The organism is Sphingomonas sp. FW306-05-A, from assembly GCF_058782275.1.
In genome coordinates this window covers 855924-910832 of sequence record NZ_JBYSXN010000001.1, presented here as the reverse complement: position 1 = coordinate 910832, position 54909 = coordinate 855924, and the positions used below count along the sequence as shown (strand labels likewise).

The following is a 54909-nucleotide window of genomic DNA, read 5'->3' as shown; positions in this document are numbered from 1 at the left end:
AACGCTATCAAATATGCCGGCTCCGCCGAGGTGATGGTCACCGAGACCGCGCGCACGGTGGAGATCGCGGTGTGCGACCGGGGTCCGGGCATTCCCCGCGACCGGTTCGAGGATGTGTTCGATGCGTTCACCCGGCTCGAAACCTCGCGCAATCGCGAGACCGGCGGGATCGGCCTCGGCCTTGCGCTTGCGCGATCGATCGTGCGCGATGCGGGCGGCAACATCACGCTCGAGAACCGCGATGGCGGCGGGCTGGTGGCGCGGATCACGCTGCCGCGCTAGACTGGCAGCAGTCCACGACGGCAGGAGGACGTGATGCACGACGAAGGGACGGGTCAGGGCAGGACCGGTCAGGGCGACGAGATCGTCCGTCGCGCACGCGGCGTGGCGGCAGGGTTCGCCGACGTTGGCCTGACGCAAGCCGAGGAACTGCTGCGTCGCCTGTCGCCCGAGGGCCGCGCGCAGGCACGTCGCGAGAAGGAAGCGCGGCAGCGGCGCGAGCGGCGGGTGTTGGCGCGCCTCGCGCTGGCGCTGGTCGCTGCGCTGCTGGTCTGGGCTACGCTTGGCATGGTGTTCGCGCCAACCATCGCGACGGCGCTCGCCATCGCGACGATGGTCGTGCTGACCGTCATGATCGCGCACCATTCCAAGGCAGCGCCCCGCGGTCGCGCGGCACTGGCCGAAGCAACGCTCCCCGATCTTGCCGCCGAGACGACGCTCTGGCTGACCGCCCAACGCCGTGGCTTGCCGCTGCCCGCGGCGCAACTCGCGGATGCGCTCACGCAGCGCTTTTCGGAGCTTGCGCCGCAGACCGCGCGGCTCGACCCGAAAAGCCCGGCCGCTGACGCGGTTCGCACCCTGATCGCAACCGAACTTCCCGACCTCGTCGACGGCTGGCGCGCCGTCCCGGTCTCGCGACGCACGGTCCCGCAAGCCAATGGCCGGACCCCGAACGATCATCTGATCGACGGTCTGCGCCTGATTGACATGGAGGTGGCACGCATGACGGACAATCTGTCGCACGGCGCGCTCGACGCGGTCGCGGTGCAAGGGCGGTATCTGGAACTGAAGTATGGCGACCTCCACACTCCGTTGCGATCGGACGACGCGGAGGGTCTACGCTAGAAACTTGTGTGCGGGACGAGCGAGCGGGTAGCTCCCAGAGGTTCAGAGCCGCATCTTGAACCCGACATGGCTAGGGACGAACCCGCATTTCTGCCAGAAACGATGCGCCGCCGTTCGCGACCCTTCGGACACCAGCTGCACCGTGCCACAGCCCGCGTCACGGCATTGTGCGACGGCCCAGCGAACGAAACGCTCCCCCTCCCCTTGCCCCCTGAGGTCAGCAACGATGCGGACCGCTTCGATATAGCCGTGGCTCGCGCCCCGCATCGACAAGCCGGGGACGACCAGCAATTGCATCGTGCCCACGATCCGCTCTCCGTCAACCGCGACCACCAACCGCTGATGATCGAGCGTCGCGATCGCTTGGAACGCCGCAAGATAGGCAGGCAACAGCGGCACCGAAGCATCTTCGCGTTGCGCACCCAACGGATCGTCCGCGAGCAATTGCACGATGGTAGGCAGATCAGCTTCCAGCGCGTCACGATAGACTATGTTCATGCAACAGCTTTAGGCAACGACATCCGCGCCAACAAGCAATCACGGTTTCCGTACTGCTCGACCGCCAGACATATGCGCGTCAGGATCAGATCACGCGCGTCCACGCTCGCTATGAAGCTTCAGTGATACGCACCACCTTGATGGCATCCGCTTTCCCGCCGAACTCGACCGTCTCTCCCACTTCCGCGCCAATCAACGCGCGCGCGAGTGGTGCCTGATAGCCGATCAGCCCTTCTGCCGGATCCGCCTCGTCGCCGCCGACGATCTCGACCACACGCTCGGTGCCCCCCATTCGGATCGTTACGCGGCTGCCGATCCCGATCTCGCCGGGCTCGGGCGCCGGAACGACTTCGGCGGTCGTCTGGCGGGTGTGCCAATAGCGTTGCTCGCGCAGCAATGCGGGGCGATCCTCCTCGGATGCCTGTTCCAATGCTGCATCCAGCCGTGCGATTTCGGCATCGATCAGCGCGAGTCCACGCGCGGTCACCAGATTGGGCCCCGGCGCGATCGGCCGTTCGAACTTGGGTTCGAGATGTTCGTCGTCGCTCTCGCGACGAAACGCTACGCTCATGGTCGTGTCCTCATGCGATCATCATCCGGCCTCGGACCGGGAATGTCCACCAACGCATGGGCACCAGGATCAGCCCTATTGGGTGCGGCGCAACATTCTGCTACGCGATCGCACATGCTGAACATCAACGGTATCACGGTGCGCCTCGGCGGGCGCGCCATTCTCGACGGCGCGAGCGCGGCCTTGCCGCCGAAGAGTCGCGTCGGTCTGATCGGACGCAACGGCGCGGGCAAGTCCACGCTGATGAAGGTCATGATCGGCCAGCTCGAACCCGACCTCGGCGAGATCGAGATGCCGCGCGGCACCCGCATCGGCTATATCGCACAGGAAGCGCCCTCGGGCACGACCACGCCGATCGAGCAGGTGCTCGCCGCCGACACCGAGCGCGCCGAGCTGCTGGTCGAGGCCGAGACGAGCCAGGACCCCAACCGCGTCGGCGAAATCCACGAACGCCTGATCGCGATCGACGCCTATACCGCGCCCGCCCGCGCCGCGCGGATTCTCGTCGGCCTCGGCTTCGACGAGGAAATGCAGGGCCAACCGCTCGACAGCTATTCGGGCGGCTGGAAGATGCGCGTCGCGCTTGCGTCGCTGCTGTTCTCCGAACCCGATCTGCTGCTGCTCGACGAACCCTCGAACCATCTCGATCTCGAAGCGACGCTGTGGCTCGAGAACTTCCTCAAATCCTACCCCGCGATGATGGTCGTCATCAGCCACGAGCGGGATCTGCTCAACAATGTGGTCGACACGATCCTCCACCTCGAGGGCGGCAAGGTCCACCTTTACACCGGCGGCTACGACAGTTTCGAACGCCAGCGCGCCGAACGCGTCGCCCAGCTCGCCGCCGCCAAGGCCGCGCAGGACACGCAAAGGGCAAAGCTCAGCGAATATATCGCCAAGAACAGCGCGCGCGCCTCGACCGCGAAACAGGCGCAGAGCCGCCAGAAGATGCTTGCCAAGATGCAGCCGATCGCCTCGATGGCCGAGGATCCGACGCTGTCGTTCGAATTTCCGTCGCCTGAGGAATTGCGCCCGCCGCTGATCACGCTCGACATGGCGGCGGTCGGTTACGCGGAAAAGCCGATCCTCCAGCGGCTTAACCTGCGGCTCGATCCGGACGACCGGGTCGCGCTGCTGGGCCGCAACGGCAACGGCAAGACCACGCTCGCCCGCCTGCTCGCCGCGCAATTGCCGACGATGGACGGCGAGATGAACGCCAGCGGCAAGATGCGCGTCGGCTATTTCACCCAATATCAGGTCGAGGAACTCGACGGCGACGACACCCCACTCGAACACATGACTCGGCAGATGTCGGGCAAGACGCCCGGCGCGGTGCGCGCGCAGCTCGGGCGGTTCGGTTTCTCGGGCGTCAAGGCGACGCAGAAGGTCGGCAAGCTCTCGGGCGGCGAGCGCGCGCGTCTGGCGCTTGCGCTGATCACGCGCGACGCACCGCACATGCTGATCCTTGACGAACCGACGAACCATCTGGACGTCGATGCGCGCGAGGCGCTGGTGCAGGCGCTCAACGCCTATGACGGCGCGGTCATCCTCGTCAGCCACGATCGCCACATGGTCGAGCTGACCGCCGACCGGCTGGTGCTGGTCGATGGCGGCACCGCGAAGGAATATGCGGGCAGCATGGAGGATTATATCGCCTTCGTGCTCGCAGGCGACGGTGGCGGCGAAGGGGCGAAGACCAAGGCGGTCAAGAAGGACGACAAGCCGCAACTCTCCGCCGCTGCGGTCGCGCTGCAGAAGAAGGCGCACGAGGCCGAGGCGTTGGTCGCCAAGCTCACCAAGCAGCTCAATGCCGTCGACCGCGCGATCGCGGATCCGTCCGCCGCAGAGGCGTGGCTATCGCGGATGAACGCAGCGGAACTTGCGAAGCAGCATGCGCAGATCAGCAAGAAGCTCGATGCGGCGGAAGCGGTGTGGTTCCAGGTCAGCGAGTCGCTCGAAACGGCATAAGCCGGGAGGAGCGCCGGGCGGGGTTCGTCACGCCGGACGTCAAGTCCTGCGTGACGAACCCCGCCCGCCCCGCCTATAGCGCCCCCATGCAGACGCTCGCCGACATTGAATCCGAATACAGCTTCCTCGAGGCGGACGACCGCTATCGCCTCCTGATCGACCTCGGGCGCGAGCTCGAACCGATGCCGGATCCGCTCAAGACCGATGCGACGCTTGTGCGCGGGTGTTCGGCATCGGTGTGGGTCTATCCGATGGTGCGCGACGACGGGACATTGCACTTCCTCGCCGACAGCAACGCCGCGATCACCAAGGGGATCATCGCGCTGGTGCTACTCGCGGTGCAGGATCAGGCGCCGGCCAAGATCCTTGCGACCGACGTGCCGCAGGAACTCGCGCCGTTCGACCTGAGCAAGCAGCTCAGCTCCAACCGTACGCAAGGCATTCCCAACATGATCGCGCTGATCCGCGAAACCGCCGCGCGCTACGTCGAGGCCTGACCCCCTCACCGGTAAAACGAGGCACGGTCTCGATCCCTAAAGACACTTATGGTGAAGCCGGTTACGCTGTCGCTCTACTGGCCTCTACCCGGAGACTCGCGATGCGCCCGATGATCGTCTTGCTGCTTGCGATGGTCTGCTCTCCGGCGGCCGCGCAACAAACCCATGACCGGGAACCGTCGATCCAGGTATCCGGAACGGCCACCGTGTCGACCAAGCCCGACATCGCCACTTTGGTCTATTGGGTGACGGGCGAAGGCAAGACGCCGGACGCAGCCAGCACCGCGCTCGCGACCAAGCAGAAGGCGATCGTTGCCGGTCTGACGGGACTGCTCGGCCAGGAAACGCGATTGTCCTCGGGTGAAGTCAGCGTGATCGAAACGCGATCTCCCGAATGTGACGGACCCGGCAATTACAACAATCGCCCGCGCCTCAGCGAGGGAGCCTGCACGGTCACCGGATATATCGCCAGCCTTCGCGGCGACGGACGGACGACGGCCGTCACCAAGGCCGGGACCGCGGCAGGCCTGGCGGCGCGACTGGGAGCGCGGGATGCGCGGGTGCAGTCGTTCGAACTGTCCAGCCCCGCCGACGCACAGCGGCGCGCAACCACTGCTGCAATCGCCGACGCGCGCGCCAGGGCCGAGGGATTGGCCAGCGGCGCGGGCGTCAAGCTGGGATCGCTGCTGTCGCTCAACGACCAGAACGCCATGAACGACATCACGCTCACGGGCGCATCGCAACGGGCCGAATTCGCCCCGCCGCCGCCACCGCCGGCCGCGCCGGTCGAGATCGCGGTTTCGCCACGACCGATCGAGACGACGGCCCGGGTCTTCGCACAATTCGCGATTGCAAGCTGATCGCGTCAGCGCCGACGGGTCAGGCGGCCACGCGCTCCGCGGTCGGCAATGCGTCCGCATGGTATGGCGACAGACCGAACTGCGCCTCTACCTCGGGGTCTAGCCACGATTCGATGTACGCCGCATCGTCTGCGGACAACGCGACGTAGCGTTGTGGCGTATAGGGTTCGTGCCCCTGCCCCTTGTAGCTCGAGACCTTCGTGAACGTCGGCACGCGCTCCAGTCCGGCGGCCATCGCGATCGTCGCCAGGAACCGCTCGGGAGCACGCACGAAGGCATCATAGCTGACCAGCGCGACGTTGTGCGCCCGTGCCGGAAGCGCCGCCCAGTGCCGCAGCTTGGCGGTGCGCTTGGCAATGCAGTTGTGGAACCGCTCGCCGGTGGCCGGGTCGCGTTCGTGAAGCATCTCGGTGCCGAGCATCGGGTGCCCCGGTTCGATATGGTGGACGTGTTCGTCCCAGCAACTGTGCCATTCACTGCGCAGGAAACTCTCGAACGGTTTGGCTTTCAAATCGGGGTGCGCGTGCCACGGCTGGCGATGCAGGCTGCGTGCCCAGTCAAAGGCGTCGCGCGCGACGACGACCGTCAGGGTATCCTCGGGGAAAACGGTCTGCGGGGGGACGAACCAGTGCTTGTGGCCCAGTTCGTCGGTCAGAGCAGCAGTCGGGCAATTGGTGGCGAGCGTCTGCGCGACGACGTTTGTCCCGCTGCAGCGCTGTCCGTAAATCTGGATACGCGTGATCGGCACGACCCCCCGCACGATCATGCTGAGACCGTTCTCCGGCCGACTCCAGTCGTACGTAATCGTCATGGAACCCTGCGAAAATCTTGGCGAGAAACACGCGCCCGCCTGTCGGTGGCGCCGATGCGCGCGCTACACGCTTGCGGTCACGCCGCCAACTCGATTGTTTCCTGCGTTACGAACGGTCTGGAAAACGGGCCTCGCCAACCCCATCATTGACCGCAGTGGACAGAACGAAGGCGACCGCCTATCGGACCCCGCTTCGCGCGCGCCTCTTTCGGGTTTCCGGCTGCCGCTTTCCCTGACGAGCCCGTATGTATGAAGGAGACCCGCAAATGGCGTGGCTCATCCTCGGCGTTGCCGTGGTTACCGAAATCATCTGGGCGCTCAGCCTCAAATGGGCAGCGATGCAGGGCAGCTGGCTCGCCTCCAGCGTACCGATCACCCTCAGCTTCATCAACATGGGGCTGCTTGCGCTCGCGATGCGCGGGCTTCCCGCGGGGACCGCTTACGCGGTCTGGACCGGGCTCGGCGCGGTCGGCGTGACGATCTTCGGGGTGATCCTGTTCGGCGAGAAGCTCAACGGGATCCAGATGGGGTTCATCGCGCTGATCATCGTCGGCGTGGTCGGAACCAAGTTCTTCGCGACCACGTGATCCGGCGGCGGCGGATGCCGCCCCTGCTGTCCTACAACGACCGATTTGCGTAAGGGGGAAGCCAGCTCTTTGACAGGTCTGGCTTCTCTCACCGCGCGAAAACGCAAAGCGATTCCGTCTAACTTCAGCCTAACCTTCCGCGACCGGCGGCACCGTCGCCCCGCTCAACCCCAGGTCGCGAGCGATGTCCGCGATCGGCGCGCCGCGCGCTACCAATGCCCAATCGCCCGGCGCCGCGCCGGTCACGACCGTCACAGCGTCGCGCGGGCAGATCCCAAGGCACTTCACCTCGATGATGCCGATCGAACCCTTGCGGCCTTTACGAACGCCCAGTTCCTCGCGCAGCGCCTTGGCAAGCGGCATCTTGCCCTTCGGCCCGAACCCGCCTTCCAGTTTCTTCGAGCATTTTTTGCAGACCAGCACGGTGTCGGTCCATTCGGATTGGACCGTTCTCAAACGTCGGGCTTCCACGTCCGCTGGTCTTCAGCGGCCTTGAGCACGTCATACGCCGCCTGAATCGCCATGAAGCGTGCGGCGGCTTCCTTGTCGCCCGGGCGAACGTCCGGATGGTTCGACTTCGCCAGCCGCCGCCACGCGATACGCACAGCGTCAAAATCGGCATCGACGTCGAGCTCGAGCACTTCGAGCGCCCGGATCTCGTCCCTCGAACGACTACCGTCGCCCGGCCCCGCCCATTGGTGGTGCCGCGATTCGGTGTAGCCTTCGGCAGTCTGTGTCTCGGCGCGCTCGCGTTCGGCGGCTTCCTCGGCGCTCAGACCCTCGAAGTAATTCCAGCCGCGATTGTATTCGCCGGCATGCTCCTGGCAAAAATACCAGCGTTCCGGGCTGTTGGGGGACTTCGGCGCGGGACAGTCGCCCTTGTTGGTGCACCCGTGCCGGTCGCACAGTCGGATCGTCGCCGCCTCGGTGCTGGATTCGCCATAAGCGCGCCAGCGGGGAAAGCCCCAATCGGTTGATCTGGATGTTGAGCGGGCCATAGCTGGCCATTTAGGCACGCCGGGCTGCCAGCGCCATGACGCTTTTGTGAAACCACAGTGAATTAAAGCGATCAGTGCATGAAATGCGCCAGAGGGTCTGTAAGCCGGGTTCTGTCCACCCCGCCGCATATGGCAAGGTTAGGCGACCATTCCTCTAGGACGACGCTTGCGCGCCGCCTCAAGCAATCAACCCGGGCGACGAGCTGAAACGAAGCCCATGTGCCGCCCCTATTCGATCTTGCTCCCGGTGGGGTTTGCCATGCCGCCCCTGTTACCAGGCGCGCGGTGCGCTCTTGCCGCACCCTTTCACCCTTGCCTGTTCCCCGTCCGATTTGCATCGGGGAGGACATCGGCGGTCTGCTCTCTGTGGCACTTTCCCTGGGGTCACCCCCGCCGGGCGTTACCCGGCACCGTCGTTTCGCGGAGCCCGGACTTTCCTCGCGTACTCGAAAGTACCCGCGGCCGCCCGACCCTCTGGCCCGCGCGTCTTAGGCATCCCCGGTGGGTTTTGGCAACAGCAGCGCGAGCAGGATGCTGCGACATTCGCCATCGATCTCGCCGTCGATCAGTTCGGGACGGAAGCGGCGCTGGAACGCGACGACCGCGGCAAGCTTGTCGCTGACATCATAGCCGAAGCGTTCGAGTGCGACGAGGAAGCCCGCGTCGCTCCACATCGGATCCATCAACCCCTTGGTCGGCCGCGGCAGCGCGAGGCGCAGCTTGGCCAGCCGGTTCCACGGAAACAGTTCGCCCGGATCCTGCTTGCGTGCGGGCGCGATGTCGGAATGGCCGACGACGTTGCCGCGCGTGATGCCGTGGCGTTCGGTGATGTCGGCGACCAGCCGGACGACCGCGTCGATCTGCTCCTCCATGAACGGACGATAGCCGAGCTCGTGGCCGGGATTGACGATCTCGATGCCGATGCTGGCGCTGTTGACGTCCTCGATCCCGCGCCAGCGCGACTTGCCCGCGTGCCAGGCGCGCATGTCCTCGGCGACCATTCGCAGGATCTGCCCATCCTCGGCGACGAGATAATGCGCGGAAACCTTAGCTTCCGGGTCACGCAGCCGGTCGATCGCGGCCTGCGCACTTTCCATGCCCGTATAATGCAGCACGATCAGCGACACGGGCAGAGAGCGCGTGTCGAAGTTCGGCGACGGTGTCTCGATCATATTCATGGCGCTGTCCCCTCCGAGCCCGTTTTCAGCTTAAGCACGGTACGGGGCGCGGCGAAACCCCGTCAGAGGGCGGGACGCACCGCTTCATAGAGCCCACGATACCGGGGACTTGGCCTGAATGCCTCGGTTTGCCCGATCACGGTTTCGCCCGCGCCGAGCACCAACAGCCCACCCGGCCGGACCACCGTGGCGAACCGGTCGAGCACGCGACGGCGCAATTCGGGGGGAAGGTACAGCAAGACGTTGCGGCACAGGATGACGTCGAATTTCCCCGCAGGCAGCGGATCGCCGACGAGGTTGATTCGCCGGAACGCGATCCGACGCACGAGTTCGGGCTTCGCGACCCAGTCTTCGCCCTGCTGGTCGAACCAGCGCATCATCCGACGAATCGGCAAGCCCCGCTGGATTTCGAAATGCGAATAGCGCCCCGCCCGCGCGCGGCAGAGCGCGGATTCGGAAACGTCGGTCGCGACGATGTCGGGCGGCAACGTCTCACCCTGCGCTTCCTGTTCCGCGAACAGCATCGCGAGCGACAGTGGCTCCTGCCCGACCGAGCAACCCGCCGACCAGATCCGAACACGCCGCTGCCCCTGCTCGGCACGAAGCACCCCGACGGCTTCGGCGACGAGTTCGATCACCGCGGTATCGCGAAAAAACGAACTTTCCTGATTGAGCAACGCATCGACGGCCTGGTCCGCGATCTCGGGCGAATGCCGCACCGCATCGACCAGATCGTCGAGCGTCGCGAGCTTGAGATCGCGGAGCAGCGGCTTGAGCGCGGTTTCGATCCGCCATTCGCGGTTGGCGGCAAGCTGCTGCCCGGTCCGCGTTTCGAGCAGGGTGTTCAGCGCGACCATCACGCTTTTACTATGGGATTGCACATCAGCCATTCGGGTCGGGGTACTTTCTGCAACGCTGATCATCACACACGACGACGATGCTGGACGATGAATTGACCGATTTCTTGTGGAGACAGGATCGCGCTGGCGTGGCCCGACGTCGCGATCGACCCGGGCATTCCCCACACGACCGAGCTTTCCCGGTCTTGCACGATAATGCTGCCGCCGCGTGCGATGACCGTGCGCGCGCCCTCGGATCCATCGCGGCCCATGCCGCTGAGCACGATCCCCAACGCCCGCGTGCCGTACACCTCGGCGATACTGTCGAACATGGGATCGACCGACGGCATGCAACTGCTCCGCGCGGGATCGCCGTTCAGCCGGATCGCACCGCCATCGGACGTGCGCACGACCCGTATGTGTGCGTCGCCGGGGGCGACGATGATCCGGCCCGGCCTGATCCGCATGTGGTCGGTCGCGACGTCGCACGGTCGCCCCGCCATCGCCGCAAGCTGTGCAGCAAAATACGGCATGAACGATGGGGGCAGATGTTGCGTCACCAGGATCGGTACCGAGAAGTCCGACGGCAGCCCGGTGAGCACCTGGCTGAGCGCGTGGATCCCGCCGGTGGATGCGCCGATCGCGATGATCTCGTAGCCGCCGGGGATTTCCGCCGGCGCTGCCACGCGGGGTTTGCGGGGGGCGACGGCTGACGGTTGCTCGTCCGCCGGTTGCTCATCACGCGCGATCAGACGTCGCAGCTTGTCGACCAGCGCGATCGAGAACTTGCCCGCAAAATTGCCGATATCAGGCTTGACCAACGTATCGGCGGCACCTTGGGCCAATGCCTCGATTGTTGCCGCCGCACCGTCACTGGCCACGGACGATACGATCAGGACCTTCGCCCCCCTGCCTGCCACGATCAGGTTGGGCAGTGCCACCAGGCCGGTCACGCCGGGCATTTCGATGTCGAGGACGATGATATCGACCTGTGTCTCGCGCAGGAAGCTCAACGCTGCACCGGCATTCGCCACCGCACCCTTGACCACAAAGTCGCCCCCCGCCTCGATCGCGCGCGAGATCATGGCTCGCGCGACGACCGAGTCGTCGACGATCAGTACGCTTGCAGAAGGATCACCTTCGGACATGCTGGGACTCGCAAGGGCGCAAGGAAATGGACCGTCGCCGTGGCGGGCGCGGAGCGATGGAACGGACGAACCGGAGGCCTGACCGGGATACGCTGGACAAGCCATCCCGGGTCGGCCGTCGTCAGGCCATACCGACGATCTGCAACTTGCTTTCCAGCGTTTCGCGGTCGAACGGCTTCATGACATATTCGTCCGCGCCAGCCTCGATCGCCGCGCGAATGTGCGCCATGCCGTTCTCGGTCGTACAGAACACGACCTTGGGACGCGACGGAATGTTGCTGTCGCGGAGCGCGCGCAAGAAATCCATGCCGCTCATCACCGGCATGTTCCAGTCCAGCAGAATGACGTCGGGCGCGGATGCGAGGCACGCGGTCAACGCCTCACGGCCATCGCCCGCCTCGCTGACCTGGAAATTGAGAGTCTCCAGAATATGGCGCGCGACCTTGCGGATCACTTTCGAATCATCGACGACGAGGCAGGTCTTCATGAAGTCTTCCCATTGGAATGCTTGTTCGGAGCTTGCCCGAAATGCGTAAGCGTCACGTTAATACTGGCTGTTGAAAGGCGTCGTCATGCCGCCGCGGCGACACTTGGGATCAGCGCATTCAACTCGATCGCGAGGATCGGCTCGCCATCGCGCTCGATGATCCCCCGACCGACGCGCAACCATCCGCTGTCGAGCGCGACACCGGCAGACAAGGGGCTGAGATCGAAAGCGGCGACATCCTCGAGCGCATCGACCAGCATCGCATAATGATGTCCGTCGACGATGGTGATGACGGCGCGCATCGCGGTCCCGTCCCCTTCGGGCAGTCCCAGCGCGACGCGAGTCTCGATCACGGTGACGACCCGGCTGCGCAATGCCGCGAGTCCGCGGACGTGCCGTTCGCTGCGCGGGACGGGGATGATCGCCCCGATGTCGACGACCGACTCCACCTGCGACGATTCGATCGCAACCGTGCGACCGGCGATTTGCGCGATCAGGAACAACGGCATCAGCGGCCTCCTGCCGTCTTGGCGAGGGCCGCAAGCAGGCCCGGGCGGTCGTATCGGAAGATGCTGCCGTCGATCCCGTCGCTGTCGACATCGCGCCGCAGGCGGACGACCGGCGCGGCGCGCGATGACGCCGCGTCCTCGCTGTCCATCGTCACGATGACGCCAGCCGTCTCGCCTGGCCGCAGCGTCGTGGTCACGCGGTAACCGGCCGCCTCCAGCACGGGGCGGAGGAACGTCGTCAGCCACGCCGAATCGGCCCCTTCCAGCAGGCACAGGGGTGCGTCCGCCGCAGCGTTCGGATCGGCATGGGTCGAGAACAGCCAATGCAGGTCGATCACTTCGATCTGCGCACCATCGATCGCGACCACGCCGGCGATCGGGCCGCTGTCGTGCGCCGGAACGAGCGTATCGGGCAGTTCGACGATGTCGAGTGCCTCGTCGATCGCATATCCCAGTTCGACCGATCCGTCGCGCAAGCGCAGGACCGATACGCTCGTCTTGCCCTCCCACATGCCGAGTGCGACGAGCGGGATGATCGCGCCATCGACCGACAGGCGCAGCCGCCCCGCGGCATGGCGTATCGCGCTGGCAGGGACTGGCTCGACACGGTCGATCACCGACAGCGGGACGATCCGGCGGACGCCGTCGAGGTCGTCGAACAGCAGCGCCTGTACCCCCGGCGTGGCCGCAGCAGCGTCGTCCTCGGTGACGATCTCGCGCGTGAAGACCAGTCCGGCAAGCTGGGCGATCCCTGCGCAATCGAGCATCAGCATTGGCAAGCCGCTGTCGGGCAACGTCTGCCCTGCGTAGATGTTGGTCGCCATCACCGCCGGCGCGGCGGGCTTGATCACCAGTTCCTCGTGATCGAGCACGGTATCGACGGCGAGCGCATAGGACCCGCCCGACACCCCCACGATCACCAGCATCGCGGGGTCGCGCTGACCGAATCCGAGCAGGTTGCCGAGATCGACCAGTGGCATCCGACGATCGCGCACGGTTGCCATCAGCGTATCGCCAAGCCGGTCGATCCGGATCGACTCCGCCCCGACCCGCACGATTTCCTCGATCGTCTGGCGCGAGATCGCAAAACGCTGATCGCGCACCCCGACACCGATCGTCGACATGATCGACAGGGTCAGCGGGACATGGATTGAAATCCGCAGGCCCTTGCCGGGTGTATTGGCCAGTTCGATGCGACCACCGATCTGCTCGACGTTGGCACGGACCACGTCCATTCCGACGCCCCGCCCCGAGATCCCGGTGACGACGTCCTTGGTCGAAAGCCCGGGTTCGAACACCAGTTCAAGCCGAGCCTGTTCGCTCATCGCGCGCAACGCGCTCTCGGTTCGCAACCCTGCGGCGACGACCTTCTCGCACAGCCGGGCAGTGTCGATCCCGCGCCCGTCGTCCGCGATCTCGATCACGATCTGGTTGCCCGACTGCCGCGCGGCGACGCTCAGCCATCCGGCCTCGCGCTTGCCCGCGCGGCGGCGGTCGACCGGCCCCTCGAGGCCGTGATCGATCGAATTGCGGATGAGGTGGACCAGCGGGTCGCGCATCATCTCGATCATCTCGCGATCGAGCTCGACGTCGCTACCCTCGATATGCAGCGCAACCGTCTTGCCGAGCTCCGCCGCGGTATCGCGGACCATCCGCGGCAGTGCAGAGAACAGCGCCTCGATCTTCTGCATCCGCGTCCGCGTGACGGTATCGCGCATTTCGGCGACAGTCAGCGACAGACGCTCGAGCGCAGCCTCGATCGTCGGATCGACCCCTTCGTCGCGCATCCGTCGCGCCAGTTCGTTCCGTGCGAGCACCATGTCGGACATGCCGCTCATCATCCGGTCGAGCAGATCGACGTTCAGGCGCACGCTGCGGGTGGGTGCACGCAATATTGGTGCGGCGCTGGTGACGATCGCCTCTGAACCGGTGTCGAGTGCGGCGATCAGCAGATCCTCGCCGGTATCGTCGAGCGCATGGCCCGCATCGATCGCCTCGACGATCTCGCCGACACGGTCGACGATCGCGAGGACGGCGTTGACCAGCCGCGTGTCGGGTGTCCGTTCACCCGAACGGACCGCCGCCAACACGTCTTCCGCGGCATGGCTCAACCGCGCAAGGCGCGGCAGATCGAGAAAGCCGCAGCTACCCTTTACGGTATGGACGAAGCGAAAGATCGCATCGAGCCGCTCGCGGTCGGCGGGGGCGGATTCCCACGCGACGATCTCGCCCGACAGCGCCTCGAGCGTCTCGCGGGTCTCAGCAATAAATTCCTGTAACAGATCGTCCATGGGTCCCCACCGTTACGGCACGGGCCTGCATGGCGTCCCATTGGTTAAGGCGTGGTTTAAGCCGCCTTGAAAGCAACGCCGAACACAAGGATCGCATCATCCGGCGGCGAGATTTGCACGGTGCCCCCGCCCTCTGCGACGAGCGCATGGACCAGATGTGCCGCCGCCGCGCGGGGCGTGAGCGTCGCGTCGCCGCTTGTTCCCGTCAGGGCAGCCCGCATTTCCGCGTCGAGCACGATCCGCAGGCCCGCCGCGCGTACGACGATCTCGACCTGCCCGTCGGTGCTTTCCGCACCCACATCGAGCTGTCCGCCGCGTACCAGCGCGTCACCTGCAATCAGCGCCAGGTTGAGCAGCACCTTGATCGCCGGCTTGGGCAGGGTCGCATCCTCGACCAGCCAGCCGAGCTTTACCTTGTGCCCGTCGCCGAACAGCCCCTCGATCGCCGCACGCGCCTCGCGCGAATCGACCGACTCGCCGAAACCACCCGCTGCCCCGAACGCGAGGCGGAAAAACTTCAGCTTGTTCGCCGATGCCTTCGCGCTGTCCGCCAGCAGTTCCAGGCATCGCGCGCGCATTTCGGGGTCATGTTCGTCAGCGAGCAATTCCAGCCCGTTGTTCAGTGCACCTACGGGACTGAGCAGATCATGGCACAGGCGCGAGCACAGCAGGCTGGCGAAATCGGTCGGGCTAATGGTCAACGCTTGGGCTCCACTTTGCGCAATCTTTGGCGCAGCACGCAACGTGCCGCAAGCAGCACGTCGGCGGCGACTTAACCCGATCGCGCGGCAATGTCGCCCCCTCAAGCATTGCCGCACAGATGCTGTGAGTCGAACAGTTGCCATTGCTCGCCAGTCCGAAGGTTTCGTACCGCATACTGGCGGCCACGGTCATCGCCGGGCGGGCAATGCCGGGGAATGGACACAAGGCATACTTAGGCGCGGTCCCTGAGACGCGATCGTGCAATCGGCCTCTCCAGGTCGTACGATACCTGGTGAACCCCGTTGGCAAACGTGATGCTGGTTCCGGTCTGGTCCCGTGGCCCGCTCGCCCCGAGCCGCGGTCCAATCTGCGTGATCGTCGTCACTTCGCATTGTCCGACCCGCGAAACGCGCCGACGCAGATACCGATCAATCCGTTCGCGTTCTCTCCACAAGGCGGCCGTCCGATCGTCGTACGACGCCGTCATGCACGCCTCGTCGGCACAGGCATCGCGCTGCACCAACCAGGCGCGCTGGGTACGGATCACTGCCGCCCGCATGGTCGGGGGCGCAGATCGGATGGCGCCGGCGTACACCGTATTCAGGTACCGATCCTGTCGCGCCAGATCATCGTTGCCGCAGATCAGCCGTTCTGCGCGCGTTGTCGTGCGCGTGCAGTCGAACCCCGCACCGCGTGGACTGCCGGTGGACGGCTCCTCCCTACTGGATGCGACCGGAACAGCCGAAACGGCTACAGCAGCCATCATGCCTAACAGCAGCGCCTTGGTCATCCCATCACCGTCAGCGCTACCGGTTCAAAAGTCGTGGTGCCTTCGCCTGCCGGGACGGCACGCCACCCTCCGACCAGATCCCCAGCGACGATCAGCCATACCTTGCCATCCGCCGCGGCGCGGGCGGCATCCGTTGCCGACGGTCGAACGTCACCGCTGGGATGGGAGTGCCAATATCCGAGCAACGGTGCCCCTCCCCCGCGTTCGGCCCGCAAGGCAGCGAACAACGCCGCAGGATCGACTTCGAAGGTACGTCGTGGATCGGCAGCGACATTGGCGCAGGCGGCAAGGTCCGTGATCCGGTCCGGCGTCCCGAAGACCAGACCGCACACCTCGACATCTGGGGTGGCTTTTGCCGCGTCGCACAATCTCTTCCGCAACGCGCTTGAAATTTCCAGCGCCATTCCCAGATTCTATCGCATGGACCGGGGGGTTTCCACCATTGAAGCGCGTACTGCCGACGAAGCCGGGCTGAGGCTGGATCGCGCGCTTGCGGATGCGCTGCCGACGATCTCGCGCGAACGGCTCAAGGCACTCATCTCCAGCGGGCAAGTGACCGACGAAACCGGCACGCTGCGGCGCGACCCTTCGAGCAAGGCAGTGCCGGGCGGATTGTACCGCGTCGTGGTTCCCGATCCGACACCCGCGCACAACGAAGCGCAGGATATCGCGCTGACCGTGGTGTATGAAGACGAGCATCTGATCGTCATCGACAAACAGGCCGGACTGGTCGTCCATCCCGCAGCAGGCAATCTCGACGGGACGCTCGTCAACGCGCTGCTCCATCATTGCGGCGGCAGCCTGTCTGGCATCGGCGGCGTCGCCCGACCGGGGATCGTCCACCGGATCGACAAGGACACGTCGGGCCTGATGGTCGCGGCGAAGACCGATCGCGCGCATGTCGGGCTCGCCAAGCAGTTTGCCGCACATTCGATCGATCGACGCTACAAGGCGATCGTGTCCGGGCGCCCTGCGCCGCCTGCCGGATCGGTCGATGCGCCGCTCGCGCGCAGTCCGCAAAACCGCAAGAAGATCGCCATCGTGCAGGGCGGCAAGCGCGCGGTAACGCATTATTCCACCATCGAACGATTGCGGGAAGCCGCACTGGTCGAGTGCCGGCTGGAGACGGGCCGGACGCATCAGGTTCGCGTCCATATGGCATCGCTTGGCCATCCCTTGCTAGGTGACCCGGTTTACGGTAGAACAAAGCAAGCTCACAAACGCGATCTGGAAACCTTGGGTTTCCATCGACAGGCGTTGCACGCTGCCCGTTTGGGGTTCATTCATCCAATCAAAAGTAACGCTTTGGCGTTCGATAGCGAAATGCCTGCCGACATGCAGGAACTGTTCGATACATTGCTAGTATAGGTTTCGGCCGCTGCGCCTTGCGCGCGACCGGCCTGTGACAAGGAGGATACGACCATGGCAGCCCGCAGTAACGTCCCCGCGACGATCCCCGCCCTCGGCGGCGAGGCGAGCCTCAACCGCTATCTGTCCGAGATCAAGAAATTCCCGATCCTCGCGCCCGAGCAGGAATATATGCTCGCCAAACGCTTCGAGGAGCATGGCGACACCGATGCCGCCGCGCAGCTGGTCACCTCGCATCTGCGGCTCGTGGCGAAAATCGCCATGGGCTATCGTGGCTACGGCCTGCCGGTCAGCGAGCTGATTTCGGAAGGCAACATCGGGCTGATGCAGGGCGTCAAGAAATTCGAGGCCGATCGTGGCTTCCGCCTTGCGACCTATGCGATGTGGTGGATCCGTGCCTCGATCCAGGAATTCATCCTGCGCTCGTGGAGCCTCGTCAAGATGGGCACCACCGCCGCGCAGAAGAAGCTGTTCTTCAACCTGCGGCGGATGAAATCCAAGCTCGACGCGTTCGAAGACGGCGATCTTTCCCCGGAACACCTCGCCAAGATCGCCAAGGATCTCGGCGTGACCGAAGCCGAGGTCACCAGCATGAACCGTCGCATGGCGATGGGCGGCGATACGTCGCTCAACGTTCCGATGCGCGAAGACGGCGAAGGCCAGTGGCAGGACTGGTTGCAGGACGACTCGCCCTTGCAGGACACCGTCGTCGCGGAAGCGCAGGAAGCCGACGTGCGCCATGACATGCTGACGGCAGCGATGGATGACCTCAACGAACGCGAGAAGTTCATCCTGACCGAGCGTCGGCTGACCGACGAGCCCAAGACGCTCGAGGAACTCAGCCAGGTTTACGGCGTATCGCGCGAGCGCGTTCGTCAGATCGAGGTACGTGCGTTCGAGAAGCTGCAGAAGGCGATGATGCGGATCGCCGGTGACAAGAGGATGCTCGTCGCCGCCTGATCGGCTGTTGGTATGTCCGGATCGGGTCGGTGCGCTGGACAGCGCCGATCTGATCGCCCTACAGCGGTGGGATGGCCCGCCGAAAGACCTCCGCTGCATCCCATTCTCGCGGCGGACAGCGCCGAGCGCCAGTGCGGCGACCAGGCGGATCCGGAAGCGGGAGCGGTTTACGCCGCTTCTTTGGCTGGATCATCAAAGGCGTACTGGCCTTTGTCATCCTCTCTGTCGCTATCGTCGGTCTTTATCGGTTCGTACCCCCGCCGATCACGTTGACGATGGTCGGTGATGCTTTGGCCGGACACGGGATCGACAAATCCTGGATGCCGCTTTCGCGGATCGATCCGAACATGGCGCGCGCCGCCATAGCGGGCGAAGATTCGCGTTTCTGTTCACACAACGGCTTCGACATGCACGCGATCGAAACCGCCTATGCGCGCAACGCCCGCGGCGGACGGATCCGCGGCGGATCGACGATCAGCCAGCAGACTGCGAAAAACGTCTTTCTAATCCAAAGCGGTGGCTATCCGCGCAAGGCGCTCGAGGCGTATTTCACGCTGCTGATCGAGACGCTGTGGGGCAAGCGCCGGATCATGGAAGTGTATCTGAACGTCGCTGAGACGGGGATCGGCACTTACGGCGTGAACGCCGGGGCAAAACGGTATTTCGGGCATGATGCCTCGCACCTGACGCCGAGCGAGGCGGGCCGGATGGCCGCCGTATTCCCGCAACCCAAGAAGCGCGCTGCCATCGCGCCCAGCGGTTTCACGCGCCGCCACGGCAATGCCATCACGCGCCGGGTCGGCGTCGTGCGCAACGATGGTCTGGATGCGTGCCTGCGCTAAAGCGGCACGCATCGACCGGCCCAAATGCCGGGTCATACGACCCGGCCCACATACTCAGAACGGCAGCTTGAAGCCCGGGGGCAGCGGAATGCCGCTGGTCATCTTGGCCATTTCCTCGCCCGATTTCGTATCGGCCTTCGCCTTGGCGTCGTTGAACGCGGCCACGACGAGATCCTCGAGCATCTGCTTCTCGCTCGGCTGAAGCAGCGTTTCGTCAATCGTGATGCCGATGATTCGGCCTTTGGCCGACGCCTTGACCTTGACCAGCCCGCCGCCTGCCGCGCCTTCGACCTCGATCTTGTCGAGCCCGTCCTGCGCCTTGGACAGCTCCGCCTGGACGTTCTGCGCCATCGCCATGATGTCTTCGATGCTGTTCATGCACTCTTGCTCCGTTGTGCCGCCAACAGGCGGTCGATTTCGCTTTCGGGAAGGCTTGCGTCGGGGAACGCTTCAAGCGCCGCAACGATCACCGGCGTCGCCAGAATTTCCGCCTTGAACGCCTCGCGTCGTGCGGCTTCGGCCTCACGCAGCGTGGGGGCGCCGACGGTGGGCGCGGTCGAGATGCGCCACATTCGCCCGGTGATTCGCTTGAGCGTTCCACCAAGTTCCGCGATCAGGTCGCTTGGCAGGGGGCGCGCGGAACTTACAATGATCTCGACATCGGCGATGCTGATCAAGCTGACGTGATGCACCACGCGCGACGCGAGCGCGAGTTCGCCCGCATTCTCGAGTACCGTTACGATCGCCTCGATCGACTGCGGCAACGCCGCTGCGACGGGTTCGCTCGGCGCGGGCGGCGGGGCCACGGGCGTGGGGGTGACCGGCGGCGCACCGTTCTGGATCATCCGCGCCAGTTCACCCGGATCGGGGAGTGTCGATGCATGAACCAGGCGCAGCAACGCCATCTCGCACGCCTCGATCGGTAGCGCGGCGCGGCCGACTTCCTCATGCCCCTTGAGCAGCAATTGCCACAGGCGGTGCAACGCCGCGAACGACAGGCTCGCGCCCCATGTCTCCAGCGCTGTACGTTCCTCGGTCGCCTGCCCGGGTTCCGCGGAGGCACCGAGCTTCACGAGCGTCGTTGCATGGACTGTCTCCAGCAGGCCGCGCAGCACGCCCAACGGATCGACCCCCAGGTCATACTGCCGTCGCAACGCCGCCAGCGCGCCAAGCGCGTCGCCCGCGAGCAGCAGCGCCATCATGTCGCGGATCGCACCCCGGTCGGACAGGCCGAGCATGTCGCGCACTGTGGCGGCGTTGACTTGCCCCCCCTCCATGTCGGCATGCGCGATCGCCTGATCGAGGATCGACAGCCCGTCGCGTGCAGAACCTTCCGCCGCGCGCGCGATCAGCCCGAGCGCCTCTGGCTCAGCCGAAACACCTTCCGCCTCGACCACGCGCGCGAAATGATCCGCCAGTTTCTCAGCAGGGATTCGCCGCAAGTCGAACCGCTGGCAGCGTGACAGCACCGTCACCGGCACCTTGTTGACCTCGGTCGTTGCGAGCACAAACTTCACGCCCTCGGCGGGCTCCTCCAGCGTCTTGAGCAACGCGTTGAACGCGTTCTTCGACAACATGTGGACCTCGTCGATGATGTAGATCTTGTAGCGTGCCACGAACGCGGTCATCCGCGACGCGTCGATCACCGCACGCATGTCGTCGACGCCGGTATGGCTCGCCGCGTCCATTTCGATCACGTCGATATGGCGACCCTCGGCGATCCCGACGCACGGCTCGCACACGCCGCACGGATCGATGGTCGGACCGCCCTGCCCGTCCGGTCCGATGCAGTTGAGCGCCTTCGCCAGCAAACGCGCGGTCGACGTCTTGCCGACACCGCGCACGCCGGTCAGCAGGAACGCATGGGCAAGGCGTTGCCGACGGATGGCATTCCCCAGCGTCGTCACCATCGCGTCTTGCCCGATCAACTCAGCAAAGGTCTGCGGACGGTATTTACGCGCAAGGACGCGGTACGCATCTTTCGATGCCGTCGATGGTGGAGCGCCGAGATCGAACGCGGGAGGATCTGAAGAGTCGGACATTGCCGCCTGTCTAGCGCGAGCCGACCACGAAGTCGAAGGCTTGGTTCGCGCAGCAGGGACAGATGAGATCGAGTACCATTCCTTGGGAGCGAACCTAGGTCAACGGCACGTCAACTGGCCGGAGCATCGCGCGGGAATCGGTAGGAGCCGGAACGACCCGTGGCGAAATCGTTGTGGCTGCTGCCTTCCGGCCCTGACCAAGTTGGCGACGACCACGTCCGCCCGACTCCCGCGCTGCATATGGCGGGGTCGGGCGAAGGGATCAAGAGGGCTTAGCGGCGAACGGTCCGGCAGATACGGACACGACGCTGGTTGCGCCGTTCCATGCGGCAGACCTTGCGCGTACGATAGGACGGGCGATGCCGATCGGTGTGGACAGTCCGCGAGACGACGCGGTCATGGCGGTCCTGCCGCATCTGGGCGCTGGCGGCGGTGGGCGCGAGCGCGCTTGCTGCGATGAGGCCAGCTGAAAGCAAAGCGATGAATTTCATGGGTAATTCCTCCGTGCGTACGTAAATGGCACGGAGGCGTAATGATCATCGCCGCTGCATGTTCCGTGATTCCGGTGGGATAGCGACAGTTAATTGGTTAATGTTGGCGGTAAGCATGATCTGGCACGCGAGCCGACTGGTCCTTGTCGCGCCCGTCGCGAGATCCAGCATGTCTTCTTCTTCGGCGCTTGCCGGAGGCAACAGCGCGAAGTCTGCGGCAGCGACGATGACATGACACGTCGAACACGCCATCTGGCCTTCGCAGGTCCCCTCGAGCGGCTGGCCAGCCGCCTGCGCGACGTTCAGCAGGCAGTCGCCAACGTCCGCCGTGACTTCGCATACACGGCCGTCGCGCTCGACGAACCGGACGCGCGTCATGCCGCGATCCGTTGCGAAGCGGACGCTGCCACGATTCGATCGATTGCTTCGGTCAGGTCATGCCCTCCTGTATATCGGCCGAAGCCGATGCGAATGCTCGATCGCGCCTGCGCCTCGCTCAGGCCAATGGCGCGAAGGACATGGCTCGACCGCCCCGATCCACTTGCACAGGCCGACCCCGCCGAAAAGGCGACATCGCGCAGATCGGACATCAACCGTGCGACGTCCAGGCCGTCGCGTCGGATGTTGAGATTGCCTTCGTAACGCGGGTCAAGTGCGCCGTTGATGGTCCACCCTGCCAAACGATCGACCGCAGCGTGGAACAAGGTCGAGGCATGGGCGCGATCGGTTTCGCGGCATTGCGCCATCAAACCGGCGGCAGCACCGAATCCTGCGCACAAGGCAGGCGACAGCGTACCCGACCGCCCCAGCGCTTCCTGTCCCCCGCCATGCAGCAGCGGGGAGAGTCGAACGCCGTTGCGCACCCACAGCGCCCCGATCCCCTTGGGGCCGTGGACCTTGTGCGCCGACACCGCGACGAGATCACATTCGGGCGGGATCGCGACCCGGCCATAGCCCTGCACCGCGTCGCACAGGAACAGCGCACCCGCCGCATGCGCGAGATCAGCGAGCGCGGCGATTGGCTGGATCACGCCGATCTCGTTGTTGACCAGCATCGCCGCGACCAGCCCAGTTCCTGGCGTGATGGCCGCACGCGCGATCTCCAGGTCGACCAGACCGTCGGGCCCCACCGGCAGCACCGTGACCTTCCGCCCCTGTGCCGCGATCGCCGCTACGGTGTCGAGAACCGCGGCATGTTCGGTCGCGAGCGTCACGATCGGCCCGGTCGTTCCCTGGATCGCCCAATTGAGCGCCTCGGTCGCGCCACTGGTGAAAGCGATCTGCCCTCCCCCATCGAACAGCGCCGCGACTGCGGCGCGCGCGACTTCGACCGCCGCCTTTGCCCTGCGCCCCGGAGCGTGCGGCGAATGCGGGTTGGCGTGCTGGTCCCGCAGCCACGGCAGCATCGCGTCAAGCGCTTCGGGGGCAAGCGGTGTCGTCGCCTGATAGTCGAGATAGATCATGCCGCCCCCAACAGGTCGTTGGCGCGCGCCGTCCGGGCGATCTTGCGCCATTCGGCCACGAACCGGTCGATGTCGGCGGCGGTCGTCGTGCGCCCGAAACTGACGCGGATGACCTCGCGGGACGTATCGCTGTCCCAGCCCATCGCGCCGAGCACGTGGCTGGGCTTCATGCTGCCGGACGAACAGGCGCTGCCCGCCGAGACCGCGATCCCCGCCATGTCGAATCGAATCAACTGAGTCGCGGCGGCGAGCCCCGGCATCCGGTACGCCCCGATCGCGGGATGCCGGTCTGCGTCGCCAGCTACGATTTCACCACCCGACCGCGCGATCGCATCGTCGAGTCGCAAGCGCAGCGACACCATCTCCGCCAGGTCCTCAGGTTCTCCGAGGGCAGCGGCATACCCCATCGCGCCGGGTACGTTCTCGGTCCCCCCACGGTAACCGCGTTCCTGGCCGCCGGTCGGCGTAAGCGTTGCCAGGTCGCGCACGAACAGGGCACCGATCCCGGGTGGCCCGCCGCGTTTGTGAGCCGAGACCGCGACGAAGTCGGCATGGTCGACGACCTCCCGATCCGCCCCCGGCGGCATTTGCGCCGCATCCACCAGCAGCAGCCCTCCCGCCGCCCGGACGATGTCCGCGATTGCCGCGATCGGTTGCCGCACGCCTGTTTCGCTATTGGCATATTGCACACCAACCAGCGCAGCTTCACCGTCGATCACTGACGAGAGCGCCGCCAGATCGATCAACCCCGACGAGTCGACCGGAACGACCGCGGCATCCGGAGCCGCGCGAATCACTGCATCATGCTCGACCGAGGATATCACGCGTCTCGGCGGGATCGCGCGTTGCAGCGGGATCGCCAGTGCCTCGCTCGCACCGCTGGTGAAGAGCGTCTCGCCCCCCCAACCATAAGCATCCGCCACCGCTCGGCGCGCCTGTTCCAGCGCAGATCGCGCGGCGCGCCCCTCGGCATGGGGCGACGACGGGTTCGCCCATGTCGCCATCGCGCGTGTCATCGCGTCCCGCGCCGCGGGGATAATCGGCGTCGTCGCGGCATGGTCGAGGTAGAGGCGATCGGGCAGGAACGGCATCAGTTCGGGGGACTCGCTGCAATCATTGCGCAGACGTGCGCCATCATTGTATAGCGCACAACTCTTCGCGCGGCCCAACGGGGCGTGCTTCCCCGCTATTTCTTGTCAGCAGGTCCGATGCCAGAAGTTATTTTCCCCGGCCCAGACGGTCGTCTCGAAGGCCGTTTCGTTCCCGCATCGCGCCCGCGGGCGCCCGTCGCGATGATCCTCCACCCGCATCCGCAGGCTGGTGGCACGATGAACAACCACATCGTGATGGAACTCTACAAGACGTTCCAGCGCCGTGGGTTTGCGACCCTGCGCTTCAATTTTCGCGGCGTTGGCAAGAGCCAGGGTACGTTTGACAACGGCGTCGGCGAACTGTCCGACGCGGCGAGCGCGCTCGACTGGGTCCAGAGCTTTCACCCGGAAGCGCAGACCACGTGGATCGCAGGCGTCAGCTTCGGCGCATGGATCGGCATGCAGTTGCTGATGCGCCGTCCGGAGATCCGCGGCTTCATCTCGGTCGCGCCGCCTGCCAACATGTATGACTTCACCTTCCTGGCACCCTGCCCGGCGAGCGGGATCATCATCCAGGGCGAGGCCGACGAGGTCGCAACCCCGGCGGCGACGCAGAAGCTCGTCGACAAGCTGCGCACGCAGAAGCACATCACGATCAATCACGACACGATCCCCAAGGCGAACCATTTCTTCGAACATGAAATGCCGCAACTGATGGGGTCGGTGGACAAGTATCTCGACATGCGGCTCGACCCGAACTCGCCAATCCGCTGACATCCGGTCCGCCTTCCCCGCGTTCGCGCAGGGAAGGCGGAGCGTTTTCAGGCGTAAGCGTAAGGTCCGCCCTTGGCGAGCGCCGCCTGATAGGCCGGACGCGCGTGGATCTTGTCGAGCCATGCGATCGTCGCGGGCCGCGACTCGTCCAGCCCTGCGCGGCTGCGCGCCGCTTCGAGCGGGAAGCTCATCATGACGTCGGCTGCGCTGATCGAGTCGCCGGCAAACCATGGACGGCTGGCGAGCTCGCTTTCGACATAATCGAGATGGACGTCGATCATCGGTTGAACGCGCTTGGCCGCGGTCTTGCCGAGCACCGGAATGCGGTTGAGCACGAGCAGCAACAACAGCGGCGGCATCATCGACCCTTCGGCATAATGCAGATACTGGCGATAGCGCAGCGTGGCTTCGCGGTGTGCAGGAGGTCCCATGCGGCCATCGGCCAGCTCGACGATATAATCGACGATCGCACCGGTCTCGATCACTACATGGCCCGCCGCGCGGTCCTCCAGCACGGGCGATTTGCCGAGCGGATGGACCCTCTTGAGTTCGGGCGGCGCGAGCATCGTCGCCTTGTCGCGCTCGTAGCGAACGATCTCATACGGCAGCCCCAGCTCCTCCAGCAGCCACAGGATCCGTTGCGAGCGGGAGTTTTCCAGATGATGGACAATGAGCGACATAAACGTCTCCGTACAAGCGCGACCGGGTCCCGCCGCAGCGGTGGAAGGTCGCAGGAAAGTCGCACCAGCTTACCCAATGTGGGGATTGGCTACCATTCCAAACCATGAAGGGCCCACCATTGCTGGCGGGCCCTCCCAGGGTGTTCGACGGCAAGATCGGCCGTCCCGTATTGCAGGAACACGATGCGCACGCCGTGTTCCCTGTCCCGCCCGCCGGATGGCGGCCGGAGCGAACCTCACATCTCGTCGTCGCCTTCGATGTCATCGTCAGCTTCGGGTCCGACCATCATTTCCTCGGCAACCTTGTCGGTCCGCGAACGGATCGCCTTTTCGAGGCGGTCGCTCATCTCGACATTGTTCTTGAGGAAGGTCTTCGCATTCTCGCGACCCTGCCCGATGCGAACACTGTCATAGGAGAACCAGGCGCCAGACTTCTCGACCAGCCCGGCCTTGACGCCAAGATCGAGAATTTCCCCGATCTTGGACACGCCCTGCCCGTACATGATGTCGAATTCGACCTGCTTGAACGGCGGCGCGACCTTGTTCTTGACGACCTTGACGCGCGTGGCGTTGCCGACGATCTCTTCGCGATCCTTGATCTGACCGGTGCGACGGATATCCAGCCGGACCGACGCGTAGAACTTCAACGCATTGCCGCCCGTCGTCGTCTCGGGGTTACCGTACATCACGCCGATCTTCATGCGCAGCTGGTTGATGAAGATCACCATGCACCGCGAACGGCTGATCGAACCGGTCAACTTGCGCAGCGACTGCGACATCAGTCGCGCCTGGAGACCGACGTGGCTGTCGCCCATCTCGCCCTCGATTTCGGCGCGCGGAACGAGCGCCGCAACTGAGTCGACCACGAGCACATCGATCGCGTTCGATCGCACCAGCGTATCGACGATCTCAAGCGCCTGCTCACCCGTATCCGGCTGCGACACGATCAGTTCGTCGATGTTGACGCCAAGCTTCTTGGCATAGACCGGGTCGAGCGCATGCTCGGCATCGACGAACGCCGCGGTGCCCCCCGTCTTCTGCGCTTCGGCAATGACGTGCAACGCAAGCGTCGTCTTGCCCGAGCTTTCCGGCCCGTAGATCTCGATCACGCGGCCGCGCGGCAGACCGCCCACGCCGAGCGCGATGTCGAGCCCGAGCGAGCCGGTCGAGATCACCTCGACCTGCATCGTCTGCTTCGAGCCCAGCTTCATCGCCGAGCCCTTGCCGAATGCACGATCGATCTGCGCCAGCGCAGCTTCGAGTGCCTTGGCGCGCTCTGCGCTCGCCTTATCCGTAGATGCCGCCATTTTGCTGTCGATCACTTTCAACGAAACCGCCATTGGAAGCCTCCCGCTAGACCGAACGCCCATCGCGTTCAATGCATGGTGGCTATGTACTATGTTTGTTCACTAAGAACAAGAGGCGAACGGCGTTCGCTTCGGGTCTGGCCGGACGTGTTCCGGCGGCATGATGACATGCCGCCGAAAACCCGCACGTCAGGGAAGGCCGTTGCCACCTGCGGCACCGTACACATGTCCGGTGGTATAACCCGATCCGTTTTCCGCGAGCAGAACATAAATGCCTGCGAGTTCGCCCGGCTGGCCGGGCCGCCCGGCGGGCGTATCGCCGCCGAACATCTCGAGTTTCTCCATCGTCGCGCCGCCCGAGACCTGCAGCGGTGTCCAGATCGGGCCGGGCGCGACGCCGTTGACGCGGATCCCCTTGGGTGCAAGCTGCTTGGCGAGGCTGCGGACGTAGTTGCTCGTCGCCGCCTTGGTCATCGCATAGTCATACAGGTCCTTCGACGGGTCGGTCGCCTGCTCCGACGTCGTTGCGATGATAACTGACCCTGGCTGAAGGTGCGGAAGCGCGGCTTTGGTCGTCCAGAACGGCGCGTAGATGTTGGTCTTGATCGTCCAGTCGAACTGCTCGCTGGAGATATCCAGGATCGAGGCATGGGTCTGTTGCCGTGCCGCGTTGTTGACCAGAATGTCCAGGCTACCCAGCTGCTTGACCGCATCGTCCACCAGCTTCTTGCAGAATGCCTCACTGCGCAGGTCGCCCGGCAGCGCGACGCCCTTGCGTCCTGCCGCCCGGATCAGATCGATCACCTCGCGTGCATCCGCCTCTTCGTCGGGAAGAAAGTTGATCGCGACGTCAGCGCCCTCGCGCGCATAGGCAATCGCCGCCGCACGACCCATGCCGGAATCGCCGCCGGTGATCAGCGCCTTACGGCCAGCAAGCCGCCCGGATCCACGGTAGCTCGTCTCGCCATGATCGGGCCGCGGCGTCATCTTGGAGGCGAGCCCGGGCCACGGCTGGCTTTGCCGCTGGAACGGCGGCTTGGGCCCTGCAGTGCGCGGGTCCTTCAGCCCGCTCTGGGGGGCGCCCTGCCCCGGAGCCTGTGGCTTGGCGAACGCAGGTGCTGCCGCGCTGGCGGCGGCCATGCCCAAGGCGGCACCGCCAACCATCGTACGCCGTGAAATTCCGTCTTCGTGATTGGCCATCGTCAGTTTCCGTTCTGCAAGGATGATGCAGCAGAAACCAACGGCAGGTCACACGGTTCAGCGCGTTCGCGCCTTTGTTTCCGTGATCTCAATCAGGGTAGACGGTTCACCGCGGCCAATCAGCCGAGCGAGTCCAGTGCCTTGGCAACGCCGTCCATTGTGAACGGCTTGGGCAGTGTGGGACGGTCCGCCCAGGCGTCGCCGACGCTATCGTGTGATCCACCCGTCGCAAAAACGAACGGGATGTTGCGCGCGGCCAGCGCTTCGGCGATCGGGAAGCTCTTCTCACCGCCCCGCAGATTGACATCGAGGATCGCAGCGTCGATCCCGCCGGCGTCGACCAGTTCGAGCGCGGACCCAACGGTATCCGCGCTGCCAGCGAGCGACTTGCCAAGGACGTCGAGGAAATCCTCGATCATCATGGCGATCAGGGGCTCGTCCTCAACGACGAGAATGGATTGTGGAGAACTCATCCCGCCGCCTCTACTGCAGCGCGAAGGGCCGCGCTATCTCATTTTGTTCCTAACACCTCACGCGTCGCCTCTGCAAGCTCCTGCACTGAAAAGGGTTTTGCCAGAAACGAAACGTTATCCAAATTAATCGACTTGCGCAGCGTTTCCTCGGCGTAGCCGGACATGAAGAGAATCGGCAGATCGGGATATTGTGCGCGTGCGTGACGGACCATCGTAGGACCGTCCATCAACGGCATCATCACGTCCGAAATCAACAGATCTGGGCGCGGGTTTGCCGCGAGCAATTCGAGGGCGGCCTCGCCATTCTCCGCGGTCAGGACCGTGTACCCCTGACGACTGAGCGCGCGCTCGGCGACCGCGCGGACCATATCCTCGTCCTCGACCAGCAGGATCGTCCCCGTCCCCCACAGGTCCACCGGCTTCTCGCGCGCGACGGCGCGGGGCGGTGGCGGCGGTTCGGTCAGCGCACCCTCGGTATAGACCGGCAAATAGATCGTGAAGATCGCCCCGTGCGGGGCGCGACCGGGACCATGCGTCCCCATGTCCTTGCGGTTGTCCGCGAAAATGTAGCCGCCCGACTGTTTGACGATACCGTACACCGTCGACAGACCGAGGCCTGTCCCCTTGCCGACCTCCTTGGTGGTGAAAAACGGCTCGAAGATCTTGGGCAGGATTTCGGGGGGAATGCCGCCGCCGGTATCGCCGATCTCCAGCACCGAATAGTCCGCCGGCGGCAGGATATCCGACCCGAGCTTGCGGACATCGGCGGCGGTCACGGCGTAGGTCTGGATCGACAAGGTTCCCGCACCGCGCGGATCATGCGTCATCATCGCGTCGCGTGCATTGACCGCAAGGTTCACCACCACTTGCTCGAGCTGCCCCGGATCTGCGCGGACCGGACTGAGGTTGCGTCCGTGCTTGACCGTCAGCGTCACGGTTTCGCCCAGCAGGCGCTTGAGCAGGTTCGACACTTCGGAAATGACGTCGGGCAGCTGCAACACCTGTGGGCGGAGCGTCTGCTGGCGCGAGAAGGCGAGCAACTGGCGGGTCAGACTGGCGGCGCGATTCGAATTGGCGCGGATCTGCTGGATGTCGTCATAGTCGCTGTCGCCGGGCGAATGGCGCATCAGCATCAGGTCGCAATGGCCGATGATCGCGGTCAGAATGTTGTTGAAATCGTGCGCGACGCCACCCGCGAGCTGCCCCACCGCCTGCATCTTGGTCGCCTGCGCGACCTCGCGCTTGAGCCGGGTTTCCTCGCTATTGTCCTTGAGGCTGAGCAACACCGCCGCCTCCCCCAGCCCGCGCGCGCCTGCGATCGACAGGGCGACGGGCTCGTCCGGATGGTCCTTCAGCCGTACCGCGAGATCCGTGGTATGCGTCGCGCCCCCCGCGAAACGACGGATCGCGTCCGCCACCACGCCCTTGTCCTCGCGCACCAGCAAGTCGCCGGGATACAGCGGCGGGCTGAGCGGATCGACGGAGGCCGCCCGCGAGAACGCATCGTTCATCTGCAGGAAGCGCCCGTCCGCGCCGATCAATGCGACCCCGAACGGCATCAGCGAAACCAGGCTCTTGATGTGGGCGCTGGCACTTTCGCCGATCGCGGGATGGCTGCCATCCTCCTCGTCGATCAGCGCGACCAGCATCGGCGCATCCTCACCGTCGAGGAACGGGATCTGCAAAACGCGGAGCGGGTTGCTCGTAAGGCCTTCGCGTTCGAAGCGGGCCATGCCGTGCGAATCGGTAATCAGGAAGCGTGCAAAATCGCGACCGAAGATGTCGCTGTCGCCCTCCCCCATCGCGCGCGCGCGGAGCACGCGGTTGGCGGAGCGGATGCGGCCATCGGGGTTGATCAGCGCCGCCATGATTCCCGCGCTGCCCAGCCGGTCGCCGGTCGGTCCGGAAATCAGCGTCTCCATCGTCCGCGCGAGATCCATGCCCTCGTTCCCGCGGAACCGCCAGACCAGCAGGTTGCCGTCCTCGCCTGCGCGCGCGACGTCGGCCGTCAGCACGGTGCCATGGACGACCAGTCGTGCCGCACTCGCAGCGCCGTCCCGCCATGCCGCACGTCCCGCTGCGCTCAGCCGCTCGACACCGCTCGCGTCGAACGGCAGACCGGGCGGCGTTGGGAAGCCAAGGAAGATCGCTTCGTACCGGTCGTTCGCACACACCAGGCGACCCGCCCGATCCGTTACCGCGATCGCATCCGCACTGCTCTCAGCCAGCGCGCGCGCCACGCTCCAGTCGGGCTCGGTCGTGACGAGCGTGGTCGCCGGGAACAGGCGCCGGAACACCAACAGGGCACTGCTCAGCACGAGCGTCGTCGCCAGGAAGGTCGCCGCAAGCGGGATGCTGCCCACCACCCACAGGATGATCATCGCCGCAACGATACCGAACCCGCCCGCGATCAGCAGGGCGAAGCGGGCGGGCTTGTCGTTGGTCGATGTCGGTACGCTTGCCATAAGACCTCGTGTCGAAGCCTCGAGATGAAGCGTCAAGACTTTAGCGGAGTCGCACGCCGATCACCGAACCAGCGTGGCTCCCCTCGCCCCTTCGCAGTCATGCCGAGGGGGCGAGGGTAACACCGGCTTTACCAGATGCGTACGCGTTGTTCGGGCGTCAGGTACAGTTTCTGTCCCGCTTTCGGATCGAACGCGGCATACCACGGGTCGAGGTTGCGGACGACCCACGCGCGCTGTTCCGACGGGCTGTGCGGATCGGTGACGAGTCGCTGCTTGAGGTTCGCCTCGCGGTAGTTGCGCCGCCAGACCTGCGCCCAGCCGAGATAGAAGCGCTGGTCGCCGGTGAACCCGCCCAGCGTCGGTGCGGGGCGGTTGCCGAGCGCGTGATGATAGGCATCATAGGCCACCGTCAGCCCCGCCAGATCAGCGACATTCTCGCCGAGTGTCAACGCACCCTTCACGTGAACGCCGGGGAGCGGCTCGTACGCGTCATATTCCTTGACCAGCGCATCGGTGCGCCCCTTGAACGCCGCGACATCCGCAGGCGTCCACCAGTCGGTGAGCTCGCCCTTGGCGTTATACTTGGCGCCTTGGTCATCGAAATGGTGGCTCAGTTCGTGCCCGATCACCGCGCCGATCCCGCCGTAATTGACCGCATCGTCGGCATTGGGATCGAAGAACGGCGGTTGCAGGATCGCCGCGGGGAAGACGATCTCGACCATGCCGAAATTGGCATAGGCGTTTACTTCCATCGGGGTCATTCCCCATTCCCAGCGCTGGAGCGGCTTGCCGAGATGGCCGACGTTATACGCCTGCTGCCACTGGTTCGCGCGCCACATATTGCCATAGGCGTCGCCGGCCGCGATCTTCAGCCCGGCATAATCCTTCCACTGCGATGGATAGCCGATCTTGGGGGTGAAAGCCGCGAGCTTGGCGTGGGCCTTGACCTTGGTTTCGGGTGCCATCCAGTCGAGCTTGTCGATCCGCCGATCCATCGCTGCGATCACGTTCTTGACGAGCGTGTCCGCCGCAGCCTTCGTCTCGGGCGGGAAGTATTTGGCAACGTAGAGCTTGCTGACTTCGTCATCCAGCGCACCGGTGGTGAACTGGACCGCGCGCTTCCAGCGGGCTTCCTGCTCGGGCGTGCCGGACAATTGCGTGCCGTAGAAGGCGAAATGCTCGTCATCGAACGTCTTCGGCAGCACGTCGGCATAAGTATCGAGCGACCGCAGGATCAGATGATCCTGCAACACGCTGATTGGTGCCGCGGCCACCAGTCTGGCAATCCCCGCCACCGCGGTTGGCTGGGCGACGAGCACGCTTGAGACGTTTGCGCCGATGCCCTTGAAGTACGTCGGGAACGCAAAACCGGGTGCCGACTTGACGAGATCCGTGACGGCCAGCTTGTTGTAGGTCTTGGTCGCATCACGGCTGTCGATGCGGGTCCAGTGGACCTTGGCGATCTCGGTCTCGAACGCCACCAGTGCCGCAGCGCGAGCAGCCGCGTTGGACTCGCCCGCAAGGGTCAGCATCTTGGCGATATGCGCCTGGTATGCGGTCTTCTTGTCGGCGAAGCTCTGCTCGAGGTAGTAATCGCGGTCAGGCATTCCGAGCCCCGACTGCGCGACCGACAGGGCGTAGATCTCGGGCTGCTTGTCGTCCTGCCCGACATAGGAACCGAACGGACCGCTGATCCCGGCCTTGGTCGCTTCCGCGAGCAGCGCGGGATAGCCGGCCTTCGTCTTCAGCGCCTTGATCTTGCCAAGCCAAGGCTGGATTGGCGCAAGCCCCTTGGCGTCGATTGCTGGACGATCGAGGAAGGTGGCATAAGCGGTGCCGATCTTGGAGTTCTGGTCCCGCGCGACGCCGTCCAGAATCGTCCGGGTCCGCGACTCCGACAGATCGGCCAGCAGATTGAACGCGCCGTAATTCGACTTGTCCGCCGGAATTCGCGTCGTCCGCGCCCAGGTGCCGTTAGCAAAGGCGTAGAAATTGTCCCCCGGCGCGACCGAGCGATCCATCCCCGGTTCGTCGAACCCGAAACTGCCGAATTGCGGTTTGCCCTTGGCAGGGACCGAAGCTGTCGCGTCCGCCTTGGCAGGCGCAGGTGCGGTTTGGGCAATGCTGCCGGTCGCGATCGCGACCGCCAGCGCCCCGACCGAAGCCAGGGCAAGACTGTAGATAGGCTTCATCATGCTTTCCTAGTTTCGAGACTCGTTACCAAACGCGAACACGGTCGGCGGGCGCGAGATACATCGTGTCGCCGGGCTTGGCGCCGAAGGCCTTATACCACGCATCGACGTTGCGCACTTCGGCGGTGCGGAACGGCCCCGGCGAATGCGGATCGCTCAACAATTGCGAGCGCAGCGCGGGCTCACGGAACTTGATCCGCCAGACCTGTGCGTACCCCAGGTAGAAGCGCTGGTCGCCAGTCAGCCCGCCGATCACCGGCGCAGGCTTGCCGTTGAGCGAACGGTGATACGCGTCATAAGCGACCGCCAGCCCCGCCAGATCCGCCATGTTCTCGCCCAGCGTCAATCCGCCCTGGATATGCTGGCCGGGGATCGGCTCATACGCATCATATTGCTTCACCAGTCTGTCGGTCAGCGCGGTGAAGCGCTTTACGTCCTCGGGCGTCCACCATTCGGTGAGCTTGCCGGTCGAATCGAACTTGCGGCCCTGATCGTCAAAATGATGGCTGAGTTCGTGCCCGATCACCACGCCGATGCCGCCGTAATTGACCGCCGGATCCGCCTTTGCGTCGAAGAACGGTGGCTGCAGGATCGCCGCCGGGAAGACGATCTCGTTCATCGTCGGGTTGGCGTAGGCGTTGATCGTCATCGGGGTCATGCCCCATTCGGTGCGATCGATCGGACCACCGAGCTTGTTCAGGTCGCGCTGATATTCGAACGCGTTCGCGGCCGCGACATTGGCGACGAGATCGCTTCGGCCGACGTTGAGCGCGCTGTAGTCGCGCCACTTCGACGGATAACCGATCTTGGGCGTGAACGACGCGAGCTTCTGGTGCGCCTTGACCTTGGTTTCCGGCGCCATCCACTCGAGCTTGTCGAGCCGCTGGCCCATTGCAGCGATCACATTCTTGACGAGCTGATCGGCTGCACTCTTGCTTTCGGGCGGGAAATATTGCGCGACATATTGCTGGCCGACGTCTTCGCCCAGCGCACCGCCGACAACCGCGACCCCACGCTTCCAGCGGGGCTGCTGCTGCGGCGCACCCGACAGGACGGTGCCGTAGAAAGCGAAGTTCGCCTGATCGAACTGCTTGGACAGATAGGGCGCATAGGTGCGCAGAAGCTTGAGCGTCAGATAGTCCTTGAGCACCGGCAACGGCGTCTGCTGGAACAATTGCGCCTCAGCCGCGATCGCGCTCGGTTGCCCGACGATATAGGCCGGCTGCTGTGCGACGCCGAGGGCGGTTTGATATTCGGCCCAGGGGAAGCCCGGTGCCTTCGCCGCGAAGTCCGCAGCGGCCCATTTGTTGTACCGCTTGTCCGCGTCACGCGACATGATCCGGGTCCAGTGACCGGTCGCGATCTGCGTCTCGAACGCGACGATCGCGGCAGCGCGCGCCTCGGCGTTCGGTTCGCCGATCATCCCCAGCATCTTTGCAAGATACGCCTGATAGGCAGTCTTGGTCTCGACCAGCTTGGGATCGGTCTTGAGGTAATAATCGCGGTCCGGCAGGCCCAAGCCCGACTGACCAGTGCTGACGATGTAGTTGGTCGGGGCCTTGGCATCGAGGCTCACGCCGACACCGAACATTCCGCCCACGCCAAGCCGCTGGAGCTTCGCCATTTCAACCGCGAGCGCAGTCTTGTCCTTGGCGGCCTTAATCTGCGCGATCCACGGCTGGATCGGGGTCGCGCCCTTCGCTTCGATCGCCGCCTCGTCCATGTAGCTCGCGTACATGTCGCCGCTCTTGTTCCCCGGCGTCTTCATCGCGGTTTCGAGGATCCCGCGGGTCCGCTTGGTCGACAGGTCCTGCAGCACGTTGAACATACCGAACGCGGCACGGTCCTCGGGGATCGCGGTGTTGCGCGCCCAGGTACCGCCGGCATATTCCGCGAAATTGTCCCCCGGCTTCACGGTCTTGTCCATCCCCGCAAGATCGAGCCCAAACGCGCCATAGGTCGGCTTGCCCGGAACGGCAGCTGTCGGAGCAGACGTCTTCTCGGGCGATTTCGGTGCGGGCGCAGCGGTCTGCGCATAGGTCGTGCCGGCGAGTGCGGCGGTAGCAAACAAGGATGCAACAAGGTGCGAACTACGCATGTAAGGCCCTTCAAATCGAACGAAAGCCCGCGTGTTGTATTCCTCCGACACGCCTAGTCAAACGGGTTAACAAAATTCCTTCGGATCGATCGCTTGCGCCACTTCCGCCCGATCCGGACCCGCCACACCAGGCCTGCGGCGACATAGCCGATCACCGCGAGGATCGCCGACAGAACCGCCAGCCCCACGATTGTCGCCGGGCCGACCTGCGCGGCGAACGTGTGCAACCAGTCGACATGCGCGGCTACGTTGCTTGCGATCGGACGACCCGGCACGCTGCGATCCCACTGCAATACCCAGATCCCGATATGATAGGCGCTGAAATAGATCGGCACGCTCGTAAGCGGGTTGTGCAACAGCGTCGTCGCAACGGCGACGGGCACATTGGCGCGCACCGGCAGCGCCGCGAGTGCCGCAACGGGCGCGTGTACGAACGGGAAAAGGATTCCACTCACGACCCCTAGCGCGACGCCGCGCGGAACCGAACGCCGTGTGAAGCGCCACAAGGCGGGGTGCAGGATGCGATGCGCTACTGGTCGGAGGAAGCGGTTGCGCGCGATCCCGTCGCGTGTGGGAATATGCCGCAGAATGACAAGCCACAGACGCGCGACAACGCCGACGGGGCGGGTCGCCTCATCCACGATCGCGCATCAATCGGCCCTGCTCGCGCTTCCAGTCACGCTCCTTGATCGAATCACGCTTGTCGTGCGCCTTCTTGCCCTTGGCGAGCGCGAGCTCGACCTTCGCCCTCCCGGTCGAATTGAAATAGATCATCAGCGGGATGAGCGTCATCCCGTCCCGGTTCACCGCACCGTGCATCTTGTTGATCTCGCGCGCATGGAGCAGCAATTTGCGCGGACGCTTGGCTTCGTGGTTGTAGCGGTTGCCGTGGCTGAACTCGGGAATGTTCGAATTGACCAGCCAGATCGCGCCATCCTTCGCTTCGGCGTAGCTCTCGACGATCGACCCCTGCCCCGTGCGCAGCGATTTGACCTCGGTTCCGGTCAAGGCGATTCCCGCCTCGAAAACCGTCTCGATGGAATAATCATACCGCGCGCGCCGGTTCTCGGCGACGATCTTGGTTTTTTCGAATGTTACGGGTTTGGGACGCGCCATGTCGGGCGATGTAGGGCGGAAGTCGGGTAAGCGAAAGCCCTGCGCGCGCGACCGTGTGTCGATCGCGGGGGATCGTTCCGGCCTGCGCGACGTTTCCCAAATACGAGATGTCACCCCGACATATTTGTTAAGGCACGACACGCTAAGGTCTCGCACCGCCGACCTTTCTCGGATAGGATTACCCGATGGCCCAGTTCGCGTCACACAACTTCCCGATCGCCATCGATGCGGCAGACATCGATTTCATGGGCCACGTCAATAATGCCTCGTATCTCAAGTGGGTACAGGCTGCCGTGATCAGCCACTGGCAACGCTTCGCCCCTGCCGAGGCGATCACCACGCATGCCTGGGTCGCGCTCAAGCACGAGATCACCTATCGCAAGCCGACGTTTCTCGACGATGAGGTGATCGCAACCGTCTTGCTCGAAAAGGTTCAGGGCGCGCGCGCTTTTTACGAAACGATCATCAAGCGCGGCGAAGAAGTGCTGGCCGAGGTCAAATCAAGCTGGTGCTGCCTCGACATCGAAACCAAGCGACCCGCGCGGCTTGGCCAAAGCGTGATCGATCGGTTCTTCGCCAAGGACTGACGCTGTCGCCGTGGCGGACCACGGCGATAACGGCTCGAGCTGTTTCGACTCCTGTTCTCCTGCTCTCACAGGAGAATATCAGTCCCGCAATCGGCCTTACGCCATTCCCGCCGCTTCCAGTCCCGCATCGACGGCGCGCTGGCTAGCCTCGCTGGGCCACGTCATCGGCAGGCGCAACGCCGTCGGGAAGGCCGGACGGACCCGGTTAAGCGCATATTTGACCGGCCCCGGCGACGCATCCGTGAAAAGCGAACCGTGCAACGCAAACAGCCGATCGTGGAGCGCCAGCGCAGCTGTATAGTCCCCCGATGCGCAGGCCGCCTGAAACTCTGCACACAGACGCGGCGCGACGTTCGCCGTCACCGAAATGCACCCCACGCCGCCAGTCGCGTTGAATGCGAGCGCCATGTCGTCATTCCCCGACAATTGAATGAACCCATCCGGACATGCCGCCCGCTGCGCCGATACTCGCTGGATCACGCCGGTTGCGTCCTTGATCCCGATCACGCTCGGTAGCGCATGCGCGATCCGCCCGACCGTCTCGACGGCAATGTCGGTAACGGTCCGGCCCGGCACATTGTACAGCACGATCGGCAAGTCGCTGCTGTTGGCGACCGCCTCGAAATGGCGGAAGATCCCTTCCTGATTGGGTCGGTTGTAATAGGGCGGGACCATCAGGGCGGCATCTGCCCCGGCTGCTTTCGCCGCCGCAATGTTGTGGATCGCAACGCGCGTATCGTTCGACCCCGCCCCCGCGAGCACCGGGACACGCCCGCGTGCCTGATCGACGCACACTGCGACGATGTGGAAATGCTCTTCCGCCGTCAGCGTCGCCGCCTCGCCGGTGGTGCCGCACGGGACAAGCCCCGCCGATCCTTCTGCGATCTGCCATTCGACGAAATCGCGATATGCCGCCTCGTCGAAAGCGCCGTCTGCAGCAAACGGCGTGACGAGCGCCGGGATTGATCCCGAAAACATACTGTTATGCTCCTGCGCGACGGTCATTCCGTCGCTTTTACGTGTTTTTCGACGGGACAAATACGGACAGGAAGCATACTCTGTCCACATGATTGCAGCGTTGTACAAATCGGGTCTTCTCTTGGCTGGTATCTCGAGCCTGGCGGTGCCGGCGGATGCTGTGCAGGAACAACTCGGTTGGGGGCGCGCTACGCAGATCCTGACCGGAACCAATGCTTCCAATGTCGCAATCGCGGCGACGATTTCGGAATGGAAGACGCTCCAAAGCCCCGGCTTCGGTTTCGATCGCTACGCGACCTTCCTGATCGCGCATCCCGGCTGGCCGAACGAAATGGCACTGCGTCGGCAGGCGGAACGTGCACTCGAGACGCCGGGCTGGTCGCCAGCTACCGCCGTCAGCTACTTCCGACGCCTCCCGCCGCTGACCGGAACCAGCCGCACTCGCTACGCCGACGCGCTCGCGGCCACGGGCGCGCGTGCTGAAGCCAATGCGGCGGCACGGGCCGCATGGATCTCCGGAACGATCTCGCCGGTGGACGAGGCGCGGATCCAGGCATTCTACCCCGGTGCGCTGAGCCCGGCGGATCAGGATGCCCGCATGGACATGCTCTTGTGGCAGAACTCTACGCTTGCGGCACAGCGCCAGATCGGCCTCACCAGCATGGCACGCCGCCCGCTGTTCGAAGCGCGCCTCGCGTTCCGCACCAACGCCCCGGATGCGTCGGATCGCGCGGCGGCAACGCAGGCGATGGGAAGTACCGATCCCGGCTGGCTCGCCGACCGCGCGATGTGGTTCCGGTTCAACAGCGCATCGAACAGTGCGCGCAGCACGCTTGCGCAGCGGCTGCCGCTGGCGTCCGTACCCGCAAGCCCCGAGCAGTGGTTCGAGACGTTGCTGACCAACGCCAAAGCCGCCGCCAACGACGGGCAGATCGCGGTGGCCTATGACATCGCGCGCCGCGTCGATGACGCCTATCCCGCGGGGACCGACGTCAGCACGCGGCCCTACGGTGAACGCGACGATTACACGAGCCTCGTCTGGCTGGCCGGTCAGGCGGCGATGAAGCAGATGAACCGTCCGGCCGATGCTACGGGACTGTTCCTGCGCTACGCCAACGCTTCGCGCACGCCGACGACCCAGTCCAAGGGCTTTTACTGGGCGGGTCGCGCCGCAGAGGCAGCCGGACGCCGGGCGGAGGCCAACGGCTATTACACCCGCGCGGCCGGCTTCCGTGACATGTTCTATGGCCAGCTCGCGATCGAGCGGCTTGGGCAGACGCTCACGGCACCGGGTACCGCGACGCTGCGGCCGGTCGATGCCGCGACACGGACAGCGTTTTACGCACGCGAGACCGTCCGTGCCGCGCAATATCTCGGGGCAACCGGCGCTTGGGCCGACCAGACTGCCTTTGTGCGTCAGATCGCCGCAGACGCCACCACCGACGCCGACCATGTCCTTGCGTCCGAAGTTTCGCGCACGCTCGGCCGCCCCGATCTCGGCGTAATGGTCGGGCGCAGCGCTTTGCAGAACGGCCTTAGCGAATATTCGACCGTCGGCTTCCCGAGCGTCAAGGTTCCCGTATCGAGCCAGGACGACTGGACGATGATCCACGCGATTGCGCGGCAGGAAAGCCAGTTCGATCGTGCCGCGGTCAGCCACGCCGGCGCGCGCGGGCTGATGCAGCTGATGCCCGGCACCGCACGCGAAACCGCGGGCAAGATCGGCCTGTCCTATGATCCTTCCGCACTGACCACCGACACCGATTACAACATCATGGTCGGATCGAGCTATTTCCGGAAGATTTTCGGCATGTTCGGCAGCTATCCGCTAGCCGTCGCCGCCTATAACGCCGGGCCGGGCAACGTGAACAAATGGCTCCGCACCAACGGTGACCCGCGCATGGCGGGTGGCCCCGACATGATCGACTGGATCGAAGCGATCCCGATCTACGAGACCAAGAACTACGTCCAGCGCGTGCTCGAGAATGCGGTCGTCTATGACCTGATGAACCCGTCGCGGGCGCGGTCGTCCGGGCCGAACCGGGTCAGCTGGTATCTGGGCAAACGCACGCCGGGCTGAACCGCGATGGATCGTCCCAATTACATCACCCCCGCAGGCTACGCCGTGCTGAGCGCGGAATATCGGCAATTGCTGGGCGACGAACGCCCCAAGCTGGTCGACGTCATCAGCTGGGCGGCCGGCAATGGCGATCGGTCGGAGAATGGCGACTATATCTACGGTCGCAAGCGGCTGCGCGAGATTGACCGCCGGCTGGGGTTCCTGGCACGGCGGATGAAGGCCGCAAAGGTCATCGATCCTGCGGCGCAACCTGACCGTACGCGTGTCTGGTTCGGCGCGACCGTCACGATTGCGGACGAAGACGACGACCATCGCACACTCATGCTGGTGGGGGACGACGAGACCGACGCCGCGGCGGGGAGGATCGGCTGGAATGCGCCGATCGCGCGTGCCTTGCGTGGCGCAGGGATCGGGGACGTCCGCCGCGTAAACCTCCCGGCGGGCGAACGCGAATATGAGGTTATCGCGATCAGCTATCCCGAGCGCGAACCCTCCCTTTCCGACGTTTGATCGATCGTTCGATCGGACGAGGTGCGCTCCCCATCGCCGACGGTATATCCAGCCTGATGGTCAAACGGCAATTTACGATGTTGGGTAGGCACGGATGATGATGCAACGCGTGTTCGTCAGCGGCAAAGTCCAGAATGTCGGCTTCCGCGACTGGGTCGTGCGTCGCGCGAGCGAGCTCGATTTGACCGGTTGGGTGCGCAACCGCACCGATGGCCGGGTAGAGGTGCTCGTCATTGGGGAAGAAGCGATCACCGCGCGGCTGATCGCGCTTTGCCACGAAGGGCCAGCGATGGCGCGGGTCGATCATGTCGTGGTTGAAGTGGCCGACGAACGGCCTCCCAAGGGTTTTACCAAACGCTTTACGGCCTGATATTCCCGCCCTGCGCCTGCATCGTGGCGGTTGCGCCAACCTTCCAGAACGTAACATCCCTTCCCCGGCGCAAGCCGGGGAAGGAGATCGGTTAGCTCAGCGTGTGAGCTTCTTGTACGCCAGCCGCGTCGGACGATCCGCCGCATCGCCCAGACGACGGCGCTTGTCTTCCTCATACGATTCGAAGTTCCCCTCGAACCACTCGACATGGCTGTCGCCCTCGAACGCGAGGATGTGCGTCGCGAGACGATCGAGGAAGAAGCGGTCGTGGCTGATCACCACCGCGCAACCCGCGAACGACTCCAGCGCCTCTTCCAGCGCACGCAGCGTCTCGACGTCGAGATCGTTGGTCGGCTCATCGAGCAGGAGGACGTTGCCACCCTCCTTCAGCATCTTGGCGAGATGGACGCGGTTGCGCTCACCGCCCGACAGCTGGCCGACCTTCTTCTGCTGGTCCTGGCCCTTGAAGTTGAACGCGCCGACATACGCCCGCGTGCCCAGCTCCTGCTTGCCGAACCGGAAGATCTCGAGCTTGTCTGAGATTTCCTCCCAGACGTTGTTGTTCGGGTCGAGATCGTCGCGCGACTGGTCGACATAGCCGAGCTTGACCGTCTGGCCGACTTCGATCGAGCCCTCGTCCGGCTGTTCCTGACCCGTGATCAGCTTGAACAGCGTCGACTTGCCCGCGCCGTTCGGCCCAATCACGCCGACAATCCCGCCCGGCGGCAGGACGAAGTCAAGGTTGTCGAACAGCAGCTTGTCGCCATACGCCTTGGTCAGGCCTTTCGCCTCGATCACCTTGCCGCCGAGACGCTCGGGCAGCTGGATCAGGATCTGCGCCTTACCGATCGAGCGGTTCTCCTGCTTCTCCATCAGCTCGTCGAATGCGCGGATACGCGCCTTGGACTTGGTCTGGCGCGCCTTGGGGGTCTGCCGCATCCACGCCAACTCGTCCGAGATCGCCTTGGCCTTGCCCTGCTCCTCGCGCTCTTCCTGCTCGAGCCGCTTGACCTTCTTTTCCAGATAGCCGGAATAGTTGGACTCGTAGGTGTAATAGCGCCCGCGATCGAGCTCGAGCACCCAGTTGACGACGTTGTCGAGGAAGTAGCGATCGTGCGTCACGAGGATGACGTTGCCGGTATATTCCTTGAGATAATTCTCGAGCCACGCGACGCTCTCGGCGTCGAGATGGTTGGTCGGCTCGTCGAGCAGCAGGATACCCGGCTTCTCGAGCAACAGCTTGCAGAGCGCGACGCGACGCTTCTCACCACCCGACAGGTTGGTGACCGCGCTGTCGCCCGGTGGGCAACGGAGTGCTTCCATCGCCTGTTCGAGCTGGCTGTCGAGCGCCCAGCCGTCGGCGGCGTCGATCTTGGTCTGGAGATCGCCCATCTCGTCCATCAGCGCGTCGAAATCGGTGTCGTCCTGCGGATCGCCCATTTCGGCCGAGATCGCGTTGAAACGCTCGACCATCAAAGCGACGGGACCCGCGCCCATCTTGACGTTTTCCATGACGGTCTTGGTCGGGTCGAGCTGCGGCTCCTGCGGCAGATAGCCGACTTTGATCCCGTCCGCGGCCCACGCCTCGCCGGTGAAGTCCGGGTCGATCCCGCCCATGATCTTCATCAGCGTGGACTTGCCCGAACCGTTCGGCCCGATGATCGCGATCTTCGCGTCGGGCAGGAACTGCAGGTGGATGTTGTTGAGCACCGGCTTGGGCGCACCGGGGAAGGTCTTGGTCAGGCCCTTCATCACATAGCTGTACTGCACGGCCATAGCCGATGATGCTCCGTTCACATGAGGCTGGAAATATGACCTTCATGTAGCGAGCATGCGGTGGATTGGCAACGTGGCCGCCGGTGGATACGGTGGCTGCTCGACGCGGGGGGCGTCACGAACCGGACCTGAGATCCGCGCGCGTCCTGTCCCTTGCACGCACCCGCGCCGCCGACTCCGTCGCCCCGGCAAAAGCTCGCCTTCCAAGGAGTGTCCCTGCATGACCATCCGTTCGCTGTTTCTCGCGTCGACTTTGCTGGCCACCCTTTCCGCTCCGGCTGGCGCGCAGCGCGCCTTGCCCACGGCAGTCGCCCCCGATCCAGCGGTTGCCGCAATCCGCGACAAGGCGCTGCAGGACGACGTCGCCTATGACATCGTCTCGGGTTTGACGACCGAGATCGGCCCGCGTCCGGATGGCTCCCCCGCCGAAGAACGCGCGCGGCAGTGGGCATTGGTCAAACTGAAGGCCCTCGGCTTCCAGAACGTCCGGGTAGAACCGTACGAACTGAAGAACGTGTGGATTCGCGGCGCCGAAACCGCCGAAGTCGTCGCCCCCTTCCCGCAGCCGCTGCGGCTGACCGCGCTCGGTAATTCGGGCGCGACCCCGGCCAAGGGACTGACGCTGCCAGTCGTCTATTTCCCGAGCTTCAACGATCTGCTGCTTGCCCCCGCCGGCAGCCTGAAGGGCAAGATCGCGTTCGTGTCCAACGCGATGCAGCCGACGCAGGACGGCTCCAGCTATGGCAGCCAGGGCGGCGCGCGCTTCCTGGGCCCTAACGTCGCCGCAACGAAGGGCGCTGCCGCGATTGTGATCCGGTCGATCGGGACCGATCATGGCCGTGGACCACATGCGGGCACGACCAACTTCGCGCCGGGTGTCACGCCAATCCCCGCCGCCGCGCTGTCCGTCGCAGATGCGGAGAATCTCGAACGCATGTTCAAGACCGGCAAGCCCGTCTCACTGCACCTCACGCTGACCCCGACCGTCGTCCCCAGCCGCACCTCGGGCAATGTCGTCGCCGAAGTCCCCGGTTCTGACCCGACGGCTGGCATCGTGTTGATCGGCGGCCATCTCGACAGCTGGGATCTTGGCACCGGCGCGATCGACGATGGCGCGGGCGTAGCGATCACCGCTGCAGCTGCGAAGCTGATGATGGCCGCAGGTACGCCGCGCCGAACGATCCGCGTGGTTTGGTTCGGGGACGAGGAAACCGGCGGTTTCGGTGGCGAGGCTTATGCCAAGGCACATGCGAACGAGCAGCACACGATCGCATCCGAATCCGATTTCGGCGCTGACCGTGTGTGGCGCTTCAACGCCAACCTGCCCGACAGCGCCAAGCCGGTGGTCGATCGCCTCGCCGTCGCACTCGCGCCGATCGGTGTGGTGCGCGGATCGGACAAGGCGCATGGCGGCACCGATGTCGAACCGACGCTGGCGCTCGGCGGCGGTGGGATTGACCTCAACCAGTCGGGCTTGCGCTACTTCGATTACCATCACACGCCCGAGGATACGCTCGACCTGATCGACCCCGCGCAGCTTCGTCAGAACGTTGCCGCCTGGGCGACGATGCTCGCGGTCGTCGCCAACGCGCCCGAGACGATCGGACCGGTCCGTACGAAACAATGACCTCGGCTCGTCGCAAATATGGCTGAAACATGGCAGAACTGTATCGCTAACCGCGATTGCGGATTGACGCACCGCAGCGACCCGTTATGCCACCGGTCTTCGCGGCGGCACCTGTTGCCGTGAAATGCCTTATTTGCTTGGGAGCAATTGCATGAAGAAGACCGCCCTTGTTCTCGTCGCCGCCGGCCTGGTTTCGCTCGCCGCCTGCAACAAGAACCCAGAAGCTGCTGCGATCGAGAACAATGCTGACATGGTTGCCGACGCAGTCGACAACAACGCAGCGATGATCGACGACATGGCGTCGAACACCTCGAACGCCACGGCTTCGGCAGTGCTCGACAACAAGGCCGACACGCTTCGCGACCAGGCTGACAACATCCGTGACGCAGGCGACGAAATGGCTGACAACGTCCAGTAAGGACGTTGGCGCCGAGCCATTGCTCGGATGCTTGACGAAAGGGCGCTACCGCATCGCGGTGGCGCCCTTTTTTCTTGCCCGGCGACCCGGCGAGATTATTGCTGCATCTGCGCGATCATCGCGTCGAGTGCGGCAAGCCGCAGGGCGATTTCTTCGCGATACGGGGCCGCCCGCGGTGACAAGGCCAGCGCCCGCGCCCAATAGGCGCGCCCTTTGCGGAAATCCCCCGACTGGACATAGGCCAGCCCCTCGAAGAACGGCGGCGCGGGATGTTCCGGTGCAAGCCGTGTGGCCTGATCGAACGCCAGCCGTGCCGCAGGCGATACCGCACCGCCGTCATGCTGCGCGATCGCGGTGCCCAGCCCGGTCCACAAGGTCAGGCTTCGCGGATATTGGTTCGCCCCCATCAGCACGATGCGAGCACCGCTGTCGCGGCTACCGCTGCGCATCAGTGCATCCGAGGCGATGAGATAGGCGCCGTCCCCGGTGAAGCGCCCAAGCATCTGGTCGCGCAATTCGATGACTTGCGGGTAGACCGCGACCGGATCGGCATTGTCCTGCACCGGATGACCGGGCAATCCGGCGCGTTCCTGTATCGCATAGCCCGCTGCGCCGAGCATCAGCGCGGCCCCGACCGTCGTCCACAGCGTGCGTGCCACGCCCGCGATCCAGAGCACCGCGAAGGTCGCAACTCCGAACAGCACCAACATGACCCAACCGCTCACGCGCGTGCTTCCAAAGATGTACTCATGCCCCGACCATGCGCGGGATCCGCGTCATGGGCAACCGGGAGCCGCGTCTACGCGTTGCTTCCGCACCTTCCTTTCGGGATATCTTCATGAAGAAACTCATCGCGTTCGACCTCGACGGCACGCTCGCCGAGAGCAAACAGCGGATCGGCGAACCAATGGCGACGCTATTGGCGAACCTGCTGGAGGTGGCGCACGTAGCGGTCATCTCCGGGGGTGACTGGCCGCAATTCGAGACGCAGGTGGTCACCGCCCTCCCCAATCAGGCCCGTCGAGATCGCCTGTTCATCATGCCCACCACCGGGACCAAGCTGTACCGCTTCGAGAACAGCGCATGGGTGCAGGTCTATGCCGACGTCTTCCCGTCCGACCAGCGAGACCATATCCTGCAGGCGCTCGATGCGGCGGTGCGCGAGGCTGGGTTTGCCGACGAGAAAATCTGGGGCGAGCGAGTCGAGGACCGCGGCAGCCAGATCACCTTTTCGGGACTCGGGCAGCAGGCACCGCTCGACGCCAAGAAGGCGTGGGATCCCGATTTCGCCAAACGCAAGGCGATGCAAGTGCTGCTGCGCAAGGCGCTCCCCGATCTGTCGGTCAACATCGGCGGATCGACGTCGCTCGACATCACGCGCAAGGATATCGACAAGGCGTATGCGATGCGACGCCTGTCGGATGCCTCGGGCATCACGACCGCGGACATGCTGTTTCTAGGCGACGCGATCTACCCCGGTGGCAATGACGACGCGGTGCGCGCAGCAGGAATGGATACGATCGCGGTGCGCGACGTGGAGGACACGATGACCGCCGTACGCGCGATCATCGCATGCCTGAGATAGGGTAAACTAAATTGATTGCTGCTTCCCCGGCGAAGGCCGGGGCCCAGTAGTAGAAGTCGCTGCAACTGAGCGCAGCGCCCGGAGACCTACCGTTTCACTCCTGGGCCCCGGCCTTCGCCGGGGAAGCACTAAAATTGAGGGGGACGCGCGTTACGCGCGCCCGATCAACTTCCGTGCCATCGCGTCGGCAACGTCCGACGCCGGCGAACCCGATCGTTCGCTCTCGTCCCAGATCGCGACCAGACGGTCCGGGATGCGCGCGATGCGTGATTCGACTTCGGCCTGGTCGCCATGCCCGAGATATTCGAGCCCGACGTTGATGATTCCGCCCGCGTTGATGACGTAATCCGGCGCGTACAGAATGCCACGCGCCTGCAGGGTAGCGCCCTCTGCCTGGGTTGCGAGCTGGTTGTTTGCGCCGCCCGCAATGATCTTGGTCTTAAGGGCGTCGATCGACTCCGGCGTCAGGATCGCGCCCAGCGCGTTCGGGCTGACGATGTCGGCTTCGGTCGACAAGATCGCGTTTGCCGGAACGGTGTGGCCACCAAGCTCTTCGGCGAGCGCCTGTGCGCGTCCCGCGTTGACGTCCGACAGCGTCAATCGCGCGCCGTCTTTGGCGAGCAACCGCGCCAGACCGCCACCGACGCTGCCGACGCCCTGGATCGCGACGTGTACGCCGCGCATGTCGTCCGCGCCCAGACCGCGCTTCGCTGCCGCCTTGACGCCGAGATATACGCCCATCGCGGTGTACGGCCCGGGATCGCCGCCGGCGCTGCCAGCCGCAACGGGAAGACCCGAGACATGCTTGGTCATCGTCGCGATCGTCTTCATGCTCGCTTCGGACATGCCGACGTCTTCCGCCGTCACGTACCGTCCACCGAGCGATTCGACCGCACGACCAAACGCCTCGAGCTGTGCCTGGGTGATCGTGTCGCCCGGGTTCGCCGCGAGCACGACGCCTTTGCCGCCGCCCATCGGCAGGTCGGCCATCGCGTTCTTGAAGCTCATTCCGCGCGACAGACGCAGCGCATCGGTGATGGCGCGCTCATGATCGGCGTAATGCCAGAACCGGACCCCGCCCGCCGCCGGCCCGAGGGCGGTCGAGTGGACCGCGATCACAGCCCGCAGGCCGCTCGACGGATCGGTAAAGAGATGGACGCCTTCGTGGTCGTCGAAATCGGGGAAACCCCAGCCGGTGGTCAAAGCGAATTCCTGGCTGCTAGAAAGAATGGGGCGACCGACGGGACTTGAACCCGCAACATCCGGCATCACAAGCCGACGCTCTAACCAATTGAACTACGATCGCCGCAGAGTGAGCGCCCCTAGCGGGACCAAGGCCCCACCGTCAAGAATGCTCGTTCAGAAATTACCGTCTATTGTGAGCATATGCCCTTTCGACGTCGGTCGGAAGCCGCCGAGCTCGAGTTTTTGCGCAGCCGTCGGGTCGCTCGCGCGGACGGTCAACTGCGCTACGAAACGCCCCGATTGCCACAGCCGGAGGTCGACTCGCTCGGTCCCCGCCTGACTGGCAAGCGGCAGCAGCAACGCCCCCGCGTCACAACGCGCATTGCCCGAAAGCCCCTGCCCCAAGGCGATTCCCGCGATGTCTCCACCGAGCACCGCCCTGACCCGGCCTTCTGCCTTGTCGCAATTGCCGTCGCGGTAGCGCACGCTGACATCGTCGAGCTCGAGGCCCGTTACCGGCAAAGGCGCGAACACATTCCCGGCGGGAAGGGACGCGGTCATGTCGTCGATCCCGACGGCATGACGCGACGCGCTGATCGCACCGCGAATCGTCCGCGCCGCAGCGGACGAATCACCCGTGGCCTGACCAGCGACGTCGATTCGCGCCCGCCCGACCGCAAGCGGCCAAGGCGATAACCGTGCCGCAAGATCGCCCAGCGCGACCGACCCGACCTGCGCCTCGCGCAAGCCGCCGAACCACACGCTGCCCGTCGCTTCGCGCGCAGCAACCCGCGTCTGGCTGAGATCGAACCAGCCGAGCACCAGCCGCAATGGCAGCAGCACGACCAATGCGAGGACGAACACGGCACCGAATAGCGCGACCGGTCCAGTGCGAAGGCGAAACCGCGTCACTGTCCGCGCGCCCGCAGCGTCATCTGCGCAGCGACCGTGCGATCGCCGTTGTCGGTCGTCGTCAGTTGCTCGACCAATATGCCCGTGGCTTCCAGCTCGGCGACCCACCCGGTCAGCGCGCCCGGGCGCGCCGACGCAATCGAGATCGCGACCCGGTCCGTTCCCTGCGGCGTCACCGCCGCCAACGCGAACCCCGCATCGTTCGCGCGGTCCCGAATGACGGTTTCGATCGGCTCCTGCAGCGGCGCGACCCGTTCGCCTTGGGCCGCCTTGACCGCATCGATCCGCACCTGCGTCTCACCCAGCGCGATCACGTCGGTCGCGTGGCGGCCGCGTTCGGACTCGAGGATGTCGTTGAGCGGCACAATCAGGAGGTACGCAAACGCGAGCAGCGCAATCACGCCGCCTGCGAGAACCAGCCGTTGCTCGCGCAGCGTACGGGCACGATACCAGAAAAGCAGGCGTTCGGTCATCGCGGCTTCACCGTCAGTTCCCCTGTAAGCCGGCCGCCGGTCGATACCAGCTGACCTGGGGTGGTCGCCTCGAACCCGGCGGCAGCGATTCGGCGGCGCAAATCGAGGATCTGGCCTTCGTTCTGCAACCCGACCGTCACGCGCAACGCCCCGAGCGAATCGAACGATACGGTACGCAACTCGGTCCCCGGCGTCGCCTGGATCGCCGCGAACACCGCCGCAGTCGTCCGGGTGAAGCCCTGCCCGCCCCCGCGCAGCCGCTCGAGCCGCGCGTCGAGCTGCCGATCGGCATCGCTCACCGCCTCGCCCCGCGCCAGCCCGCTACGCGCGAGCAGGTCGGTCCGTCGCTCCAGTTCGTTGGCCGCAGTAGAATATTTGATCAGCAGCACGATCGTGATCAACACCGTGACGCCAAAGATCGCCACGCTCAGCCACGCCAGCCGCCGGATCAGCCCCCAATCCACCCCGATCTTGCGACGCCGCTCGAATGCGCCCTGCCGCAGATCGAGCGCGGGGGCTGTCACCGCCGCAATGATCGCTGCTTCGACATCAGCGCGCGCCAGCACTTCGGGTGCGACTCCTCCGGTGACGAGTTCGGTCAGCCGAGCCTCGTCCGCGAAGCCGCTGGTCGCGCTGCGCACCACACCCTCGCCGCCGAGATCGGCGCGCACATAGCCGGAGTCGGGGCGCGGCAGCAGCATCGGTGCCGGGAGCACCATATCGGGGTCAACGCCGTTCGCGGCGAGCGTGTCGAGCCACTGTTGCATCTGCCCCGCCGCAACCACGCCGATCGGACGCTCGACCGCATCGCCCTCGCGTCCGACCGCAACGTGCAATGCGCTGATCGGTGACGCGCTGGCATCCGCCGCAAGCAAGCGCGCCGCAGTGACTGATTGCGCAACAGATCGATCGGGGAGTTCGGCCCAATGCAGTGTCACCGCGTCCGCCGGCACCACCGCGACATGCGTCCGCTCGGCATCGGCGGCGATATCGGGAAACCCTTCGCCCCGCTCCGCAACGGCGCTGCCCGCGATGTGGAGCCAACGCCACGGCAGGTCGGACGTCGGCAGGAAAAGGACTAGCGTGTCGGTCATGGTCGCTCGCCCCATTGCCGCGAGACGAGCCGCGCGGGAAGGGTTGATGCATCGATCAGCCCCGATTGTTCGAGAACGGTCCCGCCCAGCGTCACATCGACCTTGAGCGTGAACCATTTGGTGGTGACATCGGTCTGGCCGACAGCGAGCTCCGTACCCCCGGTAACGGCGGTCTGCGCCCAGAACGCGGAGGCGGTCGCGAAACCGGTCGGCGGACGCCGCAACAGCACCTGACGCGCACCTTCCACCGTCAGCGTGCCCGGCAGCAGCATCGCCAGCAGCGGTGCCTGTTCCGGAAGCAGCGTATTGACGTTGAGCTTGGCCGGTTCTGCCTTTGGCAGCGTACACAGCCACGGCCGCAGCTTCTCGTAATCGGTGCGCGAGACCCCGTTGACCGCGCGCAGTTCGCTCGGATCGCTCATCAGCGTGTTGCCGGTGCGATACCCCTGGCGTCCCCCACCATAAGACGAATCCTCCGCCCCGCCGCTGTCGAGCGGGCTGTTGTCGGTATCGAGCCAGTCCGCGGTCGCAGCAGCAATCGCGTCGGGAGAGCGGGCATTGGGGTCGACCAGTCGAATCAGTTGCGCGAACACGGTGCGTGCCCGGGTGTAGGCGGCGAAGGAACCCGGTGTCGTCTCGACCACAAGGCTGTTGAGGTTGAAGCAATTTCCTCCGTCGGTCACGCGAGCGGTCGCGCTGCCGTTCGGGATCGGCAAGGCGAAAGGCGTATCGCTCCAATTGCCCTGCAGCGTCACGCGCTGCCGGCTCTTCTGGAGCAGGTCGGTGACCTTGACGACCGCGAGCGTCTCCGCCGCGAGCGAATAGGCGCGCGCCTGGTCGAGCGCGACCGCATTGCCACCGAGCCGCGTCGCAAGCCGCAATTTCTCGAGCGCGGTGCCCGCGAGCACCGCGATTACCGCGACGAGCAGCAGCACCGTCAACAGCGCCGCGCCACGCTCGCCCGGGCGGGAGGGATCAGTTGACGCCGACATTGGGCCGCCTTGCATAGCCGGTGCCGACCAGGAACATCTGCCGCGTCTCGATCCCGTTGGTGCGCAGGACCCGCAGTTCGACCGCATCGGGCAGTGGGGCCTGCACGCTGCCGGTCCAGCGATCGCTCCACGCGCCGCGGATCCGATAGCGCAACAGGACCTGCTTGACGCGGGGTACCAGCGCAGTCGGCGGGAGCGGCTGCGCGCCGTCGAGCATCGGATAGGCGACCCGTGCAAGCGCGCCGTCGATGACCGCATATTCGACCTTCTGTACTTCCGCGCGAGGATTCCCGTCGAGGTCGCTCCACCCCCCGCGGGCAAAGCGCAACATGGGGACGGCAGTCGGTCCCGAGCCGCCGACGAACGACGGGGTGACCGCCCCATTTTCGTCGCGCACCGGGCGATCGAGCGCCTGCGCGAAATCGGCGGTCATGATCGAGCTGAGCTGGTTCATCCCCGAAACGTCGTCGAGCTTGGCAGCCGTCGCACCCTGCGCCCGCACCGAGAAGGCAAGCAACGCCACCCCCGCCGCGGAGAGCAGCCCGAAGATCAGGAGCGAGATCATCACCTCGATCAGGGTGAAACCGGATTCCCGGCCATTGGCGCGCCCTCCTCCTCCCCTCTCTTCTGCTTCCCCGGCGAAGGCCGGGGCCCAGTCGGAAAGGTCGTGGTAACGGAGCGCAGCCGCCGCCATGCCCGGCCCGCTACTGGGCCCCGGCCTTCGCCGGGGAAGAGACAAGGACGAGAGCAAAAGAGGAGAAACCCTCATGACCGCGTCGCCCCGTCGCGCACGACCGTCAGATGCCCCGCGCTCCGCCCGCCTGAATCCATCACCGTGACGTCGATCTTCAGAATCCGCGCATCCCCGGTCGGCTGTACCACGCGAGTCCACGCCCACGACCGCCCCCCGTTTCGTTCGACCCCGCTCGCCACGCCAAGCGTCGGCGCGCGCGCGTCGGTCATCGCGGTATAGGCTACGTTGCGCGCGACGATCTGCGCCATCAGCGTCGTATCGAGTGTCGTCGCCCCGCGGATCGTCGCCCCCTCCAGCCGGATCAGCGCAAGCGCCGCCAGGCTGAACACCGCGAGCGCGACCATCATCTCGATCAGCGTAAATCCCCGCTCGGCTAGGCGTGAGCGCTCAGGCACCGATCTTGACTCGCCCGTCATTCCCAATCCGCACCGTCAAATTCTCGGTCGAGCGATGCAGCACGACATCCATCGGCCGATCCGCACTGCCGGTCGAATCGAACAGGATACGGTCGCGCGCGCCCAACGCAGGGACCGCCTCGGTCCCCTTGCTCCAGCGCGTTACGCGAAGCGGCTTCTCGCTCATCGCGACCCACTCCCCCCCGCGCCGTGCATCGAACCCATAGCCCCCCGCCGACACCCACACGCTCACCGGCCGCGCGGTCACCACCGCGAGGTCATGCGCCGCCCGCGCGCGCGCCGCGAATTGCGCCGCCTCGTCGCGCAACCGGCCCCGCGGATCGGGCAGTGCCAGCACGACCACGGCGCTCGCCAGCCCGATGATCGTCACCACGATCATCAGCTCGATCAGCGTGAACCCCGCGTCGCGGGAGGTCAGCTTACTGCCAGCTACCGATGTCGGCATTGACGCCTTCGCCGCCTTCCTTCTTGTCGGCGCCGAGCGTCCAGATGTCCGCCTCGCCATGCTGGCCGGGCGCGGCATAGAGATACGGCTTGCCCCACGGGTCGAGCGGGAGCTTCTTGATGTAACCGCCACGCTGATACTTGCTCGCGTCCGCATCCGCAGGCGCGCTGACCAGCGCCTGCAACCCGTCCGAGGTCGACGGATAGGTGTCGTTCTGGAGCTTGTAGAGATCGAGCGCGCCCTCGATCTGCGCGATGTCGGCCTTGGCCTTGGTGATCTTGCCCTTGTCGCCCAGCGGCAGGACATTGTACGTCACGATCGCGGCGAGCAGCCCGAGAATGACGATCACGACCATCAGCTCGATCAGCGTAAACCCCTGTTCCGACGAGCGAACGCGGCGATTGAGAGCGGGGGTGGCAGGCATATCCGTCATAACAAACCTCATTGTCCGGCAAGCGTGTTGAGCTGCAGGATCGGTAACAGGATGGATAGCACGATCGTCGCGACCACGCCCCCCATCAGGACGATGATGATCGGCTCCAGCAGCGACAAAGCCGTTGTCGTGAACCGGTCGAATTCGCGCTCGAGATAGTCCGCCGCGCGCTCCAGCATGTCGTCGAGCTGCCCCGCGGTTTCGCCCGACGCTGCAAGATAGGTCAGCAGCGGCGGGAACACCCCCGTCCGCCGCATCGCCGCCGACAGGCTCCCGCCGCCGCGGATCGCCTCGACGATCTCGTCCGACGCCGCCTTCAACCGCAGGTTGCGGATCGTACCGCCGGTCAGCGCGAGCCCCTCGAGCAGCGGCAGTCGGCTCGCCACCATGGTCGCGAGCGTCCGCGCCATTCGCGCGGCGTGCAGATCGCGGAACAGCCGACCGATCAGCGGCACGCGCAGGATCCACGTATCGAAGCGCAGCTTGACCGCCGGGTTCTTTAGCGCGCGCCAGAGGCCGATCCCGCCGAGCACGAGCGCAAGCAGCAATGCCCACCAATAGGCGACCATGAAGTTCGAGATGCCCATCACGATCCGCGTCAGCAACGGCAGTTGCTGCCCGACCGTATCGAACTGTTCGACCACCTGCGGCACGACGAACACCATCAGCGCGGTGACGACCGCCATCGCGACGACCGCAAGCACCGACGGGTAAGCGAGCGTGGTGATGATCTGCCCGTTGATCTCGGCCTGGCGTTCGAGCAGCACCGAGAGCCGTTCGAGGATCACCGGCAGCGACCCAGAGGTCTCGCCCGCCGACACCATCGCGCGGTACAAGGCGGGGAAGCTCTTGCCTTCGCGCGCCATCGCCTCGTGGAGCCGGCGGCCCTCGGTCACGCCGGCATGGACCGAATCGACGATCGCGCGGACATGCTCCTGCTCGGTCTGGCGCGAGATCGTGCGGAGCGACTGTTCGAGCGGCGACACCCGGTTGAGCGTCGCGAGCTGGCGCGTGAACAGCGTCAGCTGCTTGGTGCTCATCTTGCGGCTGCCGAGCCGGAAATCGGAAAACAACGGCTTGCCGCGGGCGGCGGCGGCGGCACGGCCCGAGCCGGGCTCGACCTTGACGACGTACAGCTTGCGCCGGTCGAGCAGCACGCGCGCATCCTCGATCGACGGCGCGGCAACCTGCCCGCGTGCCTCGCGGCCCTTGGTGTCGATCGCGAGGTAATCGAAGTCAGGCACGATTTACGCTCATCCCTGGAAGAGCGCCGGGCGAACAGCGCCCCGCGCTGTTCCCGCCATGCCGGGGGCATGGCCGACCCGGCGCTGGGTTGGGGGTGGGTTGGTATGAGGAGCGGACAGACCCAGCCACGAGCCGACCCACCCCCGGCCCCTCCCTTCCAGGGAGGGGAGGAAGCAAAACCTCACTCACCCGCCGTCTCCGGCAACGGCATAGGCGCTTCGGCATCCGCCATATCCCGCCGCGAAATCCGCACTGCTTCCTCGGGCGTCGTCATCCCGTCGCGCACCAACGCGCGCGCCGCACTGCCGAGATTGGGCGCGTGCAGGAAAGCATGCCGCGCGATGATCGATTCATCCCCGCCGTCGTTGATCAGCCGCCGCACGGTGTCGTCGATTCGGATCGCCTCATAGACGCCGACCCGGCCCTTGTAGCCGGTCCCCTGGCACTGCTCGCACCCGACCGCCTCATAGACGATCGCGCCTGGATCAAACCCGAGCAGCGCCGAAACTGACCCCGTCGCCTGCACAGGCCGCCGGCAATGTTCGCACAGCCGTCGTACCAGCCGCTGCGCGATGACCGCGCGGAGCGTGGACGCGAGCAGGAACGGC

At 65.1% G+C, this 54909-nt stretch carries 60 protein-coding genes, 1 tRNA gene and 2 other RNA genes (2 of these 63 running past the window's edge); 17 read left to right on the top strand and 46 right to left on the bottom strand.

Going from position 1 to position 54909, the window contains the following annotated elements; genetic code table 11:
• Positions 1-282 carry the end of a sensor histidine kinase gene (locus tag AC3WJR_RS04275; protein ID WP_492722558.1) on the top strand. Its footprint begins 1023 nt before the window's first position, so only the last 282 of its 1305 coding nucleotides appear in the window; its start codon lies beyond the left edge, outside the window; its stop codon occupies positions 280-282.
• Between the two features lie 33 nt (positions 283-315).
• Complete coding sequence (locus tag AC3WJR_RS04270; protein ID WP_492722556.1) at positions 316-1125, top strand: hypothetical protein; 810 nt, start codon at positions 316-318, stop codon at positions 1123-1125.
• Between the two features lie 42 nt (positions 1126-1167).
• Here the strand turns inward: AC3WJR_RS04270 and AC3WJR_RS04265 are convergent, their stop codons facing one another.
• Entirely contained in the window at positions 1168-1623 is a 456-nt protein-coding gene (locus tag AC3WJR_RS04265) for a GNAT family N-acetyltransferase (protein WP_492722553.1), read from the bottom strand.
• A gap of 109 nt (positions 1624-1732) precedes the next feature.
• Positions 1733-2194, bottom strand: a complete 462-nt coding sequence (locus AC3WJR_RS04260; RefSeq protein WP_492722551.1) for a GreA/GreB family elongation factor — start codon at positions 2192-2194, stop codon at positions 1733-1735.
• Between the two features lie 114 nt (positions 2195-2308).
• Here AC3WJR_RS04260 and AC3WJR_RS04255 point away from each other — a divergent pair, with 114 nt between their 5' ends.
• The 3 genes from AC3WJR_RS04255 to AC3WJR_RS04245 all read left to right on the top strand — a co-directional run bounded on the left by AC3WJR_RS04255 (position 2309) and on the right by AC3WJR_RS04245 (position 5519).
• On the top strand, positions 2309-4162 hold the full coding sequence (locus AC3WJR_RS04255) for an ABC-F family ATP-binding cassette domain-containing protein (RefSeq protein ID WP_492722548.1): 1854 nt from the start codon (positions 2309-2311) through the stop codon (positions 4160-4162).
• Between the two features lie 86 nt (positions 4163-4248).
• Positions 4249-4659, top strand: coding sequence for a SufE family protein (locus AC3WJR_RS04250; protein ID WP_492722546.1), 411 nt, complete (start codon positions 4249-4251; stop codon positions 4657-4659).
• A gap of 101 nt (positions 4660-4760) precedes the next feature.
• The gene (locus AC3WJR_RS04245; RefSeq protein ID WP_492722544.1) at positions 4761-5519 is read left to right on the top strand and encodes an SIMPL domain-containing protein; all 759 of its coding nucleotides are present in this window, start codon (positions 4761-4763) and stop codon (positions 5517-5519) included.
• A gap of 19 nt (positions 5520-5538) precedes the next feature.
• On the opposite strand, the gene AC3WJR_RS04240 is transcribed toward AC3WJR_RS04245, so the two are convergent.
• A complete protein-coding gene (locus AC3WJR_RS04240) occupies positions 5539-6330 on the bottom strand; it encodes a hypothetical protein (protein ID WP_492722542.1) in 792 nt (263 codons plus the stop codon).
• A gap of 266 nt (positions 6331-6596) precedes the next feature.
• On the opposite strand from AC3WJR_RS04240, the gene AC3WJR_RS04235 reads away from it, so the two are divergent.
• Positions 6597-6917: a DMT family transporter gene (locus tag AC3WJR_RS04235; RefSeq protein WP_354280243.1), complete on the top strand. Its 321-nt coding sequence runs from the start codon at positions 6597-6599 to the stop codon at positions 6915-6917.
• Between the two features lie 129 nt (positions 6918-7046).
• On the opposite strand, the gene AC3WJR_RS04230 is transcribed toward AC3WJR_RS04235, so the two are convergent.
• The 12 genes from AC3WJR_RS04230 to AC3WJR_RS04175 form a co-directional block, all read right to left on the bottom strand.
• A complete protein-coding gene (locus AC3WJR_RS04230) occupies positions 7047-7373 on the bottom strand; it encodes a thioredoxin domain-containing protein (protein ID WP_492722539.1) in 327 nt (108 codons plus the stop codon).
• On the bottom strand, positions 7370-7915 hold the full coding sequence (locus AC3WJR_RS04225; protein WP_492722537.1) for a J domain-containing protein: 546 nt from the start codon (positions 7913-7915) through the stop codon (positions 7370-7372). Before AC3WJR_RS04225 ends, AC3WJR_RS04230 begins: the two co-directional genes overlap by 4 nt.
• Before the next feature lie 84 nt (positions 7916-7999).
• An RNA gene (gene rnpB / locus AC3WJR_RS04220) (RNase P RNA component class A) lies at positions 8000-8393 on the bottom strand.
• Positions 8394-8403: 10 nt separating this feature from the next.
• Positions 8404-9093, bottom strand: coding sequence for an N-acetylmuramoyl-L-alanine amidase (locus tag AC3WJR_RS04215; protein WP_354280238.1), 690 nt, complete (start codon positions 9091-9093; stop codon positions 8404-8406).
• A 62-nt stretch (positions 9094-9155) separates the two neighbouring features.
• Positions 9156-9950: a CheR family methyltransferase gene (locus AC3WJR_RS04210; RefSeq protein ID WP_492724150.1), complete on the bottom strand. Its 795-nt coding sequence runs from the start codon at positions 9948-9950 to the stop codon at positions 9156-9158.
• 65 nt (positions 9951-10015) lie between these two features.
• Entirely contained in the window at positions 10016-11080 is a 1065-nt protein-coding gene (gene cheB / locus AC3WJR_RS04205; protein WP_492722535.1) for a chemotaxis-specific protein-glutamate methyltransferase CheB, read from the bottom strand.
• A 121-nt stretch (positions 11081-11201) separates the two neighbouring features.
• Positions 11202-11567: a response regulator gene (locus tag AC3WJR_RS04200; RefSeq protein ID WP_354280235.1), complete on the bottom strand. Its 366-nt coding sequence runs from the start codon at positions 11565-11567 to the stop codon at positions 11202-11204.
• A gap of 83 nt (positions 11568-11650) precedes the next feature.
• A complete protein-coding gene (locus AC3WJR_RS04195) occupies positions 11651-12076 on the bottom strand; it encodes a chemotaxis protein CheW (protein WP_354280233.1) in 426 nt (141 codons plus the stop codon).
• Positions 12076-14367 (bottom strand): chemotaxis protein CheA, encoded by a 2292-nt coding sequence (locus AC3WJR_RS04190; RefSeq protein WP_492722533.1) that lies wholly within the window; start codon positions 14365-14367, stop codon positions 12076-12078. The genes AC3WJR_RS04195 and AC3WJR_RS04190 overlap by 1 nt, the downstream gene beginning before the upstream one ends.
• Before the next feature lie 56 nt (positions 14368-14423).
• Complete coding sequence (locus AC3WJR_RS04185; protein ID WP_354280229.1) at positions 14424-15068, bottom strand: histidine phosphotransferase family protein; 645 nt, start codon at positions 15066-15068, stop codon at positions 14424-14426.
• Between the two features lie 233 nt (positions 15069-15301).
• The gene (locus AC3WJR_RS04180; RefSeq protein WP_492722531.1) at positions 15302-15859 is read right to left on the bottom strand and encodes a lysozyme inhibitor LprI family protein; all 558 of its coding nucleotides are present in this window, start codon (positions 15857-15859) and stop codon (positions 15302-15304) included.
• A complete protein-coding gene (locus AC3WJR_RS04175; RefSeq protein ID WP_492722529.1) occupies positions 15856-16263 on the bottom strand; it encodes a M67 family metallopeptidase in 408 nt (135 codons plus the stop codon). Before AC3WJR_RS04175 ends, AC3WJR_RS04180 begins: the two co-directional genes overlap by 4 nt.
• Positions 16264-16279: 16 nt before the next feature.
• On the opposite strand from AC3WJR_RS04175, the gene AC3WJR_RS04170 reads away from it, so the two are divergent.
• From AC3WJR_RS04170 to mtgA, 3 genes are all read left to right on the top strand, one after another.
• Positions 16280-17227 (top strand): RluA family pseudouridine synthase, encoded by a 948-nt coding sequence (locus AC3WJR_RS04170; RefSeq protein WP_354280223.1) that lies wholly within the window; start codon positions 16280-16282, stop codon positions 17225-17227.
• Between the two features lie 54 nt (positions 17228-17281).
• The gene (rpoH, locus tag AC3WJR_RS04165; RefSeq protein WP_131529175.1) at positions 17282-18187 is read left to right on the top strand and encodes an RNA polymerase sigma factor RpoH; all 906 of its coding nucleotides are present in this window, start codon (positions 17282-17284) and stop codon (positions 18185-18187) included.
• A 71-nt stretch (positions 18188-18258) separates the two neighbouring features.
• Positions 18259-19029, top strand: coding sequence for a monofunctional biosynthetic peptidoglycan transglycosylase (mtgA, locus tag AC3WJR_RS04160; RefSeq protein WP_492722526.1), 771 nt, complete (start codon positions 18259-18261; stop codon positions 19027-19029).
• A 54-nt stretch (positions 19030-19083) separates the two neighbouring features.
• Here mtgA and AC3WJR_RS04155 read toward each other — a convergent pair whose 3' ends face one another.
• The 7 genes from AC3WJR_RS04155 to AC3WJR_RS04125 all read right to left on the bottom strand — a co-directional run bounded on the left by AC3WJR_RS04155 (position 19084) and on the right by AC3WJR_RS04125 (position 24116).
• Positions 19084-19407 (bottom strand): YbaB/EbfC family nucleoid-associated protein, encoded by a 324-nt coding sequence (locus AC3WJR_RS04155; RefSeq protein ID WP_492722524.1) that lies wholly within the window; start codon positions 19405-19407, stop codon positions 19084-19086.
• Positions 19404-21071 carry a DNA polymerase III subunit gamma/tau gene (locus AC3WJR_RS04150; protein ID WP_492722522.1) on the bottom strand — a complete coding sequence of 556 codons (1668 nt, stop codon included), beginning with the start codon at positions 21069-21071 and terminating at the stop codon, positions 19404-19406. Before AC3WJR_RS04150 ends, AC3WJR_RS04155 begins: the two co-directional genes overlap by 4 nt.
• A gap of 136 nt (positions 21072-21207) precedes the next feature.
• Positions 21208-21305: signal recognition particle sRNA small type (gene ffs / locus AC3WJR_RS04145), an RNA gene on the bottom strand.
• A 38-nt stretch (positions 21306-21343) separates the two neighbouring features.
• A complete protein-coding gene (locus tag AC3WJR_RS04140; RefSeq protein ID WP_492722520.1) occupies positions 21344-21562 on the bottom strand; it encodes a hypothetical protein in 219 nt (72 codons plus the stop codon).
• 45 nt (positions 21563-21607) lie between these two features.
• Positions 21608-21940, bottom strand: a complete 333-nt coding sequence (locus tag AC3WJR_RS04135; protein ID WP_492722518.1) for a 2Fe-2S iron-sulfur cluster-binding protein — start codon at positions 21938-21940, stop codon at positions 21608-21610.
• Positions 21937-23025 carry a cysteine desulfurase family protein gene (locus AC3WJR_RS04130; RefSeq protein ID WP_492722516.1) on the bottom strand — a complete coding sequence of 363 codons (1089 nt, stop codon included), beginning with the start codon at positions 23023-23025 and terminating at the stop codon, positions 21937-21939. Before AC3WJR_RS04130 ends, AC3WJR_RS04135 begins: the two co-directional genes overlap by 4 nt.
• Complete coding sequence (locus AC3WJR_RS04125) at positions 23022-24116, bottom strand: cysteine desulfurase family protein (RefSeq protein ID WP_492722514.1); 1095 nt, start codon at positions 24114-24116, stop codon at positions 23022-23024. Before AC3WJR_RS04125 ends, AC3WJR_RS04130 begins: the two co-directional genes overlap by 4 nt.
• A gap of 117 nt (positions 24117-24233) precedes the next feature.
• Between AC3WJR_RS04125 and AC3WJR_RS04120 the strand changes: the two genes are divergently transcribed.
• On the top strand, positions 24234-24890 hold the full coding sequence (locus AC3WJR_RS04120; RefSeq protein WP_354280209.1) for an alpha/beta hydrolase: 657 nt from the start codon (positions 24234-24236) through the stop codon (positions 24888-24890).
• A 47-nt stretch (positions 24891-24937) separates the two neighbouring features.
• Here AC3WJR_RS04120 and AC3WJR_RS04115 read toward each other — a convergent pair whose 3' ends face one another.
• From AC3WJR_RS04115 to smpB, 9 genes are all read right to left on the bottom strand, one after another.
• Positions 24938-25570, bottom strand: coding sequence for a glutathione S-transferase family protein (locus tag AC3WJR_RS04115; RefSeq protein WP_492722512.1), 633 nt, complete (start codon positions 25568-25570; stop codon positions 24938-24940).
• 236 nt (positions 25571-25806) lie between these two features.
• Positions 25807-26910: a recombinase RecA gene (gene recA, locus AC3WJR_RS04110; RefSeq protein WP_354280205.1), complete on the bottom strand. Its 1104-nt coding sequence runs from the start codon at positions 26908-26910 to the stop codon at positions 25807-25809.
• A 156-nt stretch (positions 26911-27066) separates the two neighbouring features.
• Entirely contained in the window at positions 27067-28077 is a 1011-nt protein-coding gene (locus AC3WJR_RS04105) for an SDR family oxidoreductase (RefSeq protein WP_492722510.1), read from the bottom strand.
• Between the two features lie 119 nt (positions 28078-28196).
• Positions 28197-28550: a response regulator gene (locus tag AC3WJR_RS04100; protein WP_354280202.1), complete on the bottom strand. Its 354-nt coding sequence runs from the start codon at positions 28548-28550 to the stop codon at positions 28197-28199.
• 38 nt (positions 28551-28588) lie between these two features.
• Positions 28589-31015, bottom strand: coding sequence for a hybrid sensor histidine kinase/response regulator (locus tag AC3WJR_RS04095; protein ID WP_492722507.1), 2427 nt, complete (start codon positions 31013-31015; stop codon positions 28589-28591).
• A gap of 128 nt (positions 31016-31143) precedes the next feature.
• The gene (locus tag AC3WJR_RS04090; RefSeq protein ID WP_492724148.1) at positions 31144-33207 is read right to left on the bottom strand and encodes a M13 family metallopeptidase; all 2064 of its coding nucleotides are present in this window, start codon (positions 33205-33207) and stop codon (positions 31144-31146) included.
• A 25-nt stretch (positions 33208-33232) separates the two neighbouring features.
• Positions 33233-35305 carry a M13 family metallopeptidase gene (locus tag AC3WJR_RS04085; protein ID WP_492722505.1) on the bottom strand — a complete coding sequence of 691 codons (2073 nt, stop codon included), beginning with the start codon at positions 35303-35305 and terminating at the stop codon, positions 33233-33235.
• A 53-nt stretch (positions 35306-35358) separates the two neighbouring features.
• The gene (locus tag AC3WJR_RS04080; RefSeq protein ID WP_492722503.1) at positions 35359-35946 is read right to left on the bottom strand and encodes a DUF2062 domain-containing protein; all 588 of its coding nucleotides are present in this window, start codon (positions 35944-35946) and stop codon (positions 35359-35361) included.
• Complete coding sequence (smpB, locus tag AC3WJR_RS04075; protein ID WP_354280195.1) at positions 35939-36421, bottom strand: SsrA-binding protein SmpB; 483 nt, start codon at positions 36419-36421, stop codon at positions 35939-35941. The genes AC3WJR_RS04080 and smpB overlap by 8 nt, the downstream gene beginning before the upstream one ends.
• A 185-nt stretch (positions 36422-36606) precedes the next feature.
• Between smpB and AC3WJR_RS04070 the strand changes: the two genes are divergently transcribed.
• On the top strand, positions 36607-37008 hold the full coding sequence (locus AC3WJR_RS04070) for an acyl-CoA thioesterase (protein WP_354280193.1): 402 nt from the start codon (positions 36607-36609) through the stop codon (positions 37006-37008).
• Between the two features lie 96 nt (positions 37009-37104).
• Here the strand turns inward: AC3WJR_RS04070 and dapA are convergent, their stop codons facing one another.
• The gene (gene dapA, locus AC3WJR_RS04065) at positions 37105-37986 is read right to left on the bottom strand and encodes a 4-hydroxy-tetrahydrodipicolinate synthase (RefSeq protein WP_492722501.1); all 882 of its coding nucleotides are present in this window, start codon (positions 37984-37986) and stop codon (positions 37105-37107) included.
• Positions 37987-38074: 88 nt separating this feature from the next.
• On the opposite strand from dapA, the gene AC3WJR_RS04060 reads away from it, so the two are divergent.
• From AC3WJR_RS04060 to AC3WJR_RS04050, 3 genes are all read left to right on the top strand, one after another.
• Positions 38075-40066 (top strand): lytic transglycosylase domain-containing protein, encoded by a 1992-nt coding sequence (locus AC3WJR_RS04060; protein ID WP_492722499.1) that lies wholly within the window; start codon positions 38075-38077, stop codon positions 40064-40066.
• A gap of 6 nt (positions 40067-40072) precedes the next feature.
• Entirely contained in the window at positions 40073-40576 is a 504-nt protein-coding gene (greB, locus tag AC3WJR_RS04055; RefSeq protein ID WP_492722498.1) for a transcription elongation factor GreB, read from the top strand.
• Between the two features lie 94 nt (positions 40577-40670).
• On the top strand, positions 40671-40946 hold the full coding sequence (locus AC3WJR_RS04050) for an acylphosphatase (protein WP_354280185.1): 276 nt from the start codon (positions 40671-40673) through the stop codon (positions 40944-40946).
• 96 nt (positions 40947-41042) lie between these two features.
• On the opposite strand, the gene ettA is transcribed toward AC3WJR_RS04050, so the two are convergent.
• Complete coding sequence (gene ettA, locus AC3WJR_RS04045) at positions 41043-42722, bottom strand: energy-dependent translational throttle protein EttA (protein ID WP_492722496.1); 1680 nt, start codon at positions 42720-42722, stop codon at positions 41043-41045.
• 220 nt (positions 42723-42942) lie between these two features.
• Here ettA and AC3WJR_RS04040 point away from each other — a divergent pair, with 220 nt between their 5' ends.
• Entirely contained in the window at positions 42943-44349 is a 1407-nt protein-coding gene (locus AC3WJR_RS04040; protein WP_492722495.1) for a M20/M25/M40 family metallo-hydrolase, read from the top strand.
• A 151-nt stretch (positions 44350-44500) separates the two neighbouring features.
• On the top strand, positions 44501-44767 hold the full coding sequence (locus AC3WJR_RS04035; RefSeq protein ID WP_354280180.1) for a hypothetical protein: 267 nt from the start codon (positions 44501-44503) through the stop codon (positions 44765-44767).
• A 95-nt stretch (positions 44768-44862) separates the two neighbouring features.
• Here the strand turns inward: AC3WJR_RS04035 and AC3WJR_RS04030 are convergent, their stop codons facing one another.
• Positions 44863-45492 carry a tetratricopeptide repeat protein gene (locus AC3WJR_RS04030; RefSeq protein ID WP_492722493.1) on the bottom strand — a complete coding sequence of 210 codons (630 nt, stop codon included), beginning with the start codon at positions 45490-45492 and terminating at the stop codon, positions 44863-44865.
• A 113-nt stretch (positions 45493-45605) separates the two neighbouring features.
• On the opposite strand from AC3WJR_RS04030, the gene AC3WJR_RS04025 reads away from it, so the two are divergent.
• On the top strand, positions 45606-46352 hold the full coding sequence (locus AC3WJR_RS04025; RefSeq protein WP_492722492.1) for an HAD-IIB family hydrolase: 747 nt from the start codon (positions 45606-45608) through the stop codon (positions 46350-46352).
• Between the two features lie 150 nt (positions 46353-46502).
• Here the strand turns inward: AC3WJR_RS04025 and AC3WJR_RS04020 are convergent, their stop codons facing one another.
• The 12 genes from AC3WJR_RS04020 to AC3WJR_RS03965 all read right to left on the bottom strand — a co-directional run.
• Positions 46503-47555, bottom strand: coding sequence for a Leu/Phe/Val dehydrogenase (locus AC3WJR_RS04020; RefSeq protein WP_354280176.1), 1053 nt, complete (start codon positions 47553-47555; stop codon positions 46503-46505).
• Between the two features lie 26 nt (positions 47556-47581).
• Positions 47582-47658 (bottom strand) — tRNA-His (locus AC3WJR_RS04015).
• A gap of 53 nt (positions 47659-47711) precedes the next feature.
• Positions 47712-48449 carry a type II secretion system protein N gene (locus tag AC3WJR_RS04010; RefSeq protein ID WP_492722489.1) on the bottom strand — a complete coding sequence of 246 codons (738 nt, stop codon included), beginning with the start codon at positions 48447-48449 and terminating at the stop codon, positions 47712-47714.
• Positions 48446-48922, bottom strand: coding sequence for a type II secretion system protein GspM (gene gspM / locus AC3WJR_RS04005; protein ID WP_492722488.1), 477 nt, complete (start codon positions 48920-48922; stop codon positions 48446-48448). Before gspM ends, AC3WJR_RS04010 begins: the two co-directional genes overlap by 4 nt.
• On the bottom strand, positions 48919-50016 hold the full coding sequence (gene gspL, locus AC3WJR_RS04000) for a type II secretion system protein GspL (protein WP_492722486.1): 1098 nt from the start codon (positions 50014-50016) through the stop codon (positions 48919-48921). Before gspL ends, gspM begins: the two co-directional genes overlap by 4 nt.
• Entirely contained in the window at positions 50013-51008 is a 996-nt protein-coding gene (gspK, locus tag AC3WJR_RS03995; protein ID WP_492722485.1) for a type II secretion system minor pseudopilin GspK, read from the bottom strand. The genes gspL and gspK overlap by 4 nt, the downstream gene beginning before the upstream one ends.
• Complete coding sequence (gspJ, locus tag AC3WJR_RS03990) at positions 50992-51702, bottom strand: type II secretion system minor pseudopilin GspJ (RefSeq protein WP_354280168.1); 711 nt, start codon at positions 51700-51702, stop codon at positions 50992-50994. Before gspJ ends, gspK begins: the two co-directional genes overlap by 17 nt.
• A 71-nt stretch (positions 51703-51773) precedes the next feature.
• On the bottom strand, positions 51774-52178 hold the full coding sequence (gene gspI / locus AC3WJR_RS03985; RefSeq protein WP_492722482.1) for a type II secretion system minor pseudopilin GspI: 405 nt from the start codon (positions 52176-52178) through the stop codon (positions 51774-51776).
• A complete protein-coding gene (locus tag AC3WJR_RS03980; RefSeq protein ID WP_492722480.1) occupies positions 52150-52623 on the bottom strand; it encodes a GspH/FimT family pseudopilin in 474 nt (157 codons plus the stop codon). Before AC3WJR_RS03980 ends, gspI begins: the two co-directional genes overlap by 29 nt.
• The gene (gspG, locus tag AC3WJR_RS03975) at positions 52598-53056 is read right to left on the bottom strand and encodes a type II secretion system major pseudopilin GspG (RefSeq protein ID WP_354280163.1); all 459 of its coding nucleotides are present in this window, start codon (positions 53054-53056) and stop codon (positions 52598-52600) included. The genes AC3WJR_RS03980 and gspG overlap by 26 nt, the downstream gene beginning before the upstream one ends.
• A gap of 8 nt (positions 53057-53064) precedes the next feature.
• Positions 53065-54300 carry a type II secretion system inner membrane protein GspF gene (gspF, locus tag AC3WJR_RS03970; protein WP_492722475.1) on the bottom strand — a complete coding sequence of 412 codons (1236 nt, stop codon included), beginning with the start codon at positions 54298-54300 and terminating at the stop codon, positions 53065-53067.
• Positions 54301-54482: 182 nt separating this feature from the next.
• Positions 54483-54909: the 3' portion of a GspE/PulE family protein gene (locus AC3WJR_RS03965; RefSeq protein ID WP_492724146.1), read on the bottom strand. 1148 nt of this gene lie beyond the right edge of the window; 427 of the gene's 1575 nt are visible here — the last part of the coding sequence; its start codon lies off the right edge, out of view; its stop codon occupies positions 54483-54485.

Excerpts from the sequence above, each read along its gene's own strand:
- AC3WJR_RS04120 (WP_354280209.1), top strand. The coding sequence starts at position 24,234 with ATGCCAGAAGTTATTTTCCCCGGCCCAGACGGTCGTCTCGAAGGCCGT.
- AC3WJR_RS04050 (WP_354280185.1), top strand. The coding sequence starts at position 40,671 with ATGATGATGCAACGCGTGTTCGTCAGCGGCAAAGTCCAGAATGTCGGC.
- recA (WP_354280205.1), bottom strand. The coding sequence starts at position 26,910 with ATGGCGGTTTCGTTGAAAGTGATCGACAGCAAAATGGCGGCATCTACG.
- mtgA (WP_492722526.1), top strand. The coding sequence starts at position 18,259 with ATGGCCCGCCGAAAGACCTCCGCTGCATCCCATTCTCGCGGCGGACAG.
- AC3WJR_RS04245 (WP_492722544.1), top strand. The coding sequence starts at position 4,761 with ATGCGCCCGATGATCGTCTTGCTGCTTGCGATGGTCTGCTCTCCGGCG.
- AC3WJR_RS04170 (WP_354280223.1), top strand. The coding sequence starts at position 16,280 with ATGGACCGGGGGGTTTCCACCATTGAAGCGCGTACTGCCGACGAAGCC.
- AC3WJR_RS04235 (WP_354280243.1), top strand. The coding sequence starts at position 6,597 with ATGGCGTGGCTCATCCTCGGCGTTGCCGTGGTTACCGAAATCATCTGG.
- AC3WJR_RS04125 (WP_492722514.1), bottom strand. The coding sequence starts at position 24,116 with ATGCCGTTCCTGCCCGATCGCCTCTACCTCGACCATGCCGCGACGACG.
- AC3WJR_RS04130 (WP_492722516.1), bottom strand. The coding sequence starts at position 23,025 with ATGATCTATCTCGACTATCAGGCGACGACACCGCTTGCCCCCGAAGCG.
- gspM (WP_492722488.1), bottom strand. The coding sequence starts at position 48,922 with ATGACCGAACGCCTGCTTTTCTGGTATCGTGCCCGTACGCTGCGCGAG.
- AC3WJR_RS04115 (WP_492722512.1), bottom strand. The coding sequence starts at position 25,570 with ATGTCGCTCATTGTCCATCATCTGGAAAACTCCCGCTCGCAACGGATC.
- AC3WJR_RS03980 (WP_492722480.1), bottom strand. The coding sequence starts at position 52,623 with ATGCCGACATCGGTAGCTGGCAGTAAGCTGACCTCCCGCGACGCGGGG.
- AC3WJR_RS04200 (WP_354280235.1), bottom strand. The coding sequence starts at position 11,567 with ATGAAGACCTGCCTCGTCGTCGATGATTCGAAAGTGATCCGCAAGGTC.
- AC3WJR_RS04070 (WP_354280193.1), top strand. The coding sequence starts at position 36,607 with ATGGCCCAGTTCGCGTCACACAACTTCCCGATCGCCATCGATGCGGCA.
- AC3WJR_RS04025 (WP_492722492.1), top strand. The coding sequence starts at position 45,606 with ATGAAGAAACTCATCGCGTTCGACCTCGACGGCACGCTCGCCGAGAGC.
- AC3WJR_RS04255 (WP_492722548.1), top strand. The coding sequence starts at position 2,309 with ATGCTGAACATCAACGGTATCACGGTGCGCCTCGGCGGGCGCGCCATT.
- dapA (WP_492722501.1), bottom strand. The coding sequence starts at position 37,986 with ATGTTTTCGGGATCAATCCCGGCGCTCGTCACGCCGTTTGCTGCAGAC.
- AC3WJR_RS04195 (WP_354280233.1), bottom strand. The coding sequence starts at position 12,076 with ATGCCGTTGTTCCTGATCGCGCAAATCGCCGGTCGCACGGTTGCGATC.
- AC3WJR_RS04150 (WP_492722522.1), bottom strand. The coding sequence starts at position 21,071 with ATGTCCGACTCTTCAGATCCTCCCGCGTTCGATCTCGGCGCTCCACCA.
- AC3WJR_RS04240 (WP_492722542.1), bottom strand. The coding sequence starts at position 6,330 with ATGACGATTACGTACGACTGGAGTCGGCCGGAGAACGGTCTCAGCATG.
- AC3WJR_RS04215 (WP_354280238.1), bottom strand. The coding sequence starts at position 9,093 with ATGAATATGATCGAGACACCGTCGCCGAACTTCGACACGCGCTCTCTG.
- AC3WJR_RS04190 (WP_492722533.1), bottom strand. The coding sequence starts at position 14,367 with ATGGACGATCTGTTACAGGAATTTATTGCTGAGACCCGCGAGACGCTC.
- AC3WJR_RS04060 (WP_492722499.1), top strand. The coding sequence starts at position 38,075 with ATGATTGCAGCGTTGTACAAATCGGGTCTTCTCTTGGCTGGTATCTCG.
- gspG (WP_354280163.1), bottom strand. The coding sequence starts at position 53,056 with ATGACGGATATGCCTGCCACCCCCGCTCTCAATCGCCGCGTTCGCTCG.
- gspJ (WP_354280168.1), bottom strand. The coding sequence starts at position 51,702 with ATGGCGGCGGCTGCGCTCCGTTACCACGACCTTTCCGACTGGGCCCCG.
- gspK (WP_492722485.1), bottom strand. The coding sequence starts at position 51,008 with ATGTCGGCGTCAACTGATCCCTCCCGCCCGGGCGAGCGTGGCGCGGCG.
- AC3WJR_RS04270 (WP_492722556.1), top strand. The coding sequence starts at position 316 with ATGCACGACGAAGGGACGGGTCAGGGCAGGACCGGTCAGGGCGACGAG.
- AC3WJR_RS04225 (WP_492722537.1), bottom strand. The coding sequence starts at position 7,915 with ATGGCCCGCTCAACATCCAGATCAACCGATTGGGGCTTTCCCCGCTGG.
- AC3WJR_RS04250 (WP_492722546.1), top strand. The coding sequence starts at position 4,249 with ATGCAGACGCTCGCCGACATTGAATCCGAATACAGCTTCCTCGAGGCG.
- AC3WJR_RS04090 (WP_492724148.1), bottom strand. The coding sequence starts at position 33,207 with ATGAAGCCTATCTACAGTCTTGCCCTGGCTTCGGTCGGGGCGCTGGCG.
- AC3WJR_RS04155 (WP_492722524.1), bottom strand. The coding sequence starts at position 19,407 with ATGAACAGCATCGAAGACATCATGGCGATGGCGCAGAACGTCCAGGCG.
- AC3WJR_RS04260 (WP_492722551.1), bottom strand. The coding sequence starts at position 2,194 with ATGAGCGTAGCGTTTCGTCGCGAGAGCGACGACGAACATCTCGAACCC.
- AC3WJR_RS04040 (WP_492722495.1), top strand. The coding sequence starts at position 42,943 with ATGACCATCCGTTCGCTGTTTCTCGCGTCGACTTTGCTGGCCACCCTT.
- AC3WJR_RS04085 (WP_492722505.1), bottom strand. The coding sequence starts at position 35,305 with ATGCGTAGTTCGCACCTTGTTGCATCCTTGTTTGCTACCGCCGCACTC.
- AC3WJR_RS04140 (WP_492722520.1), bottom strand. The coding sequence starts at position 21,562 with ATGAAATTCATCGCTTTGCTTTCAGCTGGCCTCATCGCAGCAAGCGCG.
- smpB (WP_354280195.1), bottom strand. The coding sequence starts at position 36,421 with ATGGCGCGTCCCAAACCCGTAACATTCGAAAAAACCAAGATCGTCGCC.
- gspL (WP_492722486.1), bottom strand. The coding sequence starts at position 50,016 with ATGACCGACACGCTAGTCCTTTTCCTGCCGACGTCCGACCTGCCGTGG.
- AC3WJR_RS04135 (WP_492722518.1), bottom strand. The coding sequence starts at position 21,940 with ATGACGCGCGTCCGGTTCGTCGAGCGCGACGGCCGTGTATGCGAAGTC.
- greB (WP_492722498.1), top strand. The coding sequence starts at position 40,073 with ATGGATCGTCCCAATTACATCACCCCCGCAGGCTACGCCGTGCTGAGC.
- cheB (WP_492722535.1), bottom strand. The coding sequence starts at position 11,080 with ATGTCCGAAGGTGATCCTTCTGCAAGCGTACTGATCGTCGACGACTCG.
- AC3WJR_RS04035 (WP_354280180.1), top strand. The coding sequence starts at position 44,501 with ATGAAGAAGACCGCCCTTGTTCTCGTCGCCGCCGGCCTGGTTTCGCTC.
- rpoH (WP_131529175.1), top strand. The coding sequence starts at position 17,282 with ATGGCAGCCCGCAGTAACGTCCCCGCGACGATCCCCGCCCTCGGCGGC.
- AC3WJR_RS04180 (WP_492722531.1), bottom strand. The coding sequence starts at position 15,859 with ATGACCAAGGCGCTGCTGTTAGGCATGATGGCTGCTGTAGCCGTTTCG.
- ettA (WP_492722496.1), bottom strand. The coding sequence starts at position 42,722 with ATGGCCGTGCAGTACAGCTATGTGATGAAGGGCCTGACCAAGACCTTC.
- AC3WJR_RS04100 (WP_354280202.1), bottom strand. The coding sequence starts at position 28,550 with ATGAGTTCTCCACAATCCATTCTCGTCGTTGAGGACGAGCCCCTGATC.
- AC3WJR_RS04265 (WP_492722553.1), bottom strand. The coding sequence starts at position 1,623 with ATGAACATAGTCTATCGTGACGCGCTGGAAGCTGATCTGCCTACCATC.
- gspI (WP_492722482.1), bottom strand. The coding sequence starts at position 52,178 with ATGACGGGCGAGTCAAGATCGGTGCCTGAGCGCTCACGCCTAGCCGAG.
- AC3WJR_RS04095 (WP_492722507.1), bottom strand. The coding sequence starts at position 31,015 with ATGGCAAGCGTACCGACATCGACCAACGACAAGCCCGCCCGCTTCGCC.
- AC3WJR_RS04105 (WP_492722510.1), bottom strand. The coding sequence starts at position 28,077 with ATGGCCAATCACGAAGACGGAATTTCACGGCGTACGATGGTTGGCGGT.
- AC3WJR_RS04175 (WP_492722529.1), bottom strand. The coding sequence starts at position 16,263 with ATGGCGCTGGAAATTTCAAGCGCGTTGCGGAAGAGATTGTGCGACGCG.
- AC3WJR_RS04210 (WP_492724150.1), bottom strand. The coding sequence starts at position 9,950 with ATGGTCGCGCTGAACACCCTGCTCGAAACGCGGACCGGGCAGCAGCTT.